Genomic DNA, 57060 nt, shown 5'->3' on the forward strand with positions numbered 1-57060 from the left:
GGCTCGGCGCAAAACGCAAGAACCTTACATCAGCGCCGGGACCGTGATTCTTTTCAGAATCCCCGGCCGCGCTGCCGATTCTTTTGTGTCGATGCCATGCTATGGCTAAAATGAGGGGATACCTGAGGGTTTGACCTTCCGTTTTGGCAAACCGATGCTGTCAAACCCTTGATCTTTTGGAAATCCCCTCACCCCTTATCCATAGTTCGGGTATGGCAGATCCGACGCGGACATTGCCACCGGAAACACGCAAATTCAGATTTACCGTTCCGGAACACGCGCATAGCAGCACCCGGGTTCACAAATTGGGCAGGCAGTAGACCTGGACTTCGGTTCGTCATAAAGTGGTGATGGGACACCGCAGCGGATTTGCACGTGAAACAAAATTCCGTCACCGCCGTGTGGATGGGCGCCGCGTTCGCGACAGCGGTAGGGCTGGCCGCGATCACGCTTGCCGTATCCGATTTCGCAACGACAGCACTGGGCCGGGCGTTGTGTGTGACGACGCGGTTTTCGTTCCTGCTGTTCTGGGTCACCTATACCGGTGGGGCGCTGAAGACATTGTTCGGCGTGGCTTTTCAGCCCGTCGCCTGGCGTGGCCGCGATTTCGGCCTGGCGTTTGCAGCGGCGCACCTGGTCAATATCGGGTTGTTCGTCTGGCTCTGTCGCATATCGGCCCAGCCGCCACTGTCACCGCCGGTGTTCTGGTTCCTGGCCATCGGCACGATCTGGATCTACGTCGTTGCGTTGCTGTCCATACGGAGGCTGGCAAGGGCCATCGGCTATCTCCGCTGGCGCATGCTGCGCGTGGCCGGCATGGAGTATATTTCGCTGACGTTCCTGTTGACGTTCGTCGGCCATCGCCTGCATGGTTCCGCCTCCGGCATATTGCTTTACGTTCCGTTTGCGACATTGTCGCTGGCGGGCAGCTTCCTGCGCCTGACGGCCTGGGCGAGCCGCGGCGCCATCGCCACCAAGCGCGCCTGATCGTCGCCTGCCTTCCGGAAACCGGTAGGCCATGGTTGCGCCGGCGGCACGTCCATCGGCGCCGATACTTGTTCCGACCAAATATCGCCCGGCGATTCCAACGCGACTCCGGCCGTCCGGGCGTTGTCCGCATTGTGATTGAAATCGCCACCAGCACAAATTCTTTGCACCTTGCCCATGCCGGCAAAGTCATTCCACGATCAGGCCCCCATCATCGTGGAGCAATCCATGCACGCCAAGATCATGGCCGCCTCGCTGGGCATCGGCCTGCTGCTGGCCACCGGCGCCTGGGCCCAGCCCGCCGCCAACGTCACCGCCGTCTGCAAGGACGGCTCGAGCTTCACCGGCGCTTCCCGGAGCGGCGCCTGCCGCGGCCATGGCGGCGTGGCCACCTGGGGCCCGGCGGCCGGCGCCACCGCGGCCGCGCCGGCCACCTCGGCGGCGAACGCACCACCGGCCTCGGGCGGCAAGACGACAGCCCCGGCGGCCGGCGGGGGCCGCGGGCAGGTCTGGGTCAACACCAGCACCAAGGTCTACCATTGCCCGGGCGACCGCTACTACGGCAAGACCAAGGCCGGCACCTACATGTCCGAGTCCGCCGCGAAGGCGGCCGGTGATCGCCCCGCTGGCGGCAAGGCCTGCTCGTAACGGACTGGAGCCAATGAGCCGTGGGGCGGGCGCTCCGCTGCCAGTCACGGCTGCGGCTTCCTGCCTGAGCCGGCGCCGCGTCGCCGTCCGGCCTTCCTTGGCGGCCGCGCCCTGGACTTGCGAAGGGCGGCGGCGGCGAACTCCTCCAGCGCTTCGAGGACAGCCGGATCCAGCGATTCAAGCGGCTGCTCCGCCCGAAGCTCATCGCCGTACAAAGTTGCCGCCAGGGACTGACGGAACGGCAGCGGGTTGCCGCGCTGCCGGGCGGCGACCGCGAAATGCGTGGTTGTTTCGTCCGGAACGGCGACGATGCCGAAGCCCGCGTGGAACGGTCCGGCATCGAACAGGCGCATGGCAAGGACCGTGCCGTCCTCTGCGCTGGCTTCCAGCCCCTTGTCCATCAGCCAGAGGCGGCGGTCCGCATCCAGCAAATCCTCGAGCCAGAGCCCGGCCGCCTCATGACGCCCGGCCACCCGGAATATCGAGAACCAGGCCCGTGCCATCGCCTGCGCCAAGGCCCGGTCAGGGGCGCTGAGCTGGCCGGCTTTCTCCTCCAGGAACCGGTCATACGCCCGGCGGCCACGCTGGTTCGGCTCGAACAGCGCGACGTCGGTGACCATCTCCGGCACCTCGCCTTTCACCAGGGCGTCGATGTCCGCCCAGGGCACGACCTGTTTGACGGCACGGGTCAAATCGGCGCGGTTGCATGCGGTGGCCGCCAGGCGCAGTACGCGCTGGATCCCGGCGCGGATCGGGCGATACGCCTCAAGCACTTCGGCACGATCCATGTCCGTCAGCCTCCTTCCGGCCGGCCCGCACGTCCGGCCGCCCCACCGCGCCACTAGGTTCGGCAGCCCGTCGCGTGCCACACTGGCAGGCATGGCACCGCAAGCGCCCGGCACGTCACTATCCCTCGGCCATCCCATGCGCAACGCATGGGACCTGGACCCGGATTTCCTCACCGTCAACCACGGCTCCTTCGGCGCGACGCCGCGCGTCGTGCAGGAGGCGCAGCGCGCCTGGCAGGATCGCATGGAGCGGCAGCCGACACGCTTCATGATGACGGTCCTGCCCGATGCCCTGCGCCAGGCCGCCGCCGCGCTCGGCGGGTTCCTCAACGGCGCCGGGACGGACATCGCGTTCGTCGACAACGCCACCACCGGCTGCAACGCGGTGCTGCGGTCGCTGGCGCTGCGGCCGGGGGACGAGGTGCTGATCCTCAGCCACGCCTACGGCGCGATCCGCAACACCGTCCGCTTCGTCACCGATCGCGTCGGCGCCCGCATCGCCGAGGCCGCCGTCCCCTTTCCGCAGCCGGCGGAGGACGCGCTGACCGCCGCCGTCGCCGCGGCGATCACCCCGCGCACCCGGGTGGCGGTGATCGACCACGTCACCTCCGGCAGTGCCATCGTCCTGCCCGCGGCCCGGATTGTCCGCGCCTGCCATGACGCCGGCGTGCCGGTGCTGATCGACGGCGCCCACGCGCCGGGGCAGGTCGATGTCGATCTGGCGGCGATCGGGGCCGACTGGTACGCCGGCAACTGCCACAAGTGGCTCTGCGCCCCGAAAGGCTGCGCCTTCCTGCACGCAAACCCGGCGCGCCAGGCGGACCTGCACCCGGTGACCATCTCGCACGGCTACGGCAAGGGGTTCCTGGCGGAATTCGACTGGACCGGCACCACCGACCCGAGCCGCTTCCTGGCGGTGACCGAGGCGATCGATTTCCACCGGCAGCTTGGCGACGCCGCGCTGCGGACCCGCAACCGGGACCTCGCCGCCGCCGGCACTGCCTGCCTCGCCCAACGGCTCAACACCGAGGCCGGGGCCACCGGGGCGACGGCGTGCGCGATGGGCACGGTCCGCCTGCCCGTCGCCGACGCCACGCCGGAGCACGCGCTGGCGATCCGGGCGCGGCTGCTGCAGGCCGGCACCGACGCGCCGGTGCACGCGATGGACGGCGCGCTCTGGCTGCGGCTGTCGGCCTTCGCCTACAACCAGATCGACGACTACGAGCGGCTGGCCGACATCGTCGCCGCGGCCGTGCGCGAGGACACGGCATGAGCCATGGGTTCATCAGCCGGTCGTCGCGCGCCCTCACCGTCATGGACCGTCCGGGCCATGACGATGGGGACACGCCGCCCGTGCGTCCCGGCCTGCCTGCGGTTCGCCGTGGCAAACAATTGCGCCTGGATGTCATTGCGGACTGTTGCCGAAGCGTGCGAGCCTGCCTCCGGCCGACGAACAGGATGCAGCCATGACGGACACCCCCCGGAGCCAGCCCGCGAAGACGCGCACCCGTGCGCCGCTGCCCTGGGCACCCGGCGAGAAGATCGACTTCGGCGCCTGCCGATCGATCAAGGTCACCTGCGTCTCCGAAGTCGGCTGGGCCGACAGCCGCGAAATGCTGCAGGACATCGATGCCGGCGGCGGCGCCACGGCGAGCCAGTGGCGCATGCCCTGGCACGAACAGAACGCGCGTGGCAGTTGCAGCCTACTGGAGGTCGAGGGTCTCGACGGCGGGCGCCGGCGCCTGCTGATCGACGCGGGATGGAACCGCGACTACATGCGCGAGCGGCTCGCCGCGACCGGCGTCGCGGACCTGATCGCCGCCGGCGGGGTGGAGGCGCTGTTCATCACCCACGAGCACATCGACCACCTGTTCGGCCTGCAGGCGGTGCTGGAACTGAAGCCCGACATCACGATCCATATCCCCGAAACCTTCCACGTCGAGGCCCAGCGCTTCATCGCCGGCGCCGATTTCCCCGAAGCCCATGCCGCCAACGCGGTCGCGCATCGCGGCGAGATCGTGCGCCTCGAGCTTGGTGGCGTGCATGTGCTGATGCCCGGGCTTGCGGCCGTCGGCTTCGACCAGCAGATCATGCTGGACATCGAGGGCGAGCAGTCGCTGTACGCGAACCTCGAGCGCGAGGGGCTGGTCGCCCTGACCGGCTGCGGCCACCATTCGTTCGAGCGCATCGCCGCCTTCGCTGCCGAGCGCCTGGCCCGCGGCGAGACGCTGCACGGCCTCTACGGCGGCCTGCACATCGCCCCGTTCGGCCCGCTGTCGCCCGAACAGGCCGCCCGGGTGCGCGACATGGGCCGGTACGGCTTCAGCCGCATCGCCTGCAACCACTGCACCGGCCTGGCCGCGGTCGAGCTGATGGTCGAACTCGGTTACCCGGTGGTGCGCGGCACCGGCCGTGACGGGTCGGTGAGCGATCTCTATGTCGGCAATGGCGATACAGTGACATTCGGCTGATCGCGCAAAGACCGCCACCCGCGCAGGCGGGCGATCCGCCCGCCCCGGCTTTTCATGGCCTTCACGTCCGTGGGAGGTTATGCACGCGCGCCGGATCGGCGGCACGGACCAAGCAAAGGCGGGGGCAGATCGTGGACCTGGAACACACACCAACGGTATGGGCGCCGCCCCTGCGGGACGCCGCGCCGCGCGGCCTGTGCACCGACTGCGGTCTCTCCCGCAGCGAGGACCCGAAGCGCTGCGGCAAGGCCTGCCAGTTCATCCATCCCGACTACCCCGCCGCCGAGGCCCGCGTCCACGGCCGCACCCGCGACCCGCAGCGTCCGGACGAGTTGTACTTCGGCCCGTTCCGCCGCATGCTGCGCGCCGCCATGGTCAACCCGCTGCCCGGCGCGCAATGGACCGGCATCACCACCCGCATCGGCCAGCGCCTGCTGGAAACCGGCGCGGTCGATGCCGTGCTGACAATGGCGGCGGACCCCGACGACCGCTGGCGGCCGGTGCCGGTGCTGGTGACCGACCCCGCCGGCATGGCGCAGTGCCGCGGCATGCGCATGGGCTACGCGCCGCTGCTGTCGCTGCTGGAGCCGGCGCGCGCGAAAGGCTTCAAGCGCCTCGCCGTCATCGGCATCCCCTGCCAGGTCTACGCCCTGCGCGCGATCGAGCGGGAACTGGGGCTGGAGCGGCTGTACGTCATCGGCACCCCGTGCTCCGACAACACCACCACCGCGCGGTTCCACGAGTTCCTGGCGCTGCTGGCGGATGACCCCGGCACCATCACCTACCTGGAGTTCCGCGCCGACTTCCATGTCGAGCTGCGCTTCACCGACGGCCGGGTGAAGGAGATCCCGTTCCTGCTGCTGCCGATCTCCAAGCTGCCGCAGGACTTCTTCCCGCTGACCTGCCGCACCTGCGTGGACTACACCAACGTGCTGGCCGACATCACCGTCGGCTACATGGGCGGCCAGGGCGAGCAGTGGCTGCTGGTGCGCAACCAGCGCGGCGAGGAACTGCTGGCGGCCCTGGGCGACGAGGTCCGCCTCTCCACCCCCGGCAGCGCCGGCAAGCGCAAGGGTCCGGTCACCGGCTTCCTGAAAAACACCGAGCGCGCCGCCGGCGGCCTGCCGGTGCGCGGCATGCCCAATTTCATGCGCCCCCTCGTCGGCTGGCTGATGCCGCGAGTCGGCCCGCGCGGCCTGGAATTCGCCCGCGCCCGGGTGGAGATGAAGGCGATCGAGACCGTCCTGCACCTGCGCCGCGCCCATCCGAAGCGGCTGCGCACCATGGTGCCCGACCATGTCTGGGCATTGGTCGAACCCTACGGCCTGACACGCGAGCCGCCGGACCAGGGAGGCTAGCGGCTGTTCTTCATCCCCCTGCTGGTCGCCGCCGGCCTCGCTGGCGGCGGCCTGTGGCTCTACACTCCGGATGAACCGCGCTCGGTACTGGTGGCCGAGTATGCCCAGCCGCCCTCGGTCTTCCTGACCGTCGCCGGCATCCGCCTGCACGTGCGCGACACCGGTCCGCGGACGGCGCCGGCGATCATCATGCTGCACGGACTGGGATCGAGCCTGCACACCTGGGACGCCTGGGCCGCCAGGCTGTCGCACCACTACCGGGTGATCCGCTACGACCTGCCCGGCTTCGGGCTGACCGGCCCCGACCCGACCGGCGACTATTCCGAGGCCCGCGGGCTTCAGGTGCTGGGCGCGCTGATGGACTCACTGGGCGTGCGGCACGCCTCGCTGATCGGCAATTCGATGGGCGGCGAACTGGCGTGGGAGTTCGCCGCGGCGCATCCCGACCGGGTGGACAAGCTGGTGCTGATCTCGCCTGAGGGCTTCGCCAGCCCGATGTTCGCCTACAACAAGCCGCCGGACGTGCCGTGGGTGGCGAAGCTGCTGCCCTACACCCTGCCAACGGCGCTGCTGCGGATGGGCCTCGAGCCGGCTTACGGCGATCCGTCCCGGCTGAGCGACGACGTGGTGCGGCGCTACCGCGACATGATCCTCGCACCCGGCGTGCGCGAGGCCCTGCTGGCGCGGGCGGCGCAGGTGCGGCTGCAACCGCCCGAGCCCATGCTGCGGCGCATCCGGGCGCCGACACTGCTGGTCTGGGGCGAGAAGGACGCGCTGATCCCGTACCGCAACGCCGGCGACTACCTGGCGGTGATGCCGAACTGGCGCCTGCTGGTGTTCGGCGACCTCGGCCACGTGCCGATGGAGGAAGCCCCGGCCCGTTCCCTGGCGCCGGTGGCGATGTTCCTGGCGCAGTAGGCGCAGGCGTCGCGTGCGCCGGGCGGAACGGTTATGATGCCTTAAATCCTTCATCCCTGGTTCGCGAGCGCACGACGGTCACAGCATGGACATCGATATCTCGCCACTGGCACGCGCCATCGAACGGCTTGAGGAAGGCGTCGCCGTCTATCAGCGGGATACGTCCCAGACGCTGATCCGCGATGGCCTGGTTCAGCGGTTCGAATTCACGTACGAGATCAGCCACAAGCTTCTGCGCCGCTACCTGGCGGCGAATCCGGGACCGCCGGAGCTGATCAGCGGCATGAATTTCGCTGATATCATCCGCCTCGGCAATGAGCAGGGGTTGCTGCTTGGCGACTGGCGGCGCTGGAAGACCTTCCGCGACATGCGGGCCCGCACCAGCCACAGTTATGACGAGGCCGTCGCGTTGGAGGTTGTCGCCGGCATTCCTGCCTTTCTCGACGAAGCCCGTGTCCTGCGTGACCGCCTGCGGGCGAGGCTGGCGCCATGAACGTACCGCCCATCGACATCACGGAACAGGACTGGGTGATCGTCCGCGACATCCTGCACCGGCACGTGCCGGATTACACGGTGTGGGCATTCGGCTCGCGGGCGAAACGCACCGCCCGGCGGTTTTCCGACCTCGACCTCGCCATCATCACCGACACCCCCCTGCCATTCGACGTCGGCGGGGCGTTGCGGGAGGATTTTTCCGAATCCGACCTGCCGTTCCGCGTGGACATACTCGACTGGGCGACGACAGGCGATGCGTTCCGGCGCCGGGTGGAGCAGGACAAGGTCGTCATCCAGGCTGCCCATCATCCGTAAACTCCTGGTGTCCCCCCAACACTGACCGTTGCAACGTCGTCATGCCGGGCGGGCGGCCGCGTCTTCCTGTGCCGAGTGCCGGAAGACTGCCGGATTGAATGGCGAGAGGCCAGTTGCGAGCCATGGGTGTGAGCTGCCTCACAGCAAAAAATGCAGTTCCTATCTATGAATAGGCAATAAGTCCTTGGAGTTAACCGCAGGCGCTATCGCAAAGAGGATCTCCCAATGGTTCAAGGCCACACCGCTTCATGCATCCCCGTGCCAGATCGCTGCAAACGCGATGTTTCCACCTTCGTGCTACTGGGCTCCCTGGCACTGGCAGGGTGCCAGTCCGGGATCCAGCAAACCGAGCAGCTGTGCGCCAGCACCCGGGTCACGGCGGCGTCCTACGCCGATTGTCTCCGCGTCAACTACGCGACGCTGACAAGCGGCGCCCCGAGCGACAGCGATCTGGGGGCTCTGTATCTCGCCGCCGCGGAGTATGAGGCGGCTCAGGTTGCGGCCGGGCGCACCGACGACAGGATGGCGATGCTCGAACTGGCCAGGTTCAGAACCGACGTGATCGCTTCGATGGAACAGAAACGGCGCGACCAGGATTTCCAGACCTTCGTCAAGGCCCTGCAAAGCAACGGCAACGCCACAGGCCAGTCCGGGCGCAGCAGCAGCAACAGCTACAGCAGCACACATTATTGAACAACAGTATATAAAATTCTCAGACGGGAGGACGGCAATGCAGTACCTGCCCAGCTTTGGATCAATCGACGCAAACCAGGTGATCGCTGCGCTTCTGGTCGCCTACTACGCATTCCACCGGTTTGACACGCCACGCAACACCCGGTCCCAGACGAGCTGGTTTCAGTATTGGGGCAGCCGAATCTCGTATGTCGTTTCCTGCCTTGGATTGCTGCTCGGGCTCACCTGGGCCATCGGCAAGAACCCGAAATTGCTTGAGCTGCTTCACAGCGACACGCAGAATGCCCTGCCGGACATGAACGGCATCGAGACTCCGCTCGTGGCAGCGCTTGTCATGACAACCCTTCTGCCGGCCTTTCCGGGGCTGCGGGAACTGGACGAGCGCATCCTGAGCCTTTTCCACAAGCTGGGCGCCATCCCATTCGGCGCCATGCGCTGGGCGCAGCAGATGAAGGACGCGCCGTTTCGGATCAGTGACTCATTGATGGCCGAAATGGTGAACTACATTGACAACACCGCGGCGCTGCCGGGGCGCCTGGTGACCGAGTTGCACCCCGATCCCCAGTCGGACAAGTTGCGGTTCAAGTTCACGCGGAACCTGGCACTCTACGTCGCGATCAGCACGATGCGCAGCCGGGCGCGCTTCGCCAACGAGTACTCCGACGACATGACCGCATTCGACAAGGCGCTGATGGGGTTCTTCGCGCATGCCGTCGGGTACTTTGCGCTTGCCGCCCAGGTCGCCAGCGGGCCCTCCTCCGGCGGGACGGAGACGCTGCGGGACGCGAGCGACCGGTTTCACGAGCTTACGCTACAGACCTACGAAGAGCTGCGTATTATGCTTGCGCGCATCCTGCTGTACAGCTGCAGGGGCGAGCACGAGGTTGCGGGCAGGTTGCATGAAATCGGCTTTGCAATATGCGCGCCCAAGCCGGTCCGGATCCCGGGCAACCAGTTGGCGCTCGACCTGCTGGGCGTGATGGTCATATTCGTCTGCGTTGGCAGCCTGTTCGGGCGCGGGAGGCCCGACATCGCCCTCTGGCTCGGCATGACTGTCGCGCTCAACTACTGCATCGCCGTGCTGTTTGCCGTGTTGCCGAAGCAGATCTGGAGTTTTGCCGACATCCGCTGCTCGAATGAGCGGCCGGTACTCTCCTACCTCCTCTCGGCGGTATTGACCTTCACGACGATCCTGCCTGTCAGCTTTGCGTTCTATCGCCTGCGCGCGGCTGTATTGCCGATTCCTTGGCATCTGACCTTCGCGCAACAATCGCTCTGGCTCCTGCTTCCGACTGTCATGGCGCTGGTCATCGCCTTCGCGTGCGACAACTATGCGCAACGGCAAGCCGATCCGCCTTGGCTGACATGGGCAGAGGCGCTGGGGATCGGCGGGATCATCGCCTTTTGCGGTTTCCTGGTGAACCACATGCAGGAGCAGATCGGCGTGTCCCACCAGCGACCGGTCATGATCCCGATTGTTATTGGCGCCTCGATGGGCGCGCTGTTCGGCAGCACCATTCCGCGTTGGTATCGCCGGACGCTGCGGCAGGCCGGGACGACGCCGGCCTCGGATATGTCCGATGTGACCTTGTCGCTCGTGCCAGGCAACCCAGCCGGTGCAGCAGCGGCGCAGGCCGGTCTGGCCGATTAGAGCGAACCGCAGGCTGGTTGGGACACGCGGTCGTTGGCCTATCGTCATGGCGGCTACCCGGGCGTGTCCCGGGTAGCCGCCATGACGACAGAGCCGTTGCGCCGGCTGTGCCCCTGTTACGCCTATGGAGCCTGCGCCCACCATGTCGGTGTGGGAACGGTCGTGGCCCCGGTCCCGCTATTTTAACGCTTATGATGTCGGGCATTTGTACAACCTGGCCCTTTCGTAACGCAGGCTGGCGCGGCCGCCGCTTTTCCTCCGGTGCATCTCCTGTATCCTGCGCGGCACCGGGACAGACGCTGAGACCCTGATGCACATGAAGGCGACCGCCGATCGGCTGTTTGGAAACGATCTTTTCGTCCGGGGCGCCGGCCGCCGCCAGTTCCCGCACGTCAGGCAGTAGCGATGCTGCGGACGCAACGATGGTCCGGCGGACGGCCAGCGCGGGACCTGTTGTAACCTTCGCCAACGAAACAGGGATGGGAGGAATCGCGATGATCGTAACGATAGGCTTGCACGCCGCATGACCGCCTTGTCCGGCCGGGCTGTCGTGGCCGGCGGCGCCAGCGGCATCGGCGCCGCGTGCTGCCGGGTGCTCGCGCGATGCGGCGCCAGCGTCGTCGTGCTGGACCGCCATGCGCAGAACGCCGAGGCGATCGCGCGCGAAGTCGGCGGCGAGGCGGTTCTCGCCGATGTCGGCGACGAGGCCTCGGTCCGCGACGCCGCGCAACGCATCGAGCGGAACGGTCCGGTTGCGTTCCTGATCAACAGCGCCGGCATCATCCAGCGGCCCGTGCCGCCCGAGGGCCTGCCGCTCGACCGCTGGGACGATATCGTGCGCATCGACCAGCGCGGCACCTACCTGACCTGCGTCGCGTTCGGCGAGGCGATGGCGCGGCGGCGGCAGGGGGCGATCGTCAACATCGCCTCGGTCGTCGGAATGCGCTCGGCGCCGCTGCACGCTTATGCGCCGGCTAAGGCCGCGGTGATCGCCATCACCGAATGCCTGGCGGCGGAGTGGGGCCCGATGGGCGTCCGGGTGAACGCCGTTTCGCCAGGCTATACGCGCACACCGGCGCTGCAGGGCGCGATCGATGCCGGCGAGCGGGACGTGAGCCTGCTGACACGCTACAGCGCGCTCGGGCGGCTGGTGGAGCCCGATGACATCGCCCGGGCCTGCGCCTTCCTGTTGAGCGAGGATGCCGCCGCAATCACCGGAATCAACCTGCCGGTCGATTGCGGCTGGCTGGTCAGCACCTCCTGGGCCACCTACGGAGGCTTGCGCCAACGAAACTAATCCAGACAGGGAGGCCAAGATGGCACAGAAATATCAAATCGTTCCCGGCCTGTCCGTGGAACGGGAGCCGGTAACCGAGCCCGAGCTGCAGGCGGCCGGCGTCAATCTCGCCCGCGACTTTCCCGGCGCGAGCCTGTCCGAGTTCCGCCGCTATCCCGTGCTCTCGGAAGGCGGCTGGTTCATGGTGATCAAGCACCAGCCGACGCTGAAGTCAGTCAGCCGCGTGAAATGGCGCCTGCTCGGGCCCGTTCCGCTGGCAACGGAAGGGTTGTCGCTCGACTGATCCGGTTCCGCAAATATACGCGAGCGAAATCGCCGCAGCAAATCACAGGCGGGTTGAGATGCACGGTCGTTGCTTCATCGTCGTGGCGGCCGCAGGCCCGGCATCCACGCCTTCTGCTGGTATCAGCACCGTAAGGCGTGGATGGCGGCCCTGCGGCCGCCACGACGCCAAAGGCTGCCGCCATGACGATGTAGGCCGCCATCCACCCGTCTTGACCAACCCGCGGTTTGCTCCAGTCTCCAGCACGGGAATTTCCACACATGATGATCGGCGTTGACGTCGGCGGCACTTTTACCGACGTGGTGGCAATCTTCGACGGCACGATCCGCACCGCCAAGGTGGCAACGGATCCGCGCAACACCGAATCCTCCGTTCTCGCCGGCGCCGAGGAGCTTGGCGTTCGCGAGGCGGATCATTTCAATCACGCCAGCACGCACGGGCTGAACGCCGTCATCACAAGGCGGCTGCCGAAGATCGCGTTCCTGACCACGCTCGGCCACCGCGACATCCTCGATGCCGGGCGCGTCTGGCGGCCCGCCACGGCGCTGACCGACCCGCACTGGCGGCGCCCGTTCGGCGACGCCGCGCGCCCGCTGGTGCCGCGCTACCTGCGCCGCGGCATCCGCGAACGCATCACCGCCGACGGCACGGCGCTGTTCCCGCTCGACGAGGCGCAGGCCCGCGAACAGCTGGCCGTGCTGAAGCGCTGCGGCGTTACGGGCGTCGCCATCTGCCTGATCAACGCCTATGTCAGCCACCGCCACGAGGAACGCCTGCGCGAGCTGGTGTTCGAGGAACTGGGCCGCGACGTCGCCTGCTCGATTTCCAGCGAGGTCTCGCCGCTGGCCAAGGAATTCGCCCGCGCCTCGACCACCGTGATCGATGTGTTCATGAAACTGATCTACGGCGACTACACGCGGCGGCTGGACTCCGGGCTGAAGGGACGTGGTTTCGACGGCGACCTGAACTACGCGAACTGCGCCGCACAGCTTGTGCCGGCCGATGTGGCGATGGAGCGGCCGTTCCAGATCGTGTTTGCCGGCCCCGCCGCCGGAACGATGGCGAGCGCGCATTTCGGCCGACTTGTTGGCGCGTCGAACCTGCTGTGCGCCGATGTCGGCGGCACGTCGTGCGACATCAGCCTCGTCACCGACGGCCAGCCCTTCGTGAACACGACGTTCGAGCTGGAGCACGACCTGATTGTCAATGCGCTGTCGAACGAAGTCAGCAGCATCGGCGCCGGCGGCGGCAGCCTGGTCACCATCAGCCAGGCGGGCGAATTGCAGGTCGGCCCCGGCAGCGCCGGCGCCGATCCGGGGCCGGCGTGCTATCACAAGGGGGGAACGGAGCCGACGACGACGGATACCTGCGTGCTGATGGGCATCATCGACGCCGACGGGTTCGCTGGCGGGCGGATGAAGTTGCATCCGGAACTGGCGCGCCAGGCGTTCGAGCGGCTGGATACGGTGCTGACGCTGGAGCAGCGCATCAACTACGCCTTCAACGTGGCGATCAACAACATCGCCGAGGGTGTAACGAACATCGCGGTGCACCACGGCATCGATCCGCGCGACTACAGCCTGGTCGCGTTCGGCGCGGCCGGACCGATGCTGCTGCCGGCGGTGCTTGATCTGGTGCACGCCGCCGAAGTGGTGGTGCCGCCGCATCCGGGCCTGTTCTCGGCGCTCGGGCTGGTGAGTTCGGACCAGGTCTATGGATCGTCGCGCAGCGCCTACACGATACTGACCGAGGACGCCGCCGCATCGGTGGACGCGGTGTACCGCGAAATGGAGGCGGCGATGCGGGCGCGGCTGCGTGGCGTCGGCACCGAGGTGCAGTTCGTCCGCCGGTTCGACGGGCGGCTGGCGGGCCAGACCTGGGAAACGCCGTTCATCCCGGTTCCGGACGGAACCATCGACGCCACCGGCGTGCGGCAGATGATCGCCAATTTCCACGAGGCGTACAAGGCCCGCACCGGCAACGCCTTCACGATGCTGCCGGTGCAGGGCGTCACCTACCGGGTCCAGGCGGTGATCCCGTCGGCCAAGGTCGACTATCCCCGCATCGAGCGGCGCAGCGCCGGCAGGCCGGAGCCGCGGCGGATGGTGGAAATTCGTTACTTAACCGACCAGCCGCTGAAGACCGGCGAGTACGACCGGACGGCGCTGCGGGCGGGGGACCGGATCACCGGCCCGGCGATCATCCGCGAGCCGCTGTCCACCACGTTCATGCTGCCGGGACAGGCGCTGACCGTCGGCGACTACGGCGAGCTGCGCATCAACAAGGCGTTTTGAGCGGAGACGGATCATCATGGCCATCAACGGCGAAACCCACACCCCCCTCCGCGACCTGACCGAGGCGCAGTTCCAGGAGCTGTACGCCAGCGACCGGTTCACCGCCGCGGTGCTGTCGAGCCGCATGCGCTACATCGTCAAGCACATGTGCACGGGGCTGCTGAACAACGCGTTCTCGCTGATCCTGCGCGACTGGTACGATTTCGCGGCGACGATCTCCGGCCCGCCGGAGCTGGACTATCCCATGAGCACCGTCAGCGACAGCCTGGTGCTGTTCATCGGCACGATGGCCGAGGCGGTGCGCAACAGCGTCACCGAATTCGGCGTGGACGAGCTGCGGCCCGGCGACGTGATCGCGGTGAACGATCCGTACCGCACCGGCAACCATGTCAACGACGTCTGCTTCATCCGGCCGGTGTTCCACGACGGGCGGATCATTGCGTTCGTGACGATCCGCGCGCACCAGCTCGACATGGGCGGCATCGTGCCGGCCGGGTTCAGCGGCAGCAAGAAGAACGTCTATGAGACCGGCCTGTCGATCCCGCCGATGCTGCTGTATCGCGACGACAAGCCGGTGAAATCGACGTTCAACCTGATCTTCGACAACGCGCGGTTCTGCGCGCTGCTGCTGCCGGACATCAAGTCGCTGTACCAGAGCTTGCTGCTGGGCGAGCGCCTGCTGCTGGAGAGCGTGAATCGTTACGGCGCCGATGCGCTGCTGGGCGCGATCCGCTACAGCTGCGACGTCTCCGCCGATGCGATGAGCGAGGCGCTGCGCACCAAGATCCCCGATGGCATCTACGAGGCCGAGGAAAGCGTGGACGCCGACGGCATCGACGCCAGCCGCGAGTACCGGATCAAACTGCGCATCGCCAAGCACGGCGAGAACATCGAATGCGACCTGAGCGGCACCTCGGCGCAGGCGCGCAGCAGCATCAATTGCGGCGTGCTGGACGTGAAGACCGCCATCGGCGTGGCTCTGAAGATGCTGATCGAGCAGGAGACGCCGTATTCATCGGGGTCCTACCGCAACATCGACGTGGTGATTCCGCCCGGTACCATCTGCAGCGCCGTGCCGCCGGACGGGGCGATCTTCCTGTACTGGGAAAGTTCCATTCCGGTCCTGTCGGCGGTTTACCGTGCGCTGGAGAAGGCGCTCGGGCCGGACGCGGTGGGCGGTGATTACGGATCGCTGATGATCCACAACGCCAACGGCGTGTCGGAGGCGGGCGTGCCCTGGGTCACCGCCGCGCAGTGCGGCGGCGAGCACGGGCCGTGGAGCGGCACCAAGGCCGGGGACGGCGACAGCTACACGGTGTTCTACCTCGCCAACAACATCGACCCGGCGACCGAGGCGATCGAGTCTGACATCCCCGCCGTCGTTTTGCGCAAGGAATATGCGCTGGACACCGCCGGTCCCGGGCGGCATCGTGGCGGCGCGGCGGTGCTGAAGGACACGCTGTGGCTGCGCGACGCCGAGCACTGGACGATGCCGCTGCACGCCAAGGTTTCCTGCGGCTTCGGCGTCTATGGCGGCGGCGACGGCACCGCGCAGGCGAACTGGGTGTTTCCGCCGGAAACCTACAAGGTGGTCGCCGCGACCGGGGCGCTGCCGACCGACCGGTCGATTTATCGGGAGTCGATACCGGTTGGCGGGATGCTGGATCCGGAAACGAAGACGCTCGATCCGAAGGGGGAATATTTCTACTTCGCCTCCACGCCCACCTGGCGCACCACGCCCAACACGATGTTCCGCTACCAGACGGCGGGCGGCGGCGGCTGGGGCAAGCCGATGGAGCGTGATCCCGAGCGGGTGCTGCGCGATGTACGCGACGAGTACGTCAGCATCGAGGGCGCGCGGCGCGACTATGGTGTGGCGGTCGTGGGCGATCCGGTGAACGATCCGGAAGGGCTACGAATCGACCAGGAGGCGACGCGGCGGCTGCGTGGGGCAGGGGGCTGAAGCCCGGATGAGCGAGGGGGTTGCCGTCGCGCAGCCTCCTACAGCCGGACACCGTGCCCGAGGGCGGCTGTCGTTGCCACCACGTCATGCCGGGCAAAGGCCCCATGTGCGTTAAAAATGGCGGCGGCCATTGCTGTATCGTCATGGCTGCCCTTCGGCCGTCATGAAGACCAAGGCAGGCCGCCCCTTTCTGAACGATATCCCAAACCGTCTGCGGTTTGCCCTAATGCGCCTCGGCCCAGTTCCGCCCCACGCCAGTCTCCACCACCAGCGGCACCGACAGCACCGCCGCACTCTCCATCACCTGCCGCGCCACGCCCGCCAGCGTTTCCGCCTCCTCCGCCGGCGCCTCGAACAGCAGTTCGTCATGCACCTGCAGCAGCATCCGCGACTTCAACCCCGCCGCAAGCAGCGCCGCCGGCAGCCGCACCATCGCCCGCTTGATGATGTCCGCCGCGCCCCCCTGCAGCGGCGCGTTGATCGCCTGCCGCTCGGCATACGCCCGCTTCGCCACGTTCTTGTCGGCGATCCCCGGTACCCAGCACCGCCGCCCGAACGGCGAGACGACGTAGCCTTTGATCCGCGCCTCCTCCTTCGTCCGTTCCATATAGGCGCGGATGCCCGGATAGCGCTCGAAGTAACGATCGATATACCCCTTCGCCTCGCCCGGCGTGATCTGCAGCTGCCGCGCCAGGCCGAAGCCGGAGATGCCGTAGATAATCCCGAAGTTGATCGCCTTCGCCCGCCGCCGCGTCATCGGGTCCATGCCGGCCATCGGCACGCCGAACACCTCGCTGGCGGTGCGCGCGTGGATGTCCTCGCCGCGCGCGAAGCTTTCCTTCAGCACCGCCAGGTCCGCCACGTGCGCCAGCAGCCGCAGCTCGATCTGCGAGTAGTCGGCGCTGACCAGCACATGCCCCGGCTCGGCGATGAACGCCCGCCGGATGCGGCTGCCTTCCTCCGTCCGGATCGGGATATTCTGCAAATTCGGATCAGTCGATGACAGCCGCCCGGTGGAGGCGATCGCCATCGCGAAAGACGTATGCACCCGCCCGGTCTCGGGATTGATCTCGTTCACCAGCGCGTCGGCATAGGTCGATTTCAGCTTCGCCAGCTGCCGCCATTCCAGCACGCGGTTCGGCAGCTCGTGCCCCTGGTCCGCCAGCGTCTGCAGCACCGAGGAATCCGTTCCCCACGCCCCGGTCTTCATCCGCTTGCCGCCGGTCAGCTTCTGCTCGTCGAACAGCACCTCGCCCAGTTGCTTCGGGCTGCCGACGTTGAACGGGTGGCCGGCCAGGCGATGGCAATCCTGCTCCATCACCGCCATGCGCGCCTCGAAATCCACCGACATCCGCCGCAGGTCGTCGGCATCGACCTTGACGCCGGCGCGCTCCATCGCCAGCAGCACCGGCACCAGCCGGCGTTCCACCTGCTCGTACAGCGCCAGCGCGCCGTTCAGCCGCAGCCGTGGCTTCAGCGTCTCCCACAGCCGCAGCGTAACGTCGGCATCCTCGGCGGCATACTCCGTCGCTCGCTCGATCGGCACCTGCGAGAACGGGATCCGGTTGCGCCCCGTCCCGGTCACCGAATCATAGCTGATCGGCGTATGCCCCAGGTGCAACTGCGACAGCTCGTCCATGCCGTGCCCGTGCAGCCCGGCCTCCTGCGCATAGGAGATCAGCATGGTGTCGTCCATCGGCGCCGGCATCGGGAAGCCGGCGCGCGACAGGATGATCATGTCGAACTTGCCGTTCTGGAACACCTTCAGCACCGAGGCGTCGGTCAGCATTGGCCCCAGTACCGCGATCGCGTCGGCCAGAGGAAGCTGCGCGCCCAGCACCTCGTGCCCCACCGGCACGTAGCACGCCTTGCCCGGCGCGGTGGCCAGCGACAGGCCGACGAGCCGGGCGCGCATCGCGTCCAGCCCGTCGGTCTCGGTGTCCATCGCTACCCGGCCGCAGGCGACCGCCGCCTCCACCCAGGCGCGCAGGGCATCGGCGGTGACCACGGTCTCATACGGCCCGAAGCCCGATTCGGGAGTCACCGGCGCGGCCGGACCCAGATCCGCCTGCGCCGCCGGCGTTGGCACCGGCGCGGCGGGTGGCGGAGCGGCGGGTGGCGGAGCGGCGGCGTCCAGGCCCAGGCGTGACACGACACTACGGAATCCCTGCTGCTGCAGCCACGCCAGCAGCGCCGGCCGATCGGCGTCGTGCTGGAGCAGGGCGTCGATCGGCAGGGGCATGGGGGTGTCTTCCCGCAGCCGCACCAACTCTCGCGAGATGCGCGCCTTGTCGGCGTGTTCGATCAGCATGTCCCGCCGCTTCGACGGCTTCATCCCGGCCGCCGCGGCCAGCACGGATTCCAGGTCGCCGTACTCGTTGATCAGCTGCGCCGCGCCCTTCGGGCCGATGCCCGGCACGCCGGGCACGTTGTCGATGGGGTCACCGATCAGCGCCTGCACCTCGACCATCTTGTCGGGGGTGACGCCGAACTTCTCCATCACCTCGACCGGGCCGATGGGCTTCTGCTTGATCGGGTCGAGCATCTCCACGCCCGGCCGGATGAGCTGCATCAGGTCCTTGTCGGAGGAGACGATGGTCACCTGCCCGCCCGCCTCGGCCGCGGCGCGCGCATAGGCGGCGATCAGGTCGTCTGCCTCCCAGTCGGCCAGCTCGATTGCCGGCACGCCGAAGGCGGTGGTGGCCTCGCGCACCAGGGGGAATTGCGGGATCAGCTCCTCGGGCGGCGGCGGGCGCTGCGCCTTGTAGGCTTCGTACAGCCGGTTGCGGAAGGTCACCCGGCCAGCGTCGAAGATCACCGCGATGTGGGTGCCGACATGCTCCTTCAGCAGCTTCGCCAGCATGTTGGTGAAGCCGAACACCGCGTTCACCGGCGTCCCGTCCGGCCGTGTCATCGGCGGCAGGGCGTGGAAGGCGCGGAAGATGAAGCCCGACCCGTCGATCAGGATCAGGTGCAGCGGCCTGGGCGCGGCCTCCGGCGCCGGAGCGCCCGAGGGCTCAATGTCCGCCGGCGTCATCCGCTCCGGCATTCAGGATGTAGAGACGGGAGCAGTACGGGCACATCACTTCCTCGCCCTGGATATACAGGTACACCCGCGGATGACCCAGCGCGCCCTCGCCGCCGTCGCAGGCGACGGTGCGGGTGTCGACGTGGATGATCTCAGTCGGTCGTACCGGATTGGTGGTCATGGTGGCGGCGCCGGGCGGCATGTGCGTCCTTATTGGTGGTATGCGAAGCCGCATGATGATAGCGATACGGCGCATGCTTTCAACCGTGCTTCGCCATCTGGCCTGTTTCCTGCTGGCCGCGCTGCTGCTGAGCGGCTGTACCGGCGCGGGCATCGACCCGATCGCCCCGTCCCGCATCCCGGCCGAAACCGCCGACAGCTTCGTCATGCCGGACGGCACGGCGCTGCCCTACCGCGTCTGGCTGCCGGTGGGCCGGCCGCAGGCGGTGGTGCTGGCGCTGCACGGCATGAACGACAGCCGCGACGCGTGGGAGTATCCCGCCCCGGCCTTCGCCGCCGCCGGCATAGCCGTCTATGCGCCCGATTTGCGCGGCTTCGGCGCCACCCGCAGCCGCGGCCTGTGGCCCGGCACCGACAGGCTGACCAGCGACGCCCGGGCCATGGCGCGGATGCTGCGCGCGCGCTACCCGCACACCAAGCTGATCCTGATGGCCGAGAGCATGGGCGCCGCCGCGCTGATGGTGCTGGCGACCGAGCCCAACCCGCCCGACGTGGACGGCTATGTCCTGGTCTCCCCCGCCGTCTGGGGCCGATCGGAGATGAACGTGCTGATGCGGGTCTCGCTGTGGCTGGCCGATCATACCGTGCCGGCCATGACGCTGACCGGCCGCGGCATCGTCCATGTCACCGCCAGCGACAACCGCGCGGCGCTGGTGCGCCTGTCGAATGACCCGCTGACCATCCACGCGACGCGGGTGGACGCGATCGAGGGCCTGGTCAACCTGATGGACCGCGCCCTGGCGGCGGCGGCGCATCTCCACGTGCCGTCGCTGATCCTGTATGGCGGGCATGACGAACTGGTGCCGAAGCGGGCGATGGCGGAGGCCTGGTACGACCTGCCGCCCGGGCCGGAAAAGGCGTTCTACCCGAACGGCTACCACCTGCTGCTGCGCGACAAGGACCGGGCGCTGCCGATTGGCGACATCCTGTCCTGGATCAAGGACCCGCAGGCGCCGCTGCCCTCCGGGGCCGGCCAGGCGGCGACGGCGTGGCTGAAGCGGCAGGAAGGGCAGGGGTCCTCGCCGCCTACCGAAAATCTCGCGTCGGTACCTTGATGCCCGGGGACAGGTCGCGGCTGCCGGCGGTCTTTGTCCCGCGCGGGTCGGGCGTGGCGGTGTGCCGGGCTTCGTCGCCGCGTCCGGCAGCCAGCGGAAACGCCTCGTCGCGATCGCCCACGCCGCGCAGCAGGTCGGACAGGTCGGTCAGGTGCTCGGCAATGACGTGGATGACCTCGCCCTCGCGCTGCAGCTTGCCGCGGCAGGCGATCATGCTGGCGGACAGCACCAGGCGGCGCTGCGCCTCGAACACCGCCGGCCACAGGATCAGGTTGGCGTGGCCGGTTTCGTCCTCGATGGTGACGAACAGCACGCCGCGGGCGCTGCTGGGCCGTTGCCGCACCAGGATGATCCCGGCGACCTCCACCCGCCTGCCGTCCCGGGTCGTTGCCAGAGCGCCACACGGGAGTATGCGGCGGGCGGCCAGGTCCTGGCGCAGGAAACTGACCGGATGGCGGCGCAGGCTCAGGCCGGTGCTGCGGTAGTCCTCCACCACCTGCCGCCCGGCGGTCATCGGCGCCAGCGGCACCGCCGGTTCCGGATCGGGTTCCGCCGGCACGCGGTCGAACAGCGGCAGCCGGGTGTCGGACAGGCCGCGGATCGTCCATAGCGCCTGCCGCCGGTTGAGACCGAGCGTGGCGAAGGCATCGGCCTCGGCCAGGCGTTCCAGCGCGGCAATGGGGATCGGGACGCGGCGCCAGAGGTCCTCGATCGAACGGTAGCCTGCGCCCCGGCCGGCGACGATCGCGTCGGCATGGGCGGCGGAAAGGCCCTTGGCCATGCGCAGGCCGAGGCGGACGGGGAGGAGAGGGCGGCCGCTTGCGTCATGACCGGGCTTTCCCTTCCCGTCATGGCCGGCGCAGGCCGGCCATCCACGCCTTGCGGTGCCCGTACAAACAACAGGCGTGGATGCCGGGCCTGCGCCCGGCATGACGGGGAAGGCGCGCTGTCCATCCGTCTCCAACCCGCAATCCCACGCCGACTCGTTCACCGACACCGGCCGCACCACCACGCCATGCAGGTGCGCATCCCGCACGATCTGCGCCGTGGCGTAGAATCCCATCGGCTGCGCGTTCAGCAGCGCGCAGCAGAACACATCCGGATGGTGGCACTTCATCCACGCCGAGGCGTACGCAATCAGCGCGAAACTCGCCGCATGGCTCTCGGGGAAGCCATAGCTGCCAAAGCCCTCGATCTGCGAGAACGTTCTTTCAGCGAACTCAGCCGTATAGCCGCGGTCCACCATCCCATCGATCAGCTTCTGCCGGAAATGCGAGACGCCGCCAGCGAACTTGAACGTCGCCATGCTGCGCCGCAGGGCGTCCGCCTCGGACGGCGTGAACCCGGCACAGACGATCGCCACCTGCATCGCCTGTTCCTGGAACAGCGGCACGCCCAGCGTCTTTTCCAGCACGCGGCGCAATTCCGGCGTTGGATACTCGACTTTTTCCAGTCCCTCCCGCCGCCGCAGATACGGATGCACCATGTCCCCCTGGATCGGCCCTGGCCGGACAATCGCCACCTGAATAACGATGTCGTAGAAGGTGCGCGGCTTCAGCCTGGGCAGCATCGACATCTGCGCCCGCGATTCGATCTGGAACGTGCCCAGCGTGTCGGCCTTGCGGATCATTGCGTAGGTGGCAGGGTCCTCGGACGGAACGGTCGCCAAATCCAGCCGCACCCTCTTGTGTTCCGCCAGCAGATCGAACGCCCGGCGCATGCAGCCCAGCATGCCCAGGCCCAGCACATCGACTTTCATGAAGCGCAGGGCGTCGATATCGTCCTTGTCCCACTCGATCACCTGCCGGTTCACCATGCTCGCCGGCTCGATCGGCACCAGGTCGTCCAGGCGGTCCTGGGTCAAAACGAAACCACCCGGATGCTGCGACATGTGGCGGGGAAAGCCGATCAGGGCGCGGGCGAGTTCGAGGGTCAGGCGCAGGCGGCGGTCCTGCATGTTGAAGTTCAGCGCGGCGGCATGTTCCTCGGCGACGCCTTCGTCGCTCCAGCTCCACACCTGGGTCGCCAGGGCGGCCGTCACGTCTTCGGTCAGGCCCATCGCCTTGCCGACGTCGCGTACCGCGCCGCGGCCGCGATAGCGGATGATCGTGGCGCACAGCGCGGCGCGGCTGCGGCCGTAGGTGTCATACACCCACTGGATCACTTCCTCGCGCCGCTCGTGCTCGAAATCGACGTCGATGTCCGGCGGCTCGCGCCGCTCGGCGCTGACGAAACGTTCGAACAGCAGGCCGCTGCGGGTGGGATCGATCGAGGTGATGCCCAGCACGAAGCACACCGCCGAATTGGCCGCCGAGCCGCGGCCCTGGCACAGGATGTGGTTGGCGCGGGCGAAACGGACGATGCTGTCCACCGTCAGGAAATACGGCGCGTACCGCAACTGGGCGATCAGGTCGAGCTCGTGATGAAGTTGCTTTTGGACATCGTCGGGAACGCCGCGCGGATAGCGCCGCGCCGCGCCTTCCCACGTGCGCTGTTCCAGCGTCTGCTGCGCATCCAGGCCGGGGATGTGGACCTCGTGCGGATATTGGTAGCGCAGTTCATCCAGGCTGAACCGGCAACGATCCGCGATTTCCTGCGTGCGGGCCACGGCCTCCGGATGGCGCGCGAACAGGCGGGCCATTTCCTCCGGCGAGTCCAGGTGCCGGACCGAGGAACGCTCGCGCCGGTAGCCAAGATCGTCGATGGTGCAGCCCTCGCGGATGCAGCTCAGCACATCCTGCATGATCCGCCGCCCGGGCGCGTGGTACAGCACGTCGTTGGTGGCGACCGTCGGCACGCCGATGGCGGCGGCGGTGTCGGCAATGACCCGCAGCCGCACGGCATCGTTGGGCCGGTGCATCAGCGTCAGGGCGACATAGGCGCGGTCGCGGAAAACGTCCTTCAGGCGGCGGATGTCCGCCTCGGCCGGATCGGTGCAGAGGGCGGCGACCAGCCCGTCCGCCGCAGCCGCAAGGTCGGACCAGAACAGCGCGCATTTGCCTTTGCCGGCGCGGCCCTTGCCCAGGGTCAGCAGCCGGGTCAGGCGGGAATAAGCGGCGCGGTCGGTGGGATAGACCAGCACGGACGGCGCATCCATCAGGTCCAGCCGGCAACCGACGATCAGCCGGAGGCCGGCTTCCTTCGTCCGCTGGTGCGCCCGGACGATGCCGGCCAGGGAATTGCGGTCGGTGATGCCGAGCGCCGGCACGCGCAGCATCGCGGCCCGCGCCACCAGCTCCTCGACATGCGAGGCGCCGCGCAGGAAACTGTAGTTCGTGGTGACCTGAAGCTCCACATACATGGGCTTCGCGTATAGCCGATTACGGACGGTATTCCTAGTTTGTTCTCATTCCTGGCGTATCGGGTGCCCCGGGCGGCACGCCGCCCGGGGACGTCATGTCAGGCGGGGCCGGTGCGGGGATTGTCAGCGCGGGGATTGTCAACCGTGCCGTCCGGGCCGATGTCGTCCTTGTCGCCCCGGTCCTCCCGGACCTCGGTGCGGCGGACGGTGTCGCGTATCGTCTCGTCGTGCTCCTCGGCCGTCTTGTGCAGCACCAGTTCCTCGCGCACCCTGGTTTCCTTTGACACGACCGGTTCCTCGCGCGACGTGGTTGCCTCGATCTCGCGTTCGCGGAACGGGTCTTCGTCGGCCCTCGCCGGGCGGTCGACCGGACGGCGCTCGACCTCGACGTGCTCCTCACGCAGATGGACCGTTTCGTTGACCGGGGTTTCGACGACATAGGTGCGGACGCGGACGCGGCCGGTGTTGACCTGCCGCTTGCCAATGCGCACCGTTTCTTCGGCCAAAGGAATGGTTTCCGATGGCACGGCGGTTTCCGCCGTTCCGGTCATCGCCGTTGCCCTGGGCGTGCCCACCGGCGCGGTTGGGGGTCTGTCAACTGCCGGGCCTGCTGTCGCCGGTGTGCCTGTGACGCGTGATCCGGTGACGGCGGCGCCAGAAAATCCCGTATCGGTCGCGGTGACATCGCTCGCCGGTATGCCGGTGGCCGCGCTGTCCGGCTGATAGCCGCGCCAGCCTTCCGCGCGCCACCGCTTCTCCTCCGCGTCCATGTCGATCGCGCCATGATCTTCCAGAATATTCATGACGCGATCCGAATACGTGTCATCCGTATCGACGGCAACCAGATAGCTGCCGCGGCGCATGCCTTCGGCGTAGCCGTAGCGATCCTCTTCCGGCATGAAGAAATTGCGCAGGCTGGCAAAGAAGCCGGTTTCATGAGCCACCGTATCGGTGGTTCCCGTTGCCGCAGCGTCGTCCCGCTCGGGCAGGACCCGCACATTCGTTGTGCTGATCGCGGTATCCTGCCTGATGGCGGCCGCGGCCCTCTCGGCATCCTGGCGCGTCGAATACATTGCCGTTACGGTATGCGTGGTCATGCTTGCTCCTTCGCTGGATCCCCATTGTCGTCCGCGGTGCGCTCGATGTCCGCCCGCTGGCGGCGCAGCGTCACCGGCTGCGACACCTCGGTCCGGGTGACGACGCGGCGGACATGCACCTCCTCCTTCAGGACGAGGCGCTTTTCGACGACGAGCACTTCCTCCAGAACGGGATAGATCGTGACATCGCCTTCCTGCCGGACAGCCGGGATCTCCGTCACGTCGCGGCCGATCGGCACGCGCGTGATGTCCACGTCGTGATCGAGCAACGACGCGCGCGCCTGGATTTCCTCGCTTTCGGTTCGGATGCGAACGCGCACGAGTCCGGTTTCGACACGACGCTTGCTGACTGAAATCGTTTCCTCGGCAAGTTCGATCGTCGTGCTCGACTCTGGCGGCGTGTCACCCATCTGCTTCTCCGGCGGACTGGAGCCAGAACGGAACCCGGGGGAATGGGTTGGATCGACTCGCCTTGCAACCAAGCCGATGCGGTCCGGCGCCCGGCCGGGACGAAACGACAGGGCAAGGCGATGAAGCGGTACGACCTCGTCTATCCGGCTGCGGGCGCGCCGGGATGGCGCCTGGCCGATAGGGTTGCGAGACGACCGCCGGCAACCGATGCCGATCACAGCTATGGGAATGTCGGTTTATGACCGTTTTGTCACGATGCCGCGCTGCGCGCGCTTGCCGGACCCGCCGCAATGGGGGAACCTTCGCGCAGGAGGATATACCATGAGCCAGCCGCCGCGCAGGGGCCGGGAGATGCGCCTGCTGTCCACCAGCGCGATCCTTGGCTACGGCTTTCCGGAGGCGTCATTGCGCGCGGGGCTGGACCGCGGCCCGCACGTCATCGGCGTCGACGGCGGCAGCGTCGATCCGGGACCGCACTATCTTGGCATCGGCAAGCCGTTCTGCTCGCCCATCGCCATAAGCCGCGACCTGCGGCTTATGCTGAACGCCGCGGTCCGGCATGGCATCCCGCTGCTGATTGGCACCAGCGGCGGGGCCGGCGGCGCGCCGCATCTGGCGCTTGTCGCCGGCATGGCGCGGGAGATCGCGCGGCAGGACGGGCTGCATTTCCGCATGGCGCTGATCCAGGCCGAGCAGGACAAGGACAGCATCAGGCGCCGCGTCGCCGCCGGCCGGGTGAAGCCGCTGGCGCGCCAGCCGGTGCTGACGGATGAAACCATCGACCGTGCCAGCCGCATCGTCGGCATGATGGGGACGGAGCCGTTCATGGCGGCGCTGGACGCCGGGGCGCAGGTGGTGCTGGCCGGCCGAGCGAGCGATCCCGCCCCCTGGGCCGCCGCCGCCATCCACGCCGGGTTGCCGCCTGCGCCCGCCTGGTATGCCGGCAAGATGCTGGAATGCGGCGCGACGCCGTCGATCCCCAAGGGTCACGACAGCCTGCTGGTCACGGTGCGCGAGGATCATGTCGAATGCGAGCCGATGAACCCGGCGCGCCGCTGCACGCCGTTGTCGATCGCCAACCATTCGCTGCACGAGAACAGCAGCCCGGTCCATCACATCGAGCCGGGCGGGATGCTGGACACGTCGGAATGCCGGTTCGAGGCGGTCAGCGACCGGGCCGTGCGGATTTCCGGCATGCGCTGGATCCCGGCCGCGCAGTACACGGCGAAGCTGGAGGGCGTGGAACGCGCCGGCTACCGCTCGATCTGCGTCTGCGGCACCCGCGATCCGCTGCTGATTGGCAGGATCGACGATTTCATTGCGACCGTGCGGCAGGAGGTCGCTGCCAAGGCCGAGGCGTTCGGTGCGCCACCGGACAGTTACCGCTTCGGCATCCGCGTCTATGGCCGCGACGGCGTCATGGCCACGCGCGAACCGGTGCGCGACGCCACGCCGCACGAACTGGGCTTCGTGCTGGAGGTGGTGTCGCGGGACAGCCAGGAAATGGCCAGCGCCGTGCTGGGCATGGCGCGCACCAACATGCTGCACACCGACTTCCCCGGCCGGTTGTGCCGGGAAGGCAACATGGCGTTCCCCTTCTCCCCCTCTGACATCGAGGTTGGCCCGGTCTATCGTTTCAGCATCTACCACGTGATGGAGCTGGACGATCTGCTGGAGCCGTTCCCCATCCAGTACGAAAGCCTGTGACATGGCGCTGATCAGGGACATCGCGACCGTCTGCAAGAGCAAGAACGCCGGGCCGTTCGAGCTGACGATCGACGTGGTGTTCGACTCGGCCGGGATGTTCCGCCGGGTGAAGGCGACCGGCGTGCTGTCGGCGGCGCTGTTCGCCCGGCTGTATAACGTTCCGGAAGCGCACGTGCTGTTCACGCCGTATGACGCGGCCTATGCGTTCAAGGCGACGCTTCCGCGCCTGGTTCCCGCCGGGGATTTCGGCGATACCGATGTCTATGGCTGCCAGCAGCACGCTCCGCTGCTGGATGTCGATCTTCCGATCTGAAAGCGAGACGGTCCGATGAACCGCATGATGACCCTGGTCGCGTTCCTGCAGGCGCAGAACTGTTCCAACCTGCCGGGATCGTGGCGGCATCCCGCGACGATGCTGGATTTCACCACGCCGGAATACTACCAGCGCATCGCCCGCACGTTGGAGGACGGGAAGATCCAGCTTGCGTTCTTCGACGATCGCCTGGCGCTGCCGGATCTCTACACCGGTCACCACGAGGCTGCCGTCGGCGCCGGCGTGCGCGTGGTGAAGATGGACCCGTCCACCATCATGATGGCGATGGGCCTCGCGACGCAAAAGCTCGGGTTGGGCACGACGTATTCCACGACGTATTACGAACCGTTCCACGTTGCCCGCGTGTTCGCCACCATGGACCTGATGCTGAAGGGCCGCGCCGCGTGGAACATCGTGACCTCGTTGAACAGCGCCGAGGCGCTGAACTTCGGCCATGCCGAGCACATGGAGCATGACGCGCGCTATGACCGCGCCGACGAGTTCATGGACGTGGTGATGGGCCACTGGAACACCTGGGACGACGACGCGCTGATCCTGGACAAGGGGACTGACCAATTCGCGGACGCATCGAAAGTGCACCGGCTGGATCATGCCGGCCGCTACTTCAAATCTCGCGGGCCGTTCACTGTGCCACGGTCGCCGCAGGGGCATCCGGTGCTGATCCAGGCGGGCCAGTCCGGCCGTGGCCAGGCGTTCGCGGCGCGGTGGGCGGAACTGGTGTTCGTGATCTACCACAACCTGGAAGCCGGCAAGCAGCACTACGCCGCGTTCAAGCAGGTGGTCGCCGCCGCCGGGCGTGACCCGGCGCAGGTGCAGGTCGCGCCGGCCTGCTACGTTATCGTTGCTGAATCAGAAGAAGCCGCCCAGGCGAAGCGGGCGGTGATCGAGGCTTCGGCTCGGCCGATCGATGCGCTGGTACTGATTTCGGAGGTCCTGAACTACGATTTTGGCTCGAAGGGCTATGATGAGCCGTTCTCCGACGAAGAGCTTGCCGGCTTCTCCTGGCACGGGTTCCGCGAGCGCGTGGTGAAGCATTCCGGCAAGAAGAACCCGACGGTGCGGGATTTCGTCGAAGTGTCCGGCCGCGGCACGATTGCCGAGCATAAGGTGTTCTGCGGCACCCCGCGCTCGGTGGCGGACCAGATGGAGGAGTGGTTCACCGCCCCGGCCTGCGACGGCTTCGTTTTGGCCGCGACGCACATGCCCGGCGCGTATGAGGACGTGGTCCGCCTGTTGGTGCCGGAATTGCAACGACGTGGCCTGTTCCAGAAAGACTACATAGGCAGCACGCTGCGGGAGAATCTCGGCCTGCCGATCCCGCGGGCGGCGGATTATCATCGGAGGGCGGCGGAATGAGCGTGCTGCGCAGCCCGCTGTTCGCGCCGGGCAACCACGCGCGGCGGGTGGAGAAGGCGCTGGGCCTGGCCGCCGACGCCGTCATCCTGGATCTGGAGGATGCCGTCGCCATCAGTGAGAAAGCCGCGACCCGCGCGGTGGTGGCTGAAGTGTTCTGCAGGCCGCGCGCCGGCAAGCTGTATGTCCGGGTGAATGCGCTGACGACGGAATGGTGCCATGGCGACATGGTTGCCATGGTGCGGGCCGGGCTGGACGGCATCATCCTGCCGAAGGTCGAGCACGACCACGAACTGCGCACGGCCGACTGGCTGATCGCCAACCTGGAGCGCGAACGCGGCCTGCCGGCGGGCGGCATCGACCTGGTCCCGATCATCGAAACCGCGCTTGGCATCGGCAACCTCCGGCCCATCTGCCGCGCCGGCACGCGCGTCCGCCGCCTGGCGTTCGGCGCCGGTGATTTCACGCTGGACATGGGCATGGCGTGGACGCGGGCCGAAGCCGAACTGTTGCCGCATCGGGCCGCCTGCGTGCTGGAATCCCGCGCTGCCGGACTGGAACCGCCGCTGGATACGGTGTGGGCGGATCTGAAGGATGCGGAGGGATTCGTGGCGTCAGCGAAACAGGCGGCGGCGCTGGGGTTCCAGGGCAAGATGTGCATCCATCCGGACCAGGTTGCCGGCGCCAACGCGGCCTTCACGCCGGACGAGGCGGCCATCACGTGGGCGAAACGGGTCATTGCGGCGTTCGATGACGCGGAAGCGAAAAGGCTCGCCTCAATTCAGCTTGACGGCCAGTTCATCGACTACCCAATCGTGCAACGCGCCCGCCGCGTGCTGGCGCAGGGAGGCGGCTGATGCTCGACGTGCAGGCACTGGAGGGCTGCAAGGTCCTGGACATTTCCACCTTCCTCGCCGGCCCGTTCTGCGCCACGCAACTGGGCGAGTTCGGCGCCGACGTCATCAAGGTGGAACTGCCGGCCGTGGGCGACGCGACCCGCCGTTTCGGCACCATGACGGAATGCGGGGATTCACTGCCCTGGCTGTCGGAATCCCGCAACAAGCGCTGCATCACGCTGGATCTGCGCAAGCCGCAGGGCGCCGCGCTGCTGCAGCGTCTGGTCGCGGACGCCGACGTGCTGGTGGAAAATTTCCAGCCCGGGACATTGGAAAAATGGGGGCTTGGCTATGACGTGCTCAGCGGGGTCAATCCGCGGCTGATCATGGTGCGGATTTCCGGCTACGGGCAGACGGGGCCGTACAAGGACCGTCCCGGTTTCGGCCGCATCGGCAACGCCTTTGGCGGGCTGTCGTTCCTGGCCGGCTACCCGGACCGCGCGCCGGTCACGCCGGGCTCGGCGACCATTCCGGACTACATGGCGGGGCTGTACGGCGCGCTCGGCACGTTGCTGGCGTTGCAGGCGCGGGAGAAGACCGGGCGCGGGCAGGTGGTGGACATCGGGCTGTACGAACCGATTTTCCGCATCCTGGATGAGCTTGCGCCGGCCTTCGCCTACAAGGGCTATGTGCGGCAGCGCATGGGGCCGGGCACGGTCAACGTCGTTCCGCACAGTCATTATCCGACCAGGGACGGCCGCTGGATCGCCATCGCCTGCACCAACGACAAGATTTTCGCGCGCCTTGCGGACGCCATGGGCCGCCCGGACCTCGCCGGCGAGTCCCGCTGGGGCACGATCGCGGCCCGCGAACGCGACCGGACGCTGGTCGACGAAACCGTCGGCGCATGGACCGCGACGATGGATCGCGCCGACTTGATGCGGGCGTGCGAACAGGCGCAGGTGCCATGCGGGCCGGTCTATTCCATCGACGAAATCTTCGAGGACCCGCACTACGCCGCGCGCGGCAACATCCTGCGCATGCAGGACCCGCGCATGGGGGATCTTGCCGTTCCCAACCTGGTGCCGCGGCTCAGCGAGACTCCCGGCAAGGTGAACTGGCTCGGAACCAGCCTCGGCGCCCACAACGCCGAAATCTACCAGGGCCGCCTTGGCCTGTCCGAGGACGAGATGAAGATGCTTGCCGCAGCCGGAGTCATCTGACCCGCGGATAAACATTCCGGATCGGCTACAAACCAATGGCCCGGGCCTTCGTTCAGCTTGCAACCGGCGCAATGCCGGACTGAAGGAGGAGCCCGATGCTGAAATTGGCAGGCATTTCGTTCCTGGCGGTCGCCGTCGCCACGCCCGTTCTGGCGAAGACGCCGGTGACACAGCCAACCCCCGGCCTCGCGGCACCCGTCACCCAGAACGCGCTAGGCGCCGGCCTGCCCGCTCCAAAGGCGAGCAATGACATCCTGACCGCAAGCGGCGGCATGCGTGCCAGCCAGATCATCGGATCGTCCGTCTACAACGACAAGAACCAGAAGGTCGGCAGTGTCGGCGACCTCGTCATCAGCCCGAACAGGTCGTTGCTGGTGGTCATCGATGTCGGCGGCATCCTGGGCATCGGCGCAAAGACGGTCGCGGTGCCGTTCGACAAGATGGAAATAGCCCCCGCCAGCGGCAACATCGGCAATCGCGTCATCCTGCCGGGCGCGACGGAGAACAAGCTGGCGGCGATGCCGGCGTATCATTACGCTGTCCGCTGAGCGGCGGTTGATGCGTTTCCGTCATGGCCGGGCGTGTCCCGGCCATGACGATACACCAACGACCTGGCGCTAGACCGTTCCGTATCAATCGCAACCCAGGTAGCGTCGCCGCAGATGCGTCTGGAACGCCAACGGATCGAGCGGACGTCCCGTCGCCCGCTGCAAAATCGCGTTCATGCCCAGGCTGCTGCCCACCTGATGCACATGAACCCGCAGCCACGCCAGCAACGGCGACAGGTCGCCGCGGCTGAATGCCTCGTCCAGCCCGGCAACCTGCTCGCGCGCCGCCTGCATCAGTTGCGCCGCGGACATCGCACCCAGCGTGTAGCTGGGGAAATATCCGAACGCGCCGTCGTACCAGTGGATATCCTGCAGGCACCCCTCGGCGTCGTTCGGCGGCGTGATGCCCAGCAGCGCCTTCAGGCCGTCGTTCCACGCCCCCGGCAAATCGGCCACGTCGAGCTGCCCGCTGACCAACGCCTGCTCCAGCCGGAACCGCAGGATGACATGCGCCGGATAGGTCACCTCATCGGCATCGACACGGATCGTGCCGCGCGCCACGTGGCGCCACAGCCGACCGAGATTCTCCAGGCGATAGCAGGCGGGATCGCCGCCGAAGGTTTCGTGCAGCCGCCCGCCCAGCCAGCTCAGGAACGGATCCGATCGGAACGCCTGCATCTCGACGATCAGCGACTGGCTTTCGTGCACCGCCATCCCCGCGGCCTCGCCGACAGGCTGGCGGGCGTAAGCGGCGGGCAGGCCGCGTTCGTACAGCGCATGACCGGTCTCGTGCACGACAGCCAGGATCGCCTGGGTGCAGTCATCCTCAGCATAGCGGGTGGTGATGCGCACATCCGCCGGCGTCCCGCCGGAAAACGGATGGGCCGACTCGTCCAGCCGTGCGTGGTCGAAATCCAGCCCAAGTCCCTCGGCGATCGCCCGGCACAGGCGCTGCTGCGCCACGACCGGAAACGGACCCTGCGGCCGCACCGGAGCCGGCTCCGCGGCCTGGCGGCGCTCGACCGCCGGCAGCGTCTCCGCCAGGAATGTTTCATACGCAGCGAATATCGGCTCGACGTCGGCGGCGCCGATGCCGTGCTGGTGCTCATCCATCAGCGCGTCGTACGGCGTCAGGCCCAGGGCCTCGCCCAGCGCGGCGGCGGAGTCCCGGGTCAGGCGCACGACCTCGGCCAGGTGCGGCCGCACCAGGGCATAGTCGGCGCGCTGGCGGGCGACGCGCCAGACCTTCTCGCACGCCGACGCCGCCTTGGTCTGCGCCTCCACCAGCGACGCCGGTAGCGCCCTGGCGCGGCGGTACATCCGCTGCATCAGCCGCAGGTTGGCCGCGTCCCAGGCATTGTCCGTCGTGGCCGCCGCCAGGTCGTCGGCCACCTCCGGCGCGGTCAGGTGCTGGTGGCGCAGCACGGCCAGCAGCGCCAACTGGTCGCCGCGCGCCGCCGCCCCGCCCGGCGGCATCACCGCCGCCGCATCCCAGTTCAGCATCGACGCGCATTCGCCGATGGTGGCGGCCAGGCCGAAGCGCGCCTTCAGCCGTTCGTACGCGGATCGTTCCGTCATTCCCGCAAAGCCTTTCGCATCCAGGCGGCGAACATCACCACCAGCACCACCGCCAGCCCGTACCACGTTATCGCGTAGGACAGGTGATTATTCGGCGGCCGCGGCAGATGCGAGGCCGGCTCCGGATACGTGGCGAACGTCCTCGGCCCGAGGGCGACCAGAACGAACGGCGGCACGCCCTTCAGGTCCACGGCCTGCGCCATGGCCTCGGGTTCGAGCGTGTAGAAATGGCGGGTGGCAAGGTCGTTCGCAGGGCTGAACCAGTGCGGCTTGTCGCCCGTCCGCACATAGCCTGTCAGCGTGACCTGTCCGGCCGGATCGTCCAGCGCCCTGTCGCGCTTGTCCGGAATCCAGCCGCGGTCCACCAGGATCGGCGGCGCGGCCTCCCGCTGCAACGGCACGATCTGGTAGGAGCCGATGGTGGTCCCGGCCGGCGTGTCGCGGACCTCGACGCCATACTGCATGGCGAGGTCGTAAAGGAAAATGCCGGTGACGGACACTTTGGTGAATGGCGCCGGGCTGGGGCCCAGAGGCACCGGTGGCGCGGCCTCGGCGGCGGCGATCTGCGCCAGGATGCCTTCCTTCCAGTGCAGGCGATAGACCTGCCAGGTGCCAAGGCCGATCAGGACGAGCAGCATGAACAGGGCAGCAAGGCTTGGGGCCAGGAAGCGTCGGTTACGTGACCTCATGCCGGGCGCCTCCGCGTCATGGCGGGGGTTGTCACAGGTCCATCTCGGATGATCGCGTATGATACTGGGCGGCGACCAATGCCGCCTTGACCGGGCGCATGATCAGGATCGCCAGCGGAATCGTTACTGTGGGCCACAGGATCGCGTGAACCCACAACGGCGGCGAAAACCGGAAATCCACCCAGAAGGCCAGAACGATGATGATCGCCCCCAGCACGATGATGACGCCGACGGCGCCGGCGTCACCGGTGTCGGCCTGCGTCAGGTTCAGGCCGCAGACCGGGCAAGCGGGGCGCAAAGTCAGCACCCCGGTGAACAGCTTGCCCTGGCCGCATCGCGGACACCGGCAGCGCAAGGCGGCCTGGACCAGCGAAATCGAAGGCTCCGCCATGGGAACGGGCCTTACTCCGGCGCGATCTGGCCGGCCCCGTACCAGTAGATGCAGGTGAAAAGGAACAGCCAGACGACGTCGACGAAGTGCCAGTACCACGCCGCCGCCTCGAAGCCGAAATGCCGCTCGGGCGTGAACTGGCCGGCCTTGGCGCGGAACCAGCAGACGATCAGGAAGATCGTTCCGACGATGACGTGGAACCCGTGGAAGCCGGTCGCCAGGAAGAAGGTCGAGGGATACACGCCGCCACCGTTGAACTTGAACGGCGCATGCGAATACTCGATCGCCTGGCACACGGTGAACGACATGCCCAGCAGGATGGTAAGGCCCAGGCCCAACAGCAGGTCGCGGCGGTTTTTCTCCAGCAGCGCATGGTGCGCCCAGGTCACCGTCGTGCCCGACAGCAGCAGGATCATCGTGTTGAGGAAGGGCAGATGGAACGGAGCAAACGTATGGATGTTCGAAGGCGGCCATACCGTCTGGCCGTCACCCTGCGTGTGCGGGAAGATCAGGAAGTTGAAATAGGCCCAGAAGAAGCCGACGAAGAACATGACCTCACTGGCGATGAACAGCGTCATGCCGTAGCGCAGGCTCAGGCGGACGATGGGGCTGTGCGCGCCGGGGGTACGGCTTTCGCGCACCACGTCGCGCCACCAGAAGAACATCGTGGTCAGCACGGTCAGCGCGCCCAGGATCAGCACGATGTAGTTGCCGTAATGCGCGGCCAGGACAATTCCGAAGACTATCCCGAATCCACCGATGGCGCCGATGATCGGCCAGGGGCTCGGGTTGGGAAGATGATAAGGCTGCTTCAAGCCCGAACTGATCGATACTGTCGATCCGTGCACGTCGCTGCTCATGCCACACTCTCAAACTAGTTGCCGGGGAAACCGCCCGACCCGGCTATCGCATCATCGCCAGTTCCCCGGCCGGTTCAAGCCGAGCCGGGATAACAGACGCGCTACGATCAGTTTGCGTCCGGCCGTTCCGCGGCCCGGGCGGACAGCGGCCCGACATGCGGCCCGGCCTTCGCCAGCGCGCCCGTCTCCGCGGCATCCTCCAGCGAGCGGAAGAACGTATAGGACAATGTGATCACCTGCACGTCGCTGGTGCTGGGGTCCTGGCGTATCGCCGGATCGACCCAGAAGCTGACAGGGAATTCCATGCCCTGATGCGCCGCCAGGCTCTGCTTGTTGAAGCAGAAGCAGGCGGTCTTGTGGAAATACTTGCCGACTTTCTCGGGCGTCACGTTGTACAGCGCCATGCCGGTCACCGGATGGGCGGCCTCGTTCGTTGCGTGGTAGAACGCCACCTGCTGCTCGCCCAGGTTCAGGCTGACCTCTTTCTGATCGGGCGCGAATTTCCACGGCAGCGCCGGGTTGGTGTCGGCGTTGAAGCGCACGCGGATGGTCTGGCCGTTGCCGCCCGGCGCCGCCGCCGGGCCGATGCTGGGCGTTCCGCCGAAGCCGGTCGCGGCGCAGAACAGGCGATACAGCGGGATGGCGGCGAACGACATGCCGACCATGCCGACGATGACGGCGGCCAGTCCGCCGGCCATCAGGGTGTTGCGTCTGCTGCCGTTCATCTACCAGTGCGCCATTTTGACGATGGTGATGGCATAGAACAGGGCGCACAATCCCAGCAGGACGATGAAGATCGCCCAGTTGCGGCCGCGCCGCCGCCGTGCTGCTTCCTGTGACATGGGTTTGACCGGAAATTCCCTTGCCATGGCTCAGCCCATCAGGCGATCGATGGCGAGCGCGCCGAACAGCGCGAACAGGTAGTAGATCGAATACTTGAACGCGGCCTTGGCCGGCTTGTCCCCTGTCAAACTCCTGCCCGTCGCGTCCTGCCGATCGGCCATGACGCGATAGACTTTATGGAGGAAGACAAGGCCGAGCAGCCCGGCGGTGATGCCATAGGGCAGGCCGCTGAAGCCGACGACATACGGCGCCAGCGTCAACGGGACCAAAACGGTCGTGTACAGCAGGATCTGCCGCCGCGTCTCCCGCGCACCGGAGACCACCGGCAGCATCGGTACGCCCGCCCGCCGGTAGTCGTCATTCGCCCACAGGGCCAGAGACCAGAAATGCGGCGGCGTCCAGATGAAGATCATGCCGAACAGGATCAGCGGCACCAGGTCGACCGAGCCGGTCACCGCCGCCCAGCCGATGACCGGCGGGAACGCGCCCGCCGCGCCGCCGATGACGATGTTCTGCGGCGTGCGGCGCTTCAGCCAGATTGTATAGACGAAGACATAGAAGCAGACCGACAAGGCCAGGATCAGCGCTGCCGGTATGTTCACCGCCAGGCCCATGAGGATGACCGACCCTGCCGCCAGCGTCACGCCGAAGCCCAGCGCGGCGCCGGGCTCGATCCGGCCGGCCGGTATCGGCCGCCGGCGGGTCCGGTGCATGATCGCATCGATGTCGCGGTCATACCACATGTTGATCGCGCCGCAGGCGCCGGCGGCGACGGTGATGCACAGGATCGCGGTGAAGGCCAGCACCGGGTGCAGGTGCCCCGGAGCGACGATCAGCCCGATCAGCCCGGTGAAGACGACGAGGGTCAGCACACGTGGCTTCAGCAGCGCGATCCAGTCGCGGTAATCGGTTTCGAAGAACGCCTCGCCCGGCTGCGCGAGGGGACCGGGCAACGTGGGTGCGACCACCTCGCCGGCCTGTATTCTCGATGACGTAACGTCACTCACTCTTGGGTTCCCGGTTCGTGTTCTCGTTGCCGGGCCGGCGCCGAAGCACCGGCTGCGGCCCGAAGTTCTGCGCCGGCCATTGCCGGCGCAGCAGGCTGGACGTCAGGATACGCGTGGCAGTTCCATATAGGTGTGGAACGCCGGCGGTGACGTCTGCATCCATTCAAGAGTCGTCGCGCCCTCGCCCCAGTAGTTGTCGGCCACATGCTCCTTCGAGGTGAAGGTGCGGTAGACGACGTACAGGAAGACAAGGAAGGCGATGCCGCCGATATAGGCGCCCAGGGACGAAACGAAATTCCACCCGGCGAACGCATTCGGATAGTCCGGGTAGCGCCGCGGCATGCCGGACAGGCCCAGGAAGTGCTGCGGGAAGAAGGTCAGGTTGACGCCGATGAAGGTGAGCCAGAAATGCACCTTGCCCCAGTATTCCGGATACTGATGGCCCGACATCTTGCCGATCCAGTAGTAGAATCCGGCGAAGATCGAGAACACCGCGCCGAGCGACAGCACGTAGTGGAAGTGCGCGACCACGTAGTAGGTGTTGTGGATCACCTGGTCGATGCCGGCATTGGCGCAGACCACGCCGGTGACGCCGCCGATGGTGAAGACGAACAGGAAGCCGATGGCCCATAGCAGCGGCGTCTTCAGCTCGACCGACCCGCCCCACATCGTTGCGATCCACGAGAAAACCTTGACCCCCGTCGGCACGGCGATCACCAGCGTCGCGGCCATGAAGTAGGCGCGGGTGTTCACGTCGATGCCCGAAATGAACATGTGGTGCGCCCACACCACGAAGCCGACCACCCCGATCGCCACCATCGCATACACCATCCCCAGGTAGCCGAAGATCGGCTTTTTGCTGAACGTGGAGATGACGTGGCTGATGATGCCGAAGCCCGGCAGGATCATGATGTAGACTTCAGGATGGCCGAAGAACCAGAACAGGTGCTGGAACAGCACCGGGTCGCCGCCGCCCTGCGGATCGAAGAACGCGGTGCCGAAGTTACGGTCGCAGATCAGCATGGTGATCGCCCCGGCCAGCACCGGCACCGCCAGCAGCAGCAGGAACGCCGTCACCAGCTCCGACCAGACGAACAGCGGCATCTTGTGCAGCGTCATGCCGGGGGCGCGCATGTTGAAGATGGTGACGATGAAATTCATCGCTCCCAGCAGCGAGCTGATGCCGGCAAGGTGCAAGGCGAACAGCGTGCAGTCCATGCCCATGCCGGGCTCGTAGATCGAGCTCGACAGCGGCGGATACAGCGTCCAGCCCGAGCCCGACTCGCCCATCAGCAGGCCGATGCAGATCAGCACGAACGCCGGCGGCAGCAGCCAGAAGCTGATGTTGTTCAGGCGCGGGAAGGCCATGTCGGGCGCGCCGATCATCAGCGGAATGAACCAGTTGCCGAAGCCGCCAATCAGCGCGGGCATGACCGAGAAGAAGATCATCAGCAGGCCATGCGTCGTGATGATCGTGTTCCATTCCTGCCCGTTGGACACGATGTGGTTGTTCGGGAACTGCAACTGCGCCCGCATGATCTCGGACAATATGCCGCCGACCAGGCCGCCGATGACCGCGAAGCACAGATAGAGGGTGCCGATGTCCTTGTGGTTGGTGCTGAACAGCCAGCGGGTGACGAACCCCGGCTTGTGGTCATGCCCATGATCGTGGGCGTGGGCCTCGGAAGTGGCATCCATTGTGTCTCTCCCCTGATACGCCAGCAATGCCGCCGGCGCCCCGTATTGGTTGATTCAGGCCGTCACCTGGCGGCAAGCTTCGCAGGCTGCGCCACCGAGGCCGAGGCGGCCGCCTTCTTTTCCTGCGCGGCCCACGCCTTGAAATCCCTTTCGGATACGGCATGAATTTCGATCGGCATCCGGCTGTGGTTCTGGCCGCAGATCTGGTTGCACTCGCCGTAGAAGGTTCCGATCTTGTCCGCCTCTAGCCAGGTTTCGATCGTCCGGCCCGGGATCGCGTAGCGCTGCACACCGAAGGACGGGACGAAGAAGCTGTGGATCACGTCGGTGCTGGTGGTCAGGATGCGGACCTTCTTGCCGACCGGAATGACCATCGGGCTGTCCACGGCCAGCAGCCGCAACTGGCCCGGCTTCAGGTCAGCATCATCAATGTAGTGGCTGTCCACATCGAAATTGCCCTGGTCGGGATAGCTGTAGGTCCAGTACCACTGGTGCCCGGTGACCTTGATGGTCATGTCGGGGTTCGGCGTGCGGTCCTGGTAGTAGATCAGCCGGAACGACGGAATCGCAATGATCACCAGGATCAGCACCGGCACCACGGTCCAGGCGATCTCCAGCACCGTGTTGTGGCTGGTCTGGCTGGGCGTCGGGTTCCGCTTGGAGTTGTAACGAACCATCACCCAGACCAGCAGCGCGGCGACAAACAGCGTGATGACCGTAATGATCGCCAGCACCAGGTCATGCAGTTCGATAATGCGATCCTTGATCGGGCTGAAGGAGCGCTGCATGCCCATCTCCCAGGGCTGCGGCTTTCCGACGACGCCCTGAGCCAGAGCGTAGGGGACCAGTGACAGGCTCAGGATCCCGCCGGCTGCAATCGTACGAAGCCACTTCAATATCCGCATCGTTTAACCATCCCAGTTCGCTGCATGCGTTGATCGCTGGCATGCGTTTTCTGCGGGCGGGTCTTAACATGACCCTTTCCCGGCTTCGCCTGCCCAAACCTGAGCGCAGCGATCAACCTTTCGCGGCCAACACCGGAATGCCCGCGCAGCGACACTGTGGAATCAGGAAAACACAGGCACGGACCCGCGATTCGCCCTGTGGGCGCGGGTGGATGCCTCAGGATAAGTTGTAGGATGGGGACCGGCCGTTCAGCCGGTCATTTCAAGTTGCCTCACCGTCCTGGCCGGGCGTGTCCCCATCCGTATCAGGATAGGACGGCGGCTGGAGAAGGATTTGGCGCCCGGTCCGTTGCCCCTCCGTCATGGCCGGGCGTGTCCCGGCCATCCACCCCGCGCCGTTCGTGCGCAGATGGCCGGGACACGCCCAGCCATGACGGTGAGGGAGAAGACCTTGCTCCGCCGTACGCCCGATCCTGATACGTATGGGACGGCCAGCGCAATCGCCACCTTCTATCAGGTGCGCAGACGAACCAGCGTGAAGATGCCAACCGGCGGCACGGACTCGGCCTCGATATGCGCGAGGTCCTCCGGCGAGAAAATGCCGTCCATGGCGAAGTCCGGATGCCAGCCAAGCCGCCGCGACGCCGGGGCCATCGCACGTTCCAGCCACCAACGCGGACCCTTGGCGGCGGCGAAGTGGTTGACCATCAGGATATTGCCGCCCGGCCGCACCAGCCGGCGCATCTCGGCCAGCAGGCGCCGTGGATTTGGCACCACCGACGCAACGAACATGGCAACCGCAATATCGAACGAGTCGTCCGCGAAATTGGTCGCCTCGGCGTCCATTTCGTGCAGCGCCTTGACGTGCGACAGGCCATCGCGCCGGGTCCGCTCCCGCGCCTTGCGCAGCATCTCGGCGGACAGGTCGATGCCGGTGATGCGCTTGTCGCGGTTGTAGTGCGGCAGGGCGAGGCCGGTGCCGACCCCAACCTCCAGCACGTCGGTGCCGGGCAGGCGGTTGACCATCGACACAGCCCGCCGCCGGCCCCATGACGAGACGCCGCCAAACACGGTGTCATAGACGTTTGCCCAGCGCCGGTACGCTGCGACGATCGAAGCACTGTCCAGGGCCGCAATCGGTACGAACTGCTCGACAGGGGCCGTGGTGTTCTTTGGGAGCATATGATTCATCAGCCGCCAGGTACTCTCATGCACGGGCGCCACAGCGTCACAGCCGTACCGCATGCCGAATTGCTAAGCAGTCATCCAACGCCATAGATGACCGTGGGTGCCTGTGCAAGGCACCGGCGCCGGAATTGGTGAGAATTAAACCAACGTAAGACTAATGTGTCGTAGAAGTCTCACGGGTTCTTGCCGACGCTGCTTCCGGTCCGGCAATCGTTCCGGTCGGCTTCGTGCTGGCATCCTCCAGCGAGACGTCGTCGGGTTCGGCCATGTTCTTCTTGAACGCCTTGATGCCCTTGGCGAAGTCGCCCATCAACCCGCTGATCTTGTTGCCGCCACCAAACAGCACAAGGATCACCGCCAGCACCACCAACCAGTGCCAGATGCTGAAGCTACCCATAAATCCTCCTTAACCGATGTGACGACCAGATCTTGCAGGCGAGCACGTTCATCCCGCTCGTCGTTGTTGTGGGCGTCCGGGGGTGACATGGCGCGAGTCGGCGAACGATGCAAGCGCCGTTTAACAGCTTCTCATGATACCCCGTCGGGTCGGCCGGCGCGGTGATAGGGGTGGCCAAGCGCAATCGCCTGCGCCCGGTAGAGTTGCTCGGCCAGCATGGCGCGGACCAGGAAGTGCGGCCAGGTCATGGCACCCAGCGACAACACGAAATCGGCCCGCTCGATCACCGCCTGGTCCAGACCCTCGGCGCCCCCGATCAAAAAGCCGATCGGCCGGGCCAGTTCGGCCCATTGCCGCAGCCGGGCCGCCAGGGTTTCGCTGTCCAGCGCGCGGCCGCGCGGGTCGAGCGGCACGGCGAAGGCATTGCGCGGCAGGGCGGCCAGCAATGCAGCTCCTTCCTGCCGCTTGACCACGACGGGAGTCCCGCGTGCTTCGGGCACCTCGACGAGTGTTGGCGGCGGCCGCAGCCGCGCGCTGTAGCGGGCCAGCAGCTCGGCCTCCGGGCAGGCGCGCAGGCGTCCGACGGCGATGATGTGCATCAGGCGGCATACTTTCTGAATGACGGAAGATTCATCGCCGGGAATAGACCGAAACATGACGTTCCGGACTTGCGGAGCGTTCCGCTCGCGGCTAAACACGGCTTCCCGAACGGACGGGCGCGTAGCTCAGCGGGAGAGCACTACCTTGACACGGTAGGGGTCACAGGTTCAATCCCTGTCGCGCCCACCAGTCCGTCCCTTCAATCCGCCTCGGCCCCCATCTTCGACGCCAGCGCCGGCACCCGTGCCTTGCGCGGCGCCAGCCAGTGCTGCAGCCGATCGAGGTACAGGTACACCACCGGGGTGGTGTACAATGTCAGGATCTGGCTCAGCGCCAGCCCGCCCACCATGGCGAACCCCAGCGGGCGCCGCAGCTCCGACCCCGTGCCGCTGCCGAGCATCAGCGGCAGGCCGGACAGCATGGCGGCCATCGTCGTCATCAGGATCGGGCGGAACCGCAGCAGGCAGGCCTGGCGGATCGCCGCCAGCGGAGCCGCGCCGTCCCGCCGCTCGGCGGTGATGGCGAAGTCCACCATCATGATGCCGTTCTTCTTGACGATGCCGATCAGCAGGATGATGCCGATCAGGGCGATCACCGTCATGTCGTAGTGGAACGCCATCAGCGTCAGCAACGCGCCGACGCCGGCCGAGGGCAGGGTGGACAGGATCGTCAGCGGCAGGATGTAGCTTTCATACAGGATGCCCAGGATGATGTACACGGTGACCAGCGCCGCCGCGATCAGGTAGGGCTGGCCGGACAGCGACCTCTGGAACGCCTGCGCCGTCCCCTGGAACGAGCCTTGCAGCGCCACCGGCGTGCCCATGTCCAGCATGGCGGCGTGGACGGCATCGACCGCCTGCCCCAGCGCCACGCCTTTCGCCAGGTTGAACGAGATGGTCACCGCCGGGAACTGCCCCTGGTGGCTGATCGACAGCGGCCGCACCGGCACCGTCGTCCACTTGGCGAACGCCGACAGCGGCACCGTCTGGCCGGTCGTCGAATGGACATACAGGTTGTTCAACGTGGCCAGGTCGCCCGCCGCGTCCGGCGTGACCTCCAGGATCACGTGGTAGGTGTTGACCTGGCTGAAGTACTGCGTGACCTGCCGCTGGCCGAACGCGTCATACAGCGTGTCGTCGATGACCTGCGGCTGCACCCCGAACCGCGCGGCGGCGTCGCGGTCGATGGTCATCGTCAGGGTGGTGCCGCCGGTCTGCTGGTCGCTGGTGACGTCGCGCAGCATCGGCAGGCCCTGCAGCTTCTTCAGCACTTTCGGCGCCCACTGGAACAGTTCGTCGATGTCGGCGTCCTGCAGCGTGTACTGGAACTCGGTCTTGGTCAGCCGGCCGCCGACGCGGATGTCCTGCGAGGCCTGCAGGAACGCCGCGGCGCCCGGAATCGTCGCCAGCTTCGGGCGCAGCCGGGCGATGTAGTCCTGCGCCGAGCCGCCAACCCGCTGGTCCCACGGCTTCAGCGCGATGTAGATGCGCCCGTTGTTTTCCGTCTCCCCGGCCGAACCGGCGCCCACCGTCGCGCCATACGACAAGGTGTCCGGATCGGCGCCTATAATGGCGTTCAGCTTGCGCTGGATCTGCACCATCTGCTGGTAGGAGATGTCCTGCGCCCCTTCCGTCACGCCGGCCACCAGGCCGTTGTCCTGCTCCGGAAAGAAGCCCTTCGGGATGACGACATACAGGTAGACCGTGCCGGCCATCGTCGCCAGGAACACCATCAGGGTGACGAACCGGAACCGCAGGGCGACATCCAGGGTGCGGCGATACCCGGCGACCATGGCGTCGAAGAAGCGCTCGACCATCCAGTAGGCCCGGCTGTGCCGCCCGCTGCCATGCCGCAGGAAGCGCGAGCACATCATCGGCGTCAGCGTCAGCGACACGACCGCCGAGACCAGCACGGCGACGGAGACCGTCATCGCGAACTCGCGGAACAGCCGGCCGATGATGCCGCCCATCAGCAGCAGCGGGATGAACACCGCCACCAGCGACAGGCTGATCGACACGATGGTGAAGCCGATCTCGGCGGCGCCCTTCAGGGCGGCCTCCATCGGGTTCATGCCCCTCTCGATGTGCCGGTAGATGTTCTCCAGCATGACGATGGCGTCGTCGACCACGAAACCGACGGCGATGGTCAGGCCCATCAGCGACAGGTTGTCCAGGCTGAAGCCGAGCAGGTACATCGCCGCGAAAGTACATATCAGCGCCACCGGCACGGTGACCGAGGGAATGATCGTCGCCCAGGCGCTGCGCAGGAACAGGAAGATCACCATCACCACCAGGGCGATCGACAGCATCATAGTGAACTGCACCTCGGCCAGCGAGGCGCGGATGGTCTGCGTCCGGTCCATGATGACGCTGACGTGGATGGCCGGCGGCAGCGCGGCTTCCAGGCGCGGCAACGTGGCCTTGATGCGCTCGACGGTGTCGATGACGTTGGCGCCGGGCTGCTTGAAGATCACCAGCAGCAGGCCCTTCTTGCCGTTCTGCCAGGCGGTCATGAGGCGGTTTTCCGGGGCGTCGACGGCCCGCCCGATGTCGCGCACCCGCACCGGGGCACCGTGGCGCCAGGCCAGGATGACGTTGTCGTACTCCGCCGCCTTGGTCAGCTGGTCGTTGTTGTAGATGGTGAAGGCCCGCTTCGGCGTCTCGATCGTGCCCTTCGGAGCGTCCACCGTGGCGTTCACCAGGACGTGGCGCACGTCCTCCAGCGTCATGCCCATCGCCGCCAGCTTGGCCGGATCCACCTGGACGCGGACGGCGCGCTTCTGCTCGCCGCCGATGTAAAGGCCGGACACGCCGGCGATCTGCGACACATGCTGCGCCAGCACAACGTCGGCGTAGTCGTCGACCGTGATCAGCGGCAGCTCGTCCGACTGCACGGCGATGATCAGGATGGGCGAGTCGGATGGGTTGACCTTCCAGTAGTCCGGGCTGGAGGGCAGGTCCTTCGGCAACTGGCCGCTGGCGGCGTTGATCGAGGCCTGCACGTCGCTGGACGCCGCGTCGATGTTGCGGTCCAGGTCGAACTGCAGCGTGATCTGCGTCTGCCCCAGCACGCTGACCGACGTCATCTCGCTCAGCCCGGACATTTGCGCGAACTGCCGTTCCAGCGGCTGGGCCACGGTGCTGGCCATGGTTTCCGGGCTGGCGCCGGGCAGCTGGGCGGAGACCATGATGGTCGGGAAATCGACCCGCGGCAGCGGCGCGACCGGCAGGAACGGGTACGCGGCGAGGCCAACCAGGACCAGGGCCGCAGTCAGCAGCGACGTCGCGACCGGGCGGCGGATGAACGGGGTGGAAATGCTCATGCGAAGGGCTTCTCCACGAGGTTAGTCAACCGGCGAGCCGGGACCGCGATGGCGGGAGATGGGCGAGGCCGTCGCCTTGCCGTCCGTCGCCCCCTCGTCATGGCCGGGCGTGTCCCTACGGGATGCACGAATTTCGGAAACGGTCCGCCGCGGCGTTCCCCGATCGTCATGGCCCGGCTTGTCCGGGCCACCTGTCGCGGCACACGTGCTGGAATAGGTGGCCCGGACAAGCCGGGCCATGACGATCGGGGGGAAGACGACCGGCCTCCCTTCGCCCGACCACCGGCGCCTGCGGATCCGCATTTCCATGGCAGATCCATTCAGGTGCCCGGTTTCGCCGGTTCCGCCGGTGCCTCCCGCACGGCGACGCGCGTGCCGGACTGCAGCCTGGACTGGCCGTTCGTCACGACCACGTCCCCGGCAAGCAGTCCGCTCGAAACGACGTAAAGATCGCCCTCCTGCCGGGCCACCTCCACCGGCTGCATCGCCACGACGTCATTCGGCCCGACCCGATAGACGAACAGCCCGTCGGGACCATGCTGGATGGCCGCCGCCGCGACGGCGACCACATCACGGTCTATCCCCAGCAGCAACGCCACATGGACGAACTGGCCCGGCCAGAGCAGGCGCTGCTTGTTCGGCATGTCCGCTTTCAGCTTGATCGTCCCGGTCGTGCTGTCGATCGTGTTGTCGGCCGTCAGCAGCACGCCGCGGTCGAGCTCGGTCCTGTCGTCGTCGGCATAGACGACGGTTTCGACCGGATGCTGCCCCATCGCCCGGGTAACAGCCGGCAGCGAGTCCTGCGGCAGGGTGAAGGTGACCGTGATCGGCTGCACCTGGGCAATCGACATGATCGGCGTCGCCTCCGCCGAGTGGACGACGTTGCCCGGATCGACATTGCGCAGGCCGACCCGGCCATTGAACGGCGCCGTGATGAAGCAGAAGCTGAGATTGAGCTGCGCGGTTTCGATCTGCGCATCGTCACCCGCAAGCGTGGCGACCAGTTGGTTGACCATCGCCCGCTGGGTATCGACCTGCTGGTGCGAGGCGAAGTCGCTCCGGCTCAGCGCCGCGTAGCGCGCCAGGTCCGCCCGGGCGTTGGCCAGTTGCGCCTCGTCCTGCTGCTTCCTGGCGAGAGCGGCGGCCAGGGTCGCGTGATAGGGGCGCGGGTCGATGACGGCCAGCAGATCGCCCTTCCTGACATCCTGGCCTTCCCTGACCGGCACCCGGGTCAGCGTCCCATCGACCCGCGGCCGCAACTGGACGGAATAGTAGGCCTGGACCGTGCCGAGACCGTGCAGCCAAATCGGCACGTCCTGGCGAGTCACCTTGGCGGCCACGACCGGGATCGCAGACGGTGCCGTCTCCAGCTGGGCGGCCGCGATGCACGGGGCGAGGAGAACGGCGAACGCGGCCACTGCGGCAAGCACGCTCCTCCCCATCCGAACCATGTTACGGCTCGTGTCCGCCATCGCTCACTCCAATATTGCTCAGGGTCTGATGCAGAATGACCGCTCCCATTGTGGCAAGGACGCCCCGACCGTCATGCGGCCCTGCGGCCACCATGACACGGAAGGGCCGGTGCGCCGGCTCCGGCGGATCGGTAATTTCCCCCAAGCCCTTCATGCCCGGACGAGCATGCCACAGTCATCAGGACCAACCGGGCTACAAGCACCCGCTCCTTGTTCCCATATCACTCCATCACCGATCAGTTTGGAAACAAACGCCAGCGTGAAGGCCCTGGTAGCAGCCTGAACAGCCCGTTGGATCAAGCTCTGTTCGATCTGTGCGGTGATAGGGCTGGTCCGGTATGTTTATCGCGTGACGGAACGCCCCACCAATCATCAAGCAGCGACCCATTCGACTGCCGCGCCAGCGAGTGGTAAGGTGGCAAAGAGGTGAATACCGCCGGAGTTCAACATGCGTTGGAAAGACATTAAAGAGAGCACAACCTTAGGTCGCTCTCCTCCTTCGGGGTGGGCGGAAGAGCTGGAACGCGGGCTTGACGATATCCGGCTGGGGCGTGTCGTGCCGGTCAGTGACGTGATCGGCGATCTCGACGCGGCCTTGGCGGAAATGGCCAACGACGGGCTGGGCGGCGAGGTTGGCCATGGCGAAGATAGCCGAAACAGCTCGGCGGCAAATCAACGATCTCAAAAATGATTTTCGGCAGAAGCAGCGTCCCGAAGCTATCTGGAATCTGCGGCAGGCCATTATTGCGGCAGAAGCAGCCGTTGATGATCCGAATACCCGGTACCGAACCTATCCAGCGACATACACAAGTCTGTCACGTCCCGGTGTTCGATGGATAAACCTTCGTGTCTATTGGATAACCTACAAGCGCAGCAAAGGCGAAATGGTCATTACCAACGTCTTTTAGGAGCAGGCTGACATCCCGGCACGCTATGGCCGCCTCGTTCGGCGCTGACCTCTCAAGCCCAACTGGATGATGGCCGCACACGTCGATCAGCGCATCCCTTTATCATGCCATGCGCCACGCATGCATTCCAGCGAACCGGGACAAAACGCCGGTCTGCACCGGGTTCGCCCGCCAATGAACCGTCTTTCCGCCGGAAACGAAAACGGGCCACATCCAGGCGATCTGGACGTGGCCCGTCGTCAGGCGACGTATGGCAGCAGCCGATGGGTTACCCGACGCGGTTCTGCACCAGTTCGGTCACCACCGCCGGATCGGCCAGCGTCGAGGTATCCCCCAGGCTTTCCGTCTCGTTGGCCGCGATCTTGCGCAGGATGCGCCGCATGATCTTGCCGCTGCGGGTCTTCGGCAGCGCCGGCGCCCACTGGATCGCGTCCGGCGAGGCGATGGGGCCGATCTCCTGGCGCACCCAGGCGACGAGTTCCTTGCGGAGCTCCTCGGTCGGCTCTTCCTCGGCGTTCAGGGTGACATAGGCGTAGATGCCCTGGCCCTTGATGTCGTGCGGGAAGCCGACAACCGCCGCCTCGGCGACCTTCGGATGCGCGACCAGGGCGCTTTCCACCTCGGCCGTGCCCATGCGGTGGCCGGAGACGTTGATCACGTCATCGACGCGGCCGGTGATCCAGTAGTACCCGTCCGCATCCCGCCGCGCGCCGTCACCGGTGAAGTACAGGCCCGGGAAGGTCGAGAAATAGGTCTGCTTGAACCGCGCATGGTCGCCGTACACCGTGCGCATCTGGCCGGGCCAGGAGTCGCTCAGGCACAGGTTGCCCTCGGTCGCGCCGGTCAGTTCCTTGCCGTCGCCGTCGACCAGCAGCGGCCGGACCCCCGGCAGCGGCAGCGTCGCCGAGCCCGGCTTCAGCGCCGTTGCGCCCGGCAGCGGACTGATCAGGATGCCGCCGGTCTCGGTCTGCCACCAAGTGTCGACGATCGGGCAGCGCGCGTCGCCGACGACATGGTAGTACCACAGCCAGGCTTCCGGATTGATCGGCTCGCCCACGCTGCCGAGCAGGCGCAGCGAGGTGCGCGCGGTCTTCTTCACCGGGCCCTCGCCGTCGCGCATCAGCGAACGGATGGCGGTCGGCGCGGTATAGAAGATGCTGACCTTGTGCTTGTCGATCACCTGCCAGAACCGGCTGGCGTCGGGGTAGGTCGGAATGCCCTCGAACATCAGCGTGGTCGCGCCGTTGGCCAGCGGGCCGTACACTATATAAGTGTGGCCGGTGACCCAGCCCACGTCGGCGGTGCACCAGTAGACGTCGCCGGGGCGGTAATCGAACACGTTCTGATGCGTGTAGCTCGCCCAGACCAGGTAGCCGCCGGTGGTGTGCAGCACGCCCTTCGGCTGGCCGGTGCTGCCGGAGGTGTACAGGATGAACAGCGGATCCTCCGCGTTCATCGGCTCCGGCTCGTTGACCGGGGAGGCGTCCGCCACCAGCGTCGCATAGTCGTGGTCGCGGCCCGGCTGCATGGCCACCTTGCCGCCGGTGACCTTCACCACGACGACGTTCTTCACGCTCGGGCAGGATGCCAGCGCCTTGTCGGCGTTCGCCTTCAGCGGCACGCTGCGCCCGCCGCGGCGGCCTTCGTCGGCCGTGATCAGCAGCGTGGCGTTGCAGTCCTGGATGCGGTTCGAAAGGCTGTCGGGCGAGAAGCCGCCGAACACGATCGAGTGGATCGCGCCGACGCGCGCGCAGGCCAGCATCGCCACGGCCGCTTCCGGCACCATCGGCAGGTAGATCGTCACGCGGTCGCCGCGGCCGACGCCCAGGCCCTTCATGACGTTGGCGAAGCGGCAGACCTGCTCGTGCAGTTCCCGGTACGTGACGTGCTTGCTGTCGTTCGGGTTGTCGCCTTCCCAGATGATCGCCGTCTGGTCGCCACGTTCGGCCAGGTGCCGGTCGAGGCAGGAGGCGGAGGCGTTCAGCACACCGTCCTCGAACCACTTGATTGAAATGTCACCGGTGAAGTTGGTGTTCTTGATCTTGGTAGGCGCTTTGATCCAGGCCACGCGCTGGGCTTCCTTCGCCCAGAAGGCCTCGGGGTTGCTCGCCGCCTGATCATAGGCCTCGCGGTAGCCAGCTTCATTGATATGCGCTGTGCTGGCGAGGTCCGGGCGGACAGGGAACACCTGATCGTGGGTATGATCAAAATCTGTCACGGACCTGTTTCCTAACATCCCTAAAGGGTCACACCTGATGTGCGGCGTTTTCAGGCGCCAGGCGACACATGGATCATGCCGTCGAGGATCACCACGTCCACCAGCGTCAGCCGGTCACCCTTGCACGGCCCGGAGATACACGTACCGTCGGTGATTGTGAACTCGGCACCATGGGTCGCACAGATAATAAATCGGCCATCGGAAGAGAGAAATCGATCCGGCACCCAATCCAGCGGGGTACCAATGTGTGGGCAGGCGTTCTGATAGACATGAACAGCGTTGCCCTGGCGTATCGCCATCAGCCCGGTGAACTGGCCTTCATCCGGCGGAAACCCCTTGGCGCCGTTGTCGGGGATATCGTCCAGCCGGCATAACGCGCGCAGTTTGCTGTGGATCAAAGGTTCCATCCGCCCATCCGACATAGTTTATCCCAATGCGGCCTCGAGATCGGCATCACCGACAGCCTGGACTGACGGACCAGCGGCAGGTCCGCAAGGCCCGGGTCCGCCTTGATGTCGGCCAGCGTCACCGGCTTCGGCAGCGGGCGGACCGCCTTCAGGTCCACGCACACCCAGTCGCCGCTCTCGGCGGTGGGGTCGGGATAGGCTTCCCGCACCACCTCGACAATGCCGACGATCTGCTTGCCGACGTTCGAGTGGTAGAAGAACGCCCGGTCCCCCAGGCGCATGGCCTTCAGGTTGTTCTTCGCCATGTGGTTCCGCACGCCGGTCCAGGGCTCCACACCGTTCGCGACCTGCTGCGCCCACGAGAACGCATCGGGTTCCGACTTTACCAACCAGTAGCCACTCATCCAGCCTCCGGACAGACGCATTCATGCAATGCCATCTTGTCATCCGGGGCGAGGTTTGTTCAATGCCTGTACCAATGCTTCCGCCACCGCGGCATATAAGGTAAGAAACCCACGTGGACGCTCGCTCGCCTGCCGCTTCGCCCCGACAGGGGCACGTGCTGCACCGCTTCGCCAACCCGGGCCAGTTTCTTCGGCTGTCCGGGAAGGTCCTGCCGTGGCTGTACTGGCCCGGCATCATCCTGACCGTCATCGCCCTGGTCTGGGGGCTGTTCTTCGCCCCCAATGACTGGCAGCAGGGCGACACCGTCAAGATCATGTACGTGCATGTGCCCGCCGCCTGGCTCGCCTCGGCGGGCTATTTCTCGCTGGCCGTCTGCAGCTTCATCTCCCTGGTCTGGCGCCACCCGCTGGCGGATCTCGCCGCGGTGGAGATCGGGCCGGTCGGCGCCGGGTTCACCGCCGTCTGCCTCGCCACCGGCAGCCTGTGGGGCAAGCCGACCTGGGGCGCTTGGTGGGTGTGGGATGCGCGGCTGACCTCGGTCTTCGTGCTGTTGCTGCTGTACCTGGGGCACATCGCCCTGGTCCGCGCCTTCGACGACCCCACGCGCGGCTATCGCGCCGGGGCGATCCTGGCCCTGGTCGGCGTGATCAACCTGCCGATCATCAAGTTCAGCGTCGATTGGTGGAACACGCTGCACCAGCCGGCCTCCATCGGGCTGACCGGCGCGCCGACCATCGCCTCCAGCATGCTGTGGCCGCTGCTGTTCTCCGCCATCGGCTTCACGCTGCTGTTCGCCGCCATCACCATCACCCGGACCCGCGCGGCGGTGATGGAGCGGCGGATCCGCTCGCTGCTGATGGCGCAGGCGTCCTCCGCGACCGAGCAGGAAGCCGTGTCATGACCCACTGGCCTTTTATCGTCGGCGCCTATGTCATCGCCATCGGCGTGCCGCTGGTCCTGGGGATCGAGGCCGCGTTCCGGGTGCGTGCCGCCCGGCGCCGGCTGGAGGCGATCGACATCCGCCGCAATCGAGGAAACGCATGACCCGCAAACGCAAACGGCTGATCCTGGTGCTGGCCTGCGGCATCGGCCTGGGTTCGGCCGCCGCCCTGACCCTGTCGGCGTTCAGCGACAACCTGGTGTTCTTCGTCACGCCGTCCGACCTGGCCAAGAACGAACATCCCGGGCGGCAGCTTCGCCTCGGCGGCCTGGTCGAGCAGGGGACGGTCGTGCGGACCGCGGCCAATGGCACCGCCGGCGTGCGGTTCCGGGTGACCGACGAGAAGGCCAGCGTGCCGGTGGTGTACAAGGGCATCCTGCCGGACCTGTTCCGCGAGGGGCAGGGCGTCGTCGTCCTGGGATCCCTGCAGCCGGACGGCGTGTTCCGCGCCTCCGAGGTCCTGGCGAAGCACGACGAGACCTACATGCCGAAGGAAGTGGCCGACGCCCTGAAGAAGTCGGGCCGCTGGAACCCCAGCGCCGGACCGCCGCCGCCGGCCTCCACCTGGAACGAGCCGATCAAGCAGGCCTCTGGCCAGCCGCCGGGATGACATGAGCCAGAACCTCTCCGTACAGGTCTGCATCATGGGCGCCGGCCCGGTCGGCGGCACCCTGGCGTGCCGGCTGGCCGGCGCCGGTGTCAGCGTCGCGGTCATCGACAACGCGGCCCTGCCGCCGATGGAGCACCCGGCGTTCGACGGCCGCGCCTATGCCATCGCCGCGGGCGCGCGGGCGCTGCTGGATGATTCCGGCATGTGGGACGTGCTGGACGTCCCGCCCCACCCGATCCAGGAGATCCGCGTCAGCGACGGCCGCGTCGGCCGTGCACCATCCCGCCTGCACCTGCATTTCGACCATCGCGAAGCGACGAATGAGGCCCGCCCGTTCGGCTGGATGGTCGAGGCCCGGTCGCTGCGCAAGGCCCTGAACGCGCGGTTTCCGAACCAGCCGGGCCTGCACCTGTTCGCCCCTGCCAAGGCCAGCGTCACCCGCTCCGAGGATGGGGCGGTGGTGCGCCTCGATGACGGCACGATGATCCAGTGCCGCCTGGTGGTCGCCGCCGAGGGCCGCAACTCGCCGCTGCGTCAGCAGGCGGGGATCCAGGTGACGCGGATTCCGTACCACCAGACCGGCATCGTCTGCGCCATCGCGCACGAGCGGCCGCACAACGACACCGCGCTGGAGCACTTCCTGCCGGCCGGCCCGTTCGCCGCCCTGCCGATGGGACCCAGCGCGGATGCCGAGCCGGGTGGCGCGCCGAACATCTCCGCCATCGTCTGGACCGAGCGCAGCCGGGACGTGCCGCCGATCATGGCGCTGGACGATGCGCGGTTCACCCGGGAGATCGGCCGGCGCCTGGGCAACCACCTGGGTGCGATCCGCGCGGTCGGCCGCCGCTGGTCCTATCCGCTGTCGGCGATGATCGTGCACCGCTATGTGGACACCCGCATGGCGCTGGTTGGCGACGCCGCGCATGGCGTGCACCCGATCGCGGGGCAGGGGCTGAACCTGGGTTTCCGCGACGCGATCGCCCTGGCGGACCTGGTGATCGAGGCCGCCGGATCAGGCACCGACGTCGGCAGCGAGGCGCTGCTGGCCCGCTACCAGCGGATGCGCCAGCCGGACAATCTGCTGATGTTCGGCATGACGGACCAGCTCGATCGGCTGTTCAGCACCGACCGCCGGCTGGTGCGCCTTGCCCGCGATCTCGGCATCGAGGGGGTTAATCGCTTCGGTCCGTTGAAGCGCGTGTTCATGCGGCAGGCGATGGGGTTGCCGGCGTTCGGGTAACGGCAGGCCTACCTGACACGGCCGTTGCTATCTCGTCATGGTGGGCGAAGGCCCGCCATCCACGCCTTCTGCTGGTATCGGCACCGCAAGGCGTGGATGGCGGCCCTTCGGCCGCCATGACGGGGAGAGGCAGCCTGGCCCGCCCCTCCGACCAACCCGCATGCCCCGCCTACGGCAGCAGCACGGTGCTCCCGGTCGTCTTGCGCCCCTCCAACGCCTCGTGCGCCAGGGCGGCATCCTTCAGGCTGAACGTCTGGTTCACCTGGATCTTCACCGCGCCGCTGCCGACCACGTCGAACAGGTCCGCCGTGACATGCTCCAGGTCGGCACGCTTCGCCGTGTAGGTCGCCAGGGTTGGCCGGGTCAGGAACAGGCTGCCCTTCGCGCCAAGAATGCCGATGTCAAGCGGAGGCACCGGACCGGACGCATTGCCATAGCTCACCATCAGCCCGAGCGGGGCCAGGCAATCCATGCTGGCACCGAAGGTGTCCTTGCCCACGCTGTCATAGACGACAGGCACCATCGCGCCGCCGGTGATCCGCTTGACCTCGGCGGCCAGCTTGCTGTGCCCGACAATCGCATGCGCAGCGCCGTTCGCCAGGGCCATCTCGGCTTTTTCCTCGTTCGAGACCACGCCGATGACGGTCGCGCCCAGATGCTTCGCCCATTGGCACATGATCAGCCCGACCCCGCCGGCCGCCGCATGCACCACGATCGTGTCCCCGGGCTTCACGTCGTAGGTGCGCCGCAGCAGGTACTGCGCGGTCATCCCCTGCAGCATCATCGCCGCCCCGGTCTGGAAGTCGATCCCATCCGGCAGCCTGACCAGCCGATCGGCGGCGATGACCCGCTCGGTCGCGTAGCCGCCCAGCGGGCCGGCGTAGGCAATCCGGTCCCCAGGCGCCAAGTTGGTGACGGCGCCGCCCACGGCCAGCACCGTGCCGGCGCCCTCCTGGCCGATGATCAGCGGCATGCCGGGTGCCTTGTAGAGCCCGGTGCGGAAATACACGTCGATGAAGTTCAGGCCGATGGCCTCGTGCTTGATCAGCGCCTCGCCCGGCCCCGGCTCAGGGGTCGGCACATCTTCCCAGACCATCACCTCCGGGCCACCATTGGCGTGGATGCGGATTGCCTTCGTCATGTCGTGTCTCCGTACGGCAAGGTGGGTCAGAGCAAGGTTCGGGTCGGGTTTTCCAACGTCAGAAGCCAGCGTTTGGTTGCCAGTCCGTCACCACCGGAGTAGCCGCCAATGTGGCCGGCGGCAACGACCCGATGGCACGGAATGATCAGCGGGATTGGATTGCGCCCATTCGCCTGCCCGACGGACCGGGCGCTGCCGCCGGCGCTGGCCGCGATCTCCTGGTAGCTGCGGGTTTCGCCATAGGGGATCTCGCACAGCGCTTTCCACACCGCCAGGCGATAGGGCGTGCCGGCGGGCGCCAGCGGCAGGTCGAACTGCCGCAGCTCGCCGTCGAAATACGCCTGCAGCTGCTCTTCCGCCCGGTCCAGCAAAGCCGATCGGCTTTGGTCCCGCCCCCAGCCCCAGTCGAGCGAGACGATCGCGCCATCTTCCTCTGCCACGGTGATGTCGCCGATGGGGGTATGGAGCGAAAGCTGTGGCACGTCCGGTATTCCAGGTGAACAGGCAGGATGCGAAGCCTTCGCCGGGCCTTGTGTCAAGGGCACCCCGGAAAGGCGCAGTCAGCGGTTGGCGCCGGGCACCCAGGGCACATCCGCCGCCGCGTTCCGGTTCAGCACGCGGGCCAGGACGAAAAGATGATCGGACAGCCGGTTCAGGTAGCGCAGGATGACCGGATTGATCGCGTCCAGCCGGACCACGCTGCGTTCCGCCCGGCGGACCAGGGCGCGGGCCATGTGGGCATGGGCGGCGCCACTGGTGCCGCCCGGCAGGATGAAGCTCTTCAGCGGCGGCAGCACGGCGTTCATCTGCTCAACCTCGGCCTGCAAACGCTGCACAGCCGGGTCGGTCAGGCGCAGCCGCCCCGCATCCATCCCGGGCACCGCCAGATCGGCGCCGATGTCGAACAGGTCGTTCTGGATGCGCGCGAGCATGGCGTCTTCGGTGGCGTGGTCCCGGGTATGCAGCCGCAGCAGCCCGAGGCTGGCGTTCGCCTCGTCCACCGCCCCCAGCGCCTCGATCAGCCGATCGGCCTTGGAAACACGGGATCCGTCGCCCAGCGAGGTTTCCCCGCTGTCGCCGCCTTTCGTCACCACCCGATCGATGCGTACCATGGCAAAAGCCTCCAGATGTGACAGTGGTCTAATTCTCCGAGAAGACAAACCGAAACGGCATGTCGAACGGCACCGCAACCCCTTCCTTCATGGCCGGCTGGAACCGCCACTTGCGCACGGCGTTCACCGCGGCCCGGTCCAGTGACCCGAAGCCGGAGCTTTCCGCCACGTCGACGCCGGTCGCGTAGCCGTTCGCCGCGACATGGATAATGACCAGGACGGTGCCGGTTTCCCGACGCGCGGCCGCGTCGGACGGATAGGGCGGCGGGCGGTTGCGGAACCGGTCGTCCGGCATGGCGGGAATCACGTGGCCGCCCATGACCCGCGCATTGGTGTCGCTGTCGGTGCCGGCAAAGTCGAACACCGGGGCGTTGACCGCCTTGGGCGGACTCGGCGCCTGTTCCGGCCGAGGCGGTTGCGGTGTGGCCGCCGCCGTGGCCGCCGGGAAGGGCGGCGGCGGAACCGGCTCGCTGCCGGAGGGCGGGAGCGGGACGGATTTCACCGCCGGCGCCGGTGCGGTCTTCTCCGGCGTCGTGGTCTTCTCCGGCGGCGCCGGCGCCCTGGCCGGTGGCTGCGCCGGCTGGGCCGCCTTCGTATCGGGCTGCCCGGGCTGGCTCGGCGCCGCGCCCTTGCGCTCCACCATCAGGAGTTCCACGGTCCCCTGCTCGTTGGATTTCTTCTCGGCCGGCGCGACCGGCGCCAGCAGCACGATCCCGCCAACGGACAGCAGATGCACCAGCACCGACAGCCCGATCGCGATCATCAGCAGGCGACGGCGGCGGACGTCCGCCAGCGTAAAGCGCCGTCGGCGGTTCTCCGGGCCCGGTACGGCGATGAGCTTCGAGGTCATGTTTCCTGGTTGGGTTATTGCGCCATGTAATCGCTTCCGATCACTTTTCCCATCCTCGGCTTTTCCGGATCGTGCCGCCGCGGGCGATCAAATCACGACTTTACCGCTTCACGCGATGCGGCCGCGCCTGTCGGATGCGTTAGTGTCTCCTCAATGAGCACAACGCCACCTGCCGGAATCCTGGCCGCGCTGGAGCGCATGCATCTCCTGCACGGCGCATCGCCGCCAGGGGAGCCGCTGGCGGGCGGCGTGTCGTCCGACATCTGGCGGATCGACCTGCCGTCCGGGCCCGTCTGCGTCAAGCGCGCCCTGGCGAAGCTGCGCGTCAGCGCCGACTGGCAGGCGCCGGTGGAGCGCAACCTCTACGAAGCGCGATGGATGCAGGTTGCCAACCAGGCCGTGCCGGGAGTGACGCCCGCGCTGCTGGGCCAGGACGCCGCCACCGGCACCCTCGCCATGGCCTACCTGCCGGCGGACCGGTATCCGCTGTGGAAGGGAAAGCTGCGCGACGGCCAGGTTGACCCCGCCTTTGCCGCCGCCGCCGCCCGGGCCCTGGTCCGCATCCACGCCGCGACCGCGGCCCAGCCGTCCCTGGCCGCCGACTTCCCCACCGACAGAATTTTTCATGACATCCGCCTGGAACCCTACCTGACACAGAGCGGCCGCGCCCATCCCGACCTGGCCGGGCGCATGCAGGCGCTGATCGAGACGACGCAGCGCAACAAGCATGCCCTGGTGCATGGCGACATCAGCCCGAAGAACATCCTGTCCGGTCCGGACGGCCCGGTGTTCCTCGACGCCGAGTGCGCCTGGTGGGGTGATCCGGCGTTCGACCTGGCTTTCTGCCAGAACCACCTGCTGCTGAAATGCCTGTGGGTGCCGTCAAAGCGCGATGCTCTGCTCGCCTGCTTCCGCGCGATGACGGCGGCCTATCTGCCGCAGGTTTCGTGGGAGCCGCCGGCGGCGTTCGAGGCTCGGGCGGCGC

At 67.0% G+C, this 57060-nt stretch carries 54 protein-coding genes and 1 tRNA gene (1 of these 55 only partly in view); 29 read left to right on the forward strand and 26 right to left on the reverse strand.

Translation table 11 applies throughout. The features are described from left to right. The first annotated feature begins 375 nt into the window (after window positions 1-375). Both CCS01_RS07020 and CCS01_RS07025 read left to right on the forward strand, forming a co-directional pair. A complete protein-coding gene (locus CCS01_RS07020; protein WP_146101597.1) occupies window positions 376-987 on the forward strand; it encodes a hypothetical protein in 612 nt (203 codons plus the stop codon). A gap of 228 nt (window positions 988-1215) precedes the next feature. Further along, window positions 1216-1635 carry a sunset domain-containing protein gene (locus CCS01_RS07025; protein ID WP_104518166.1) on the forward strand — a complete coding sequence of 140 codons (420 nt, stop codon included), beginning with the start codon at window positions 1216-1218 and terminating at the stop codon, window positions 1633-1635. Between the two features lie 44 nt (window positions 1636-1679). On the opposite strand, the gene CCS01_RS07030 is transcribed toward CCS01_RS07025, so the two are convergent. After that, window positions 1680-2423 (reverse strand): hypothetical protein, encoded by a 744-nt coding sequence (locus CCS01_RS07030; protein ID WP_104518118.1) that lies wholly within the window; start codon window positions 2421-2423, stop codon window positions 1680-1682. Window positions 2424-2559: 136 nt separating this feature from the next. Here CCS01_RS07030 and CCS01_RS07035 point away from each other — a divergent pair, with 136 nt between their 5' ends. From CCS01_RS07035 to CCS01_RS07090, 12 genes are all read left to right on the forward strand, one after another. Next, window positions 2560-3696, forward strand: coding sequence for an aminotransferase class V-fold PLP-dependent enzyme (locus tag CCS01_RS07035; RefSeq protein WP_104518119.1), 1137 nt, complete (start codon window positions 2560-2562; stop codon window positions 3694-3696). A gap of 193 nt (window positions 3697-3889) precedes the next feature. Next, complete coding sequence (locus CCS01_RS07040) at window positions 3890-4894, forward strand: MBL fold metallo-hydrolase (RefSeq protein WP_104518120.1); 1005 nt, start codon at window positions 3890-3892, stop codon at window positions 4892-4894. A gap of 131 nt (window positions 4895-5025) precedes the next feature. Then, entirely contained in the window at window positions 5026-6252 is a 1227-nt protein-coding gene (locus CCS01_RS07045) for a Coenzyme F420 hydrogenase/dehydrogenase, beta subunit C-terminal domain (protein ID WP_104518121.1), read from the forward strand. 90 nt (window positions 6253-6342) lie between these two features. Beyond that, a complete protein-coding gene (locus tag CCS01_RS07050) occupies window positions 6343-7170 on the forward strand; it encodes an alpha/beta fold hydrolase (RefSeq protein WP_239992032.1) in 828 nt (275 codons plus the stop codon). Between the two features lie 85 nt (window positions 7171-7255). Beyond that, window positions 7256-7663: an HI0074 family nucleotidyltransferase substrate-binding subunit gene (locus tag CCS01_RS07055; RefSeq protein WP_104518123.1), complete on the forward strand. Its 408-nt coding sequence runs from the start codon at window positions 7256-7258 to the stop codon at window positions 7661-7663. Continuing rightward, complete coding sequence (locus CCS01_RS07060; protein WP_104518124.1) at window positions 7660-7980, forward strand: nucleotidyltransferase family protein; 321 nt, start codon at window positions 7660-7662, stop codon at window positions 7978-7980. The genes CCS01_RS07055 and CCS01_RS07060 overlap by 4 nt, the downstream gene beginning before the upstream one ends. A gap of 225 nt (window positions 7981-8205) precedes the next feature. After that, complete coding sequence (locus CCS01_RS07065) at window positions 8206-8673, forward strand: hypothetical protein (RefSeq protein WP_104518125.1); 468 nt, start codon at window positions 8206-8208, stop codon at window positions 8671-8673. A gap of 37 nt (window positions 8674-8710) precedes the next feature. Continuing rightward, a complete protein-coding gene (locus tag CCS01_RS07070; RefSeq protein ID WP_104518126.1) occupies window positions 8711-10324 on the forward strand; it encodes a hypothetical protein in 1614 nt (537 codons plus the stop codon). A gap of 523 nt (window positions 10325-10847) precedes the next feature. Next, on the forward strand, window positions 10848-11621 hold the full coding sequence (locus CCS01_RS07075) for an SDR family NAD(P)-dependent oxidoreductase (protein WP_104518127.1): 774 nt from the start codon (window positions 10848-10850) through the stop codon (window positions 11619-11621). 19 nt (window positions 11622-11640) lie between these two features. Beyond that, window positions 11641-11904 carry a hypothetical protein gene (locus tag CCS01_RS07080; RefSeq protein ID WP_204848166.1) on the forward strand — a complete coding sequence of 88 codons (264 nt, stop codon included), beginning with the start codon at window positions 11641-11643 and terminating at the stop codon, window positions 11902-11904. Between the two features lie 260 nt (window positions 11905-12164). Then, a complete protein-coding gene (locus tag CCS01_RS07085; RefSeq protein WP_204848167.1) occupies window positions 12165-14198 on the forward strand; it encodes a hydantoinase/oxoprolinase family protein in 2034 nt (677 codons plus the stop codon). Window positions 14199-14214: 16 nt separating this feature from the next. Then, window positions 14215-16161 carry a hydantoinase B/oxoprolinase family protein gene (locus CCS01_RS07090; protein WP_104518128.1) on the forward strand — a complete coding sequence of 649 codons (1947 nt, stop codon included), beginning with the start codon at window positions 14215-14217 and terminating at the stop codon, window positions 16159-16161. 223 nt (window positions 16162-16384) lie between these two features. On the opposite strand, the gene polA is transcribed toward CCS01_RS07090, so the two are convergent. Together polA and CCS01_RS07100 are read right to left on the reverse strand one after the other, a co-directional pair. After that, window positions 16385-19198 (reverse strand): DNA polymerase I, encoded by a 2814-nt coding sequence (gene polA, locus CCS01_RS07095; protein WP_104518129.1) that lies wholly within the window; start codon window positions 19196-19198, stop codon window positions 16385-16387. Continuing rightward, a complete protein-coding gene (locus CCS01_RS07100; protein WP_104518130.1) occupies window positions 19179-19391 on the reverse strand; it encodes a zinc-finger domain-containing protein in 213 nt (70 codons plus the stop codon). Before CCS01_RS07100 ends, polA begins: the two co-directional genes overlap by 20 nt. A gap of 52 nt (window positions 19392-19443) precedes the next feature. Here CCS01_RS07100 and CCS01_RS07105 point away from each other — a divergent pair, with 52 nt between their 5' ends. Next, on the forward strand, window positions 19444-20484 hold the full coding sequence (locus CCS01_RS07105; protein ID WP_158258268.1) for an alpha/beta fold hydrolase: 1041 nt from the start codon (window positions 19444-19446) through the stop codon (window positions 20482-20484). On the opposite strand, the gene CCS01_RS07110 is transcribed toward CCS01_RS07105, so the two are convergent. The 3 genes from CCS01_RS07110 to CCS01_RS07120 form a co-directional block, all read right to left on the reverse strand. Then, window positions 20456-23785, reverse strand: coding sequence for an error-prone DNA polymerase (locus CCS01_RS07110; protein WP_104518132.1), 3330 nt, complete (start codon window positions 23783-23785; stop codon window positions 20456-20458). The genes CCS01_RS07105 and CCS01_RS07110 overlap by 29 nt on opposite strands. Window positions 23786-23883: 98 nt before the next feature. Next, the gene (locus tag CCS01_RS07115; RefSeq protein ID WP_104518133.1) at window positions 23884-24882 is read right to left on the reverse strand and encodes a YsnF/AvaK domain-containing protein; all 999 of its coding nucleotides are present in this window, start codon (window positions 24880-24882) and stop codon (window positions 23884-23886) included. Beyond that, the gene (locus tag CCS01_RS07120; RefSeq protein WP_104518134.1) at window positions 24879-25292 is read right to left on the reverse strand and encodes a YsnF/AvaK domain-containing protein; all 414 of its coding nucleotides are present in this window, start codon (window positions 25290-25292) and stop codon (window positions 24879-24881) included. The genes CCS01_RS07115 and CCS01_RS07120 overlap by 4 nt, the downstream gene beginning before the upstream one ends. A gap of 322 nt (window positions 25293-25614) precedes the next feature. Here CCS01_RS07120 and CCS01_RS07125 point away from each other — a divergent pair, with 322 nt between their 5' ends. The 6 genes from CCS01_RS07125 to CCS01_RS07150 all read left to right on the forward strand — a co-directional run bounded on the left by CCS01_RS07125 (window position 25615) and on the right by CCS01_RS07150 (window position 31294). Next, a complete protein-coding gene (locus CCS01_RS07125; RefSeq protein ID WP_239992033.1) occupies window positions 25615-27000 on the forward strand; it encodes an acyclic terpene utilization AtuA family protein in 1386 nt (461 codons plus the stop codon). A gap of 1 nt (window position 27001) precedes the next feature. Next, window positions 27002-27313, forward strand: a complete 312-nt coding sequence (locus CCS01_RS07130) for a DUF4387 domain-containing protein (RefSeq protein WP_104518135.1) — start codon at window positions 27002-27004, stop codon at window positions 27311-27313. Window positions 27314-27328: 15 nt separating this feature from the next. Next, window positions 27329-28690, forward strand: coding sequence for an LLM class flavin-dependent oxidoreductase (locus CCS01_RS07135; RefSeq protein ID WP_104518136.1), 1362 nt, complete (start codon window positions 27329-27331; stop codon window positions 28688-28690). Continuing rightward, the gene (locus tag CCS01_RS07140) at window positions 28687-29544 is read left to right on the forward strand and encodes an HpcH/HpaI aldolase/citrate lyase family protein (RefSeq protein WP_104518137.1); all 858 of its coding nucleotides are present in this window, start codon (window positions 28687-28689) and stop codon (window positions 29542-29544) included. The genes CCS01_RS07135 and CCS01_RS07140 overlap by 4 nt, the downstream gene beginning before the upstream one ends. Then, window positions 29544-30746: a CaiB/BaiF CoA transferase family protein gene (locus CCS01_RS07145; RefSeq protein WP_104518138.1), complete on the forward strand. Its 1203-nt coding sequence runs from the start codon at window positions 29544-29546 to the stop codon at window positions 30744-30746. Before CCS01_RS07140 ends, CCS01_RS07145 begins: the two co-directional genes overlap by 1 nt. Window positions 30747-30841: 95 nt before the next feature. Further along, window positions 30842-31294 carry a PRC-barrel domain-containing protein gene (locus CCS01_RS07150; RefSeq protein WP_104518139.1) on the forward strand — a complete coding sequence of 151 codons (453 nt, stop codon included), beginning with the start codon at window positions 30842-30844 and terminating at the stop codon, window positions 31292-31294. An 84-nt stretch (window positions 31295-31378) separates the two neighbouring features. Here the strand turns inward: CCS01_RS07150 and CCS01_RS07155 are convergent, their stop codons facing one another. The 11 genes from CCS01_RS07155 to CCS01_RS07205 form a co-directional block, all read right to left on the reverse strand. Further along, on the reverse strand, window positions 31379-32872 hold the full coding sequence (locus CCS01_RS07155; protein ID WP_104518140.1) for a carboxypeptidase M32: 1494 nt from the start codon (window positions 32870-32872) through the stop codon (window positions 31379-31381). Further along, window positions 32869-33561 (reverse strand): SURF1 family protein, encoded by a 693-nt coding sequence (locus CCS01_RS07160; RefSeq protein WP_104518141.1) that lies wholly within the window; start codon window positions 33559-33561, stop codon window positions 32869-32871. The genes CCS01_RS07155 and CCS01_RS07160 overlap by 4 nt, the downstream gene beginning before the upstream one ends. Before the next feature lie 31 nt (window positions 33562-33592). Further along, on the reverse strand, window positions 33593-33952 hold the full coding sequence (locus tag CCS01_RS07165) for a DUF983 domain-containing protein (protein ID WP_104518142.1): 360 nt from the start codon (window positions 33950-33952) through the stop codon (window positions 33593-33595). Between the two features lie 11 nt (window positions 33953-33963). Then, on the reverse strand, window positions 33964-34812 hold the full coding sequence (locus CCS01_RS07170) for a cytochrome c oxidase subunit 3 (protein ID WP_104518143.1): 849 nt from the start codon (window positions 34810-34812) through the stop codon (window positions 33964-33966). Between the two features lie 107 nt (window positions 34813-34919). Next, window positions 34920-35537 (reverse strand): cytochrome c oxidase assembly protein, encoded by a 618-nt coding sequence (locus CCS01_RS07175; RefSeq protein WP_104518144.1) that lies wholly within the window; start codon window positions 35535-35537, stop codon window positions 34920-34922. Window positions 35538-35684: 147 nt separating this feature from the next. Beyond that, a complete protein-coding gene (locus CCS01_RS07180) occupies window positions 35685-36608 on the reverse strand; it encodes a heme o synthase (protein ID WP_239992038.1) in 924 nt (307 codons plus the stop codon). Between the two features lie 156 nt (window positions 36609-36764). Next, the gene (ctaD, locus tag CCS01_RS07185) at window positions 36765-38360 is read right to left on the reverse strand and encodes a cytochrome c oxidase subunit I (protein WP_104518146.1); all 1596 of its coding nucleotides are present in this window, start codon (window positions 38358-38360) and stop codon (window positions 36765-36767) included. 62 nt (window positions 38361-38422) lie between these two features. Continuing rightward, window positions 38423-39265 (reverse strand): cytochrome c oxidase subunit II, encoded by an 843-nt coding sequence (coxB, locus tag CCS01_RS07190; protein ID WP_104518147.1) that lies wholly within the window; start codon window positions 39263-39265, stop codon window positions 38423-38425. A 513-nt stretch (window positions 39266-39778) separates the two neighbouring features. Continuing rightward, on the reverse strand, window positions 39779-40456 hold the full coding sequence (locus tag CCS01_RS07195; protein WP_104518148.1) for a class I SAM-dependent methyltransferase: 678 nt from the start codon (window positions 40454-40456) through the stop codon (window positions 39779-39781). Between the two features lie 151 nt (window positions 40457-40607). Further along, entirely contained in the window at window positions 40608-40850 is a 243-nt protein-coding gene (locus CCS01_RS07200) for a twin-arginine translocase TatA/TatE family subunit (protein WP_104518149.1), read from the reverse strand. 131 nt (window positions 40851-40981) lie between these two features. Further along, window positions 40982-41449 (reverse strand): 23S rRNA (pseudouridine(1915)-N(3))-methyltransferase RlmH, encoded by a 468-nt coding sequence (locus CCS01_RS07205; protein WP_104518150.1) that lies wholly within the window; start codon window positions 41447-41449, stop codon window positions 40982-40984. A gap of 115 nt (window positions 41450-41564) precedes the next feature. On the opposite strand from CCS01_RS07205, the gene CCS01_RS07210 reads away from it, so the two are divergent. Continuing rightward, a tRNA-Val gene (locus CCS01_RS07210) sits at window positions 41565-41639 on the forward strand. A 10-nt stretch (window positions 41640-41649) separates the two neighbouring features. Here CCS01_RS07210 and CCS01_RS07215 read toward each other — a convergent pair. Beyond that, window positions 41650-44772: a multidrug efflux RND transporter permease subunit gene (locus tag CCS01_RS07215; RefSeq protein WP_104518151.1), complete on the reverse strand. Its 3123-nt coding sequence runs from the start codon at window positions 44770-44772 to the stop codon at window positions 41650-41652. 320 nt (window positions 44773-45092) lie between these two features. Then, the gene (locus CCS01_RS07220; RefSeq protein ID WP_158258269.1) at window positions 45093-46202 is read right to left on the reverse strand and encodes an efflux RND transporter periplasmic adaptor subunit; all 1110 of its coding nucleotides are present in this window, start codon (window positions 46200-46202) and stop codon (window positions 45093-45095) included. Between the two features lie 490 nt (window positions 46203-46692). Here CCS01_RS07220 and CCS01_RS32585 point away from each other — a divergent pair, with 490 nt between their 5' ends. Both CCS01_RS32585 and CCS01_RS32590 read left to right on the forward strand, forming a co-directional pair. Then, entirely contained in the window at window positions 46693-46935 is a 243-nt protein-coding gene (locus CCS01_RS32585; RefSeq protein ID WP_146101598.1) for a hypothetical protein, read from the forward strand. Then, window positions 46883-47152 (forward strand): hypothetical protein, encoded by a 270-nt coding sequence (locus CCS01_RS32590; RefSeq protein WP_146101599.1) that lies wholly within the window; start codon window positions 46883-46885, stop codon window positions 47150-47152. Before CCS01_RS32585 ends, CCS01_RS32590 begins: the two co-directional genes overlap by 53 nt. Window positions 47153-47420: 268 nt before the next feature. Here the strand turns inward: CCS01_RS32590 and acs are convergent, their stop codons facing one another. The 3 genes from acs to CCS01_RS07235 are packed head-to-tail and all read right to left on the reverse strand — an operon-like array spanning window position 47421 to window position 50181. Continuing rightward, entirely contained in the window at window positions 47421-49370 is a 1950-nt protein-coding gene (gene acs, locus CCS01_RS07225) for an acetate--CoA ligase (RefSeq protein WP_239992035.1), read from the reverse strand. 50 nt (window positions 49371-49420) lie between these two features. Continuing rightward, entirely contained in the window at window positions 49421-49777 is a 357-nt protein-coding gene (locus CCS01_RS07230) for a Rieske (2Fe-2S) protein (RefSeq protein ID WP_104518154.1), read from the reverse strand. After that, window positions 49765-50181: an EVE domain-containing protein gene (locus CCS01_RS07235; RefSeq protein ID WP_104518155.1), complete on the reverse strand. Its 417-nt coding sequence runs from the start codon at window positions 50179-50181 to the stop codon at window positions 49765-49767. Before CCS01_RS07235 ends, CCS01_RS07230 begins: the two co-directional genes overlap by 13 nt. Before the next feature lie 113 nt (window positions 50182-50294). Here CCS01_RS07235 and CCS01_RS07240 point away from each other — a divergent pair, with 113 nt between their 5' ends. Genes CCS01_RS07240 through CCS01_RS07250 form a run of 4 tightly spaced genes read left to right on the forward strand, consistent with a single transcriptional unit; the run spans window position 50295 to window position 52972 of the window. Beyond that, on the forward strand, window positions 50295-51083 hold the full coding sequence (locus CCS01_RS07240) for a heme ABC transporter permease (protein WP_104518156.1): 789 nt from the start codon (window positions 50295-50297) through the stop codon (window positions 51081-51083). Then, on the forward strand, window positions 51080-51226 hold the full coding sequence (locus CCS01_RS34150) for a hypothetical protein (protein ID WP_170114624.1): 147 nt from the start codon (window positions 51080-51082) through the stop codon (window positions 51224-51226). Before CCS01_RS07240 ends, CCS01_RS34150 begins: the two co-directional genes overlap by 4 nt. Continuing rightward, window positions 51223-51732: a cytochrome c maturation protein CcmE gene (ccmE, locus tag CCS01_RS07245; protein ID WP_104518157.1), complete on the forward strand. Its 510-nt coding sequence runs from the start codon at window positions 51223-51225 to the stop codon at window positions 51730-51732. The genes CCS01_RS34150 and ccmE overlap by 4 nt, the downstream gene beginning before the upstream one ends. 1 nt (window position 51733) lies before the next feature. Then, window positions 51734-52972 (forward strand): UbiH/UbiF/VisC/COQ6 family ubiquinone biosynthesis hydroxylase, encoded by a 1239-nt coding sequence (locus CCS01_RS07250; protein WP_104518158.1) that lies wholly within the window; start codon window positions 51734-51736, stop codon window positions 52970-52972. A gap of 169 nt (window positions 52973-53141) precedes the next feature. On the opposite strand, the gene CCS01_RS07255 is transcribed toward CCS01_RS07250, so the two are convergent. The 4 genes from CCS01_RS07255 to CCS01_RS07270 form a co-directional block, all read right to left on the reverse strand. Then, complete coding sequence (locus CCS01_RS07255; protein WP_104518159.1) at window positions 53142-54113, reverse strand: quinone oxidoreductase family protein; 972 nt, start codon at window positions 54111-54113, stop codon at window positions 53142-53144. Between the two features lie 26 nt (window positions 54114-54139). Then, entirely contained in the window at window positions 54140-54595 is a 456-nt protein-coding gene (locus CCS01_RS07260) for a methylated-DNA--[protein]-cysteine S-methyltransferase (RefSeq protein WP_104518160.1), read from the reverse strand. Window positions 54596-54673: 78 nt separating this feature from the next. Next, window positions 54674-55225, reverse strand: coding sequence for a cob(I)yrinic acid a,c-diamide adenosyltransferase (locus tag CCS01_RS07265; protein WP_104518161.1), 552 nt, complete (start codon window positions 55223-55225; stop codon window positions 54674-54676). 28 nt (window positions 55226-55253) lie between these two features. After that, entirely contained in the window at window positions 55254-56075 is an 822-nt protein-coding gene (locus CCS01_RS07270; protein ID WP_104518162.1) for an energy transducer TonB, read from the reverse strand. A gap of 153 nt (window positions 56076-56228) precedes the next feature. Between CCS01_RS07270 and CCS01_RS07275 the strand changes: the two genes are divergently transcribed. Continuing rightward, a protein-coding gene (locus CCS01_RS07275) for a phosphotransferase family protein (protein ID WP_104518163.1) crosses the window boundary here: on the forward strand, window positions 56229-57060 show its 5' portion. The gene runs 173 nt beyond the window's last position; the window shows 832 of its 1005 coding nt (coding positions 1-832); the start codon lies at window positions 56229-56231; the stop codon falls past the right edge of the window.

Source organism: Rhodopila globiformis (genome assembly GCF_002937115.1).
GTDB classification, from domain to species: domain Bacteria; phylum Pseudomonadota; class Alphaproteobacteria; order Acetobacterales; family Acetobacteraceae; genus Rhodopila; species Rhodopila globiformis.

Bases quoted from the DNA above. Each gene is read 5' to 3' on its own strand.
- CCS01_RS07035 (WP_104518119.1), top strand. From the start codon at position 2,560: ATGCGCAACGCATGGGACCTGGACCCGGATTTCCTCACCGTCAACCAC.
- CCS01_RS07040 (WP_104518120.1), top strand. From the start codon at position 3,890: ATGACGGACACCCCCCGGAGCCAGCCCGCGAAGACGCGCACCCGTGCG.
- CCS01_RS34150 (WP_170114624.1), top strand. From the start codon at position 51,080: ATGACCCACTGGCCTTTTATCGTCGGCGCCTATGTCATCGCCATCGGC.
- CCS01_RS07060 (WP_104518124.1), top strand. From the start codon at position 7,660: ATGAACGTACCGCCCATCGACATCACGGAACAGGACTGGGTGATCGTC.
- CCS01_RS07165 (WP_104518142.1), bottom strand. From the start codon at position 33,952: ATGGCGGAGCCTTCGATTTCGCTGGTCCAGGCCGCCTTGCGCTGCCGG.
- polA (WP_104518129.1), bottom strand. From the start codon at position 19,198: ATGACGCCGGCGGACATTGAGCCCTCGGGCGCTCCGGCGCCGGAGGCC.
- CCS01_RS07140 (WP_104518137.1), top strand. From the start codon at position 28,687: ATGAGCGTGCTGCGCAGCCCGCTGTTCGCGCCGGGCAACCACGCGCGG.
- CCS01_RS32590 (WP_146101599.1), top strand. From the start codon at position 46,883: ATGGCGAAGATAGCCGAAACAGCTCGGCGGCAAATCAACGATCTCAAA.
- CCS01_RS07085 (WP_204848167.1), top strand. From the start codon at position 12,165: ATGATGATCGGCGTTGACGTCGGCGGCACTTTTACCGACGTGGTGGCA.
- CCS01_RS07250 (WP_104518158.1), top strand. From the start codon at position 51,734: ATGAGCCAGAACCTCTCCGTACAGGTCTGCATCATGGGCGCCGGCCCG.
- CCS01_RS07025 (WP_104518166.1), top strand. From the start codon at position 1,216: ATGCACGCCAAGATCATGGCCGCCTCGCTGGGCATCGGCCTGCTGCTG.
- CCS01_RS07080 (WP_204848166.1), top strand. From the start codon at position 11,641: ATGGCACAGAAATATCAAATCGTTCCCGGCCTGTCCGTGGAACGGGAG.
- CCS01_RS07155 (WP_104518140.1), bottom strand. From the start codon at position 32,872: ATGACGGAACGATCCGCGTACGAACGGCTGAAGGCGCGCTTCGGCCTG.
- ccmE (WP_104518157.1), top strand. From the start codon at position 51,223: ATGACCCGCAAACGCAAACGGCTGATCCTGGTGCTGGCCTGCGGCATC.
- CCS01_RS32585 (WP_146101598.1), top strand. From the start codon at position 46,693: ATGCGTTGGAAAGACATTAAAGAGAGCACAACCTTAGGTCGCTCTCCT.
- CCS01_RS07205 (WP_104518150.1), bottom strand. From the start codon at position 41,449: ATGCACATCATCGCCGTCGGACGCCTGCGCGCCTGCCCGGAGGCCGAG.
- coxB (WP_104518147.1), bottom strand. From the start codon at position 39,265: ATGCGGATATTGAAGTGGCTTCGTACGATTGCAGCCGGCGGGATCCTG.
- CCS01_RS07135 (WP_104518136.1), top strand. From the start codon at position 27,329: ATGAACCGCATGATGACCCTGGTCGCGTTCCTGCAGGCGCAGAACTGT.
- CCS01_RS07130 (WP_104518135.1), top strand. From the start codon at position 27,002: ATGGCGCTGATCAGGGACATCGCGACCGTCTGCAAGAGCAAGAACGCC.
- ctaD (WP_104518146.1), bottom strand. From the start codon at position 38,360: ATGGATGCCACTTCCGAGGCCCACGCCCACGATCATGGGCATGACCAC.
- CCS01_RS07265 (WP_104518161.1), bottom strand. From the start codon at position 55,225: ATGGTACGCATCGATCGGGTGGTGACGAAAGGCGGCGACAGCGGGGAA.
- CCS01_RS07120 (WP_104518134.1), bottom strand. From the start codon at position 25,292: ATGGGTGACACGCCGCCAGAGTCGAGCACGACGATCGAACTTGCCGAG.
- CCS01_RS07175 (WP_104518144.1), bottom strand. From the start codon at position 35,537: ATGAACGGCAGCAGACGCAACACCCTGATGGCCGGCGGACTGGCCGCC.
- CCS01_RS07075 (WP_104518127.1), top strand. From the start codon at position 10,848: ATGACCGCCTTGTCCGGCCGGGCTGTCGTGGCCGGCGGCGCCAGCGGC.
- CCS01_RS07255 (WP_104518159.1), bottom strand. From the start codon at position 54,113: ATGACGAAGGCAATCCGCATCCACGCCAATGGTGGCCCGGAGGTGATG.
- CCS01_RS07105 (WP_158258268.1), top strand. From the start codon at position 19,444: ATGCTTTCAACCGTGCTTCGCCATCTGGCCTGTTTCCTGCTGGCCGCG.
- CCS01_RS07030 (WP_104518118.1), bottom strand. From the start codon at position 2,423: ATGGATCGTGCCGAAGTGCTTGAGGCGTATCGCCCGATCCGCGCCGGG.
- CCS01_RS07145 (WP_104518138.1), top strand. From the start codon at position 29,544: ATGCTCGACGTGCAGGCACTGGAGGGCTGCAAGGTCCTGGACATTTCC.
- CCS01_RS07115 (WP_104518133.1), bottom strand. From the start codon at position 24,882: ATGACCACGCATACCGTAACGGCAATGTATTCGACGCGCCAGGATGCC.
- CCS01_RS07230 (WP_104518154.1), bottom strand. From the start codon at position 49,777: ATGGAACCTTTGATCCACAGCAAACTGCGCGCGTTATGCCGGCTGGAC.
- CCS01_RS07160 (WP_104518141.1), bottom strand. From the start codon at position 33,561: ATGAGGTCACGTAACCGACGCTTCCTGGCCCCAAGCCTTGCTGCCCTG.
- CCS01_RS07270 (WP_104518162.1), bottom strand. From the start codon at position 56,075: ATGACCTCGAAGCTCATCGCCGTACCGGGCCCGGAGAACCGCCGACGG.
- CCS01_RS07195 (WP_104518148.1), bottom strand. From the start codon at position 40,456: ATGAATCATATGCTCCCAAAGAACACCACGGCCCCTGTCGAGCAGTTC.
- CCS01_RS07200 (WP_104518149.1), bottom strand. From the start codon at position 40,850: ATGGGTAGCTTCAGCATCTGGCACTGGTTGGTGGTGCTGGCGGTGATC.
- CCS01_RS07070 (WP_104518126.1), top strand. From the start codon at position 8,711: ATGCAGTACCTGCCCAGCTTTGGATCAATCGACGCAAACCAGGTGATC.
- CCS01_RS07100 (WP_104518130.1), bottom strand. From the start codon at position 19,391: ATGCCGCCCGGCGCCGCCACCATGACCACCAATCCGGTACGACCGACT.
- CCS01_RS07090 (WP_104518128.1), top strand. From the start codon at position 14,215: ATGGCCATCAACGGCGAAACCCACACCCCCCTCCGCGACCTGACCGAG.
- CCS01_RS07125 (WP_239992033.1), top strand. From the start codon at position 25,615: ATGAGCCAGCCGCCGCGCAGGGGCCGGGAGATGCGCCTGCTGTCCACC.
- CCS01_RS07110 (WP_104518132.1), bottom strand. From the start codon at position 23,785: ATGTATGTGGAGCTTCAGGTCACCACGAACTACAGTTTCCTGCGCGGC.
- CCS01_RS07065 (WP_104518125.1), top strand. From the start codon at position 8,206: ATGGTTCAAGGCCACACCGCTTCATGCATCCCCGTGCCAGATCGCTGC.
- CCS01_RS07055 (WP_104518123.1), top strand. From the start codon at position 7,256: ATGGACATCGATATCTCGCCACTGGCACGCGCCATCGAACGGCTTGAG.
- CCS01_RS07235 (WP_104518155.1), bottom strand. From the start codon at position 50,181: ATGAGTGGCTACTGGTTGGTAAAGTCGGAACCCGATGCGTTCTCGTGG.
- CCS01_RS07170 (WP_104518143.1), bottom strand. From the start codon at position 34,812: ATGAGCAGCGACGTGCACGGATCGACAGTATCGATCAGTTCGGGCTTG.
- CCS01_RS07215 (WP_104518151.1), bottom strand. From the start codon at position 44,772: ATGAGCATTTCCACCCCGTTCATCCGCCGCCCGGTCGCGACGTCGCTG.
- CCS01_RS07150 (WP_104518139.1), top strand. From the start codon at position 30,842: ATGCTGAAATTGGCAGGCATTTCGTTCCTGGCGGTCGCCGTCGCCACG.